The organism is Exiguobacterium sp. UBA3491 (genome assembly GCF_002377745.1).
GTDB lineage: Bacteria > Bacillota > Bacilli > Exiguobacteriales > Exiguobacteriaceae > Exiguobacterium_A.
Genome location: NZ_DFQK01000010.1, coordinates 90,120 through 134,350, shown reverse-complemented (window position 1 = coordinate 134,350; position 44,231 = coordinate 90,120). Strand labels below are relative to the sequence as shown.

At 46.0% G+C, this 44,231-nt stretch carries 44 protein-coding genes and 1 pseudogene; 24 read left to right on the top strand and 21 right to left on the bottom strand.

What is annotated here, in order from left to right:
- Nucleotides 1-108: 108 nt before the first annotated feature.
- The 4 genes from queG to B4F99_RS02890 all read left to right on the top strand — a co-directional run bounded on the left by queG (nucleotide 109) and on the right by B4F99_RS02890 (nucleotide 3,005).
- Entirely contained in the window at nucleotides 109-1,269 is a 1,161-nt protein-coding gene (queG, locus tag B4F99_RS02905) for a tRNA epoxyqueuosine(34) reductase QueG (RefSeq protein ID WP_214856786.1), read from the top strand.
- Nucleotides 1,244-1,723, top strand: coding sequence for a methylated-DNA--[protein]-cysteine S-methyltransferase (locus B4F99_RS02900; RefSeq protein ID WP_290755179.1), 480 nt, complete (start codon nucleotides 1,244-1,246; stop codon nucleotides 1,721-1,723). Before queG ends, B4F99_RS02900 begins: the two co-directional genes overlap by 26 nt.
- A gap of 3 nt (nucleotides 1,724-1,726) precedes the next feature.
- A complete protein-coding gene (gene trmL / locus B4F99_RS02895; RefSeq protein ID WP_214856782.1) occupies nucleotides 1,727-2,200 on the top strand; it encodes a tRNA (uridine(34)/cytosine(34)/5-carboxymethylaminomethyluridine(34)-2'-O)-methyltransferase TrmL in 474 nt (157 codons plus the stop codon).
- A 238-nt stretch (nucleotides 2,201-2,438) separates the two neighbouring features.
- Nucleotides 2,439-3,005, top strand: coding sequence for a DUF5366 family protein (locus B4F99_RS02890; RefSeq protein ID WP_035409453.1), 567 nt, complete (start codon nucleotides 2,439-2,441; stop codon nucleotides 3,003-3,005).
- Nucleotide 3,006: 1 nt separating this feature from the next.
- On the opposite strand, the gene B4F99_RS02885 is transcribed toward B4F99_RS02890, so the two are convergent.
- On the bottom strand, nucleotides 3,007-4,782 hold the full coding sequence (locus tag B4F99_RS02885) for a transglycosylase domain-containing protein (protein WP_290755176.1): 1,776 nt from the start codon (nucleotides 4,780-4,782) through the stop codon (nucleotides 3,007-3,009).
- A gap of 206 nt (nucleotides 4,783-4,988) precedes the next feature.
- Between B4F99_RS02885 and B4F99_RS02880 the strand changes: the two genes are divergently transcribed.
- From B4F99_RS02880 to B4F99_RS02865, 4 genes and pseudogenes are all read left to right on the top strand, one after another.
- Nucleotides 4,989-6,149: a glucose-1-phosphate adenylyltransferase gene (locus B4F99_RS02880; RefSeq protein WP_214856779.1), complete on the top strand. Its 1,161-nt coding sequence runs from the start codon at nucleotides 4,989-4,991 to the stop codon at nucleotides 6,147-6,149.
- A 13-nt stretch (nucleotides 6,150-6,162) separates the two neighbouring features.
- Entirely contained in the window at nucleotides 6,163-7,263 is a 1,101-nt protein-coding gene (gene glgD / locus B4F99_RS02875; protein WP_214856778.1) for a glucose-1-phosphate adenylyltransferase subunit GlgD, read from the top strand.
- A gap of 14 nt (nucleotides 7,264-7,277) precedes the next feature.
- The gene (gene glgA, locus B4F99_RS02870) at nucleotides 7,278-8,729 is read left to right on the top strand and encodes a glycogen synthase GlgA (protein WP_058713999.1); all 1,452 of its coding nucleotides are present in this window, start codon (nucleotides 7,278-7,280) and stop codon (nucleotides 8,727-8,729) included.
- Nucleotides 8,730-8,768: 39 nt separating this feature from the next.
- Nucleotides 8,769-11,189, top strand: a pseudogene (locus B4F99_RS02865) (glycogen/starch/alpha-glucan phosphorylase); the annotation flags it as partial.
- 41 nt (nucleotides 11,190-11,230) lie between these two features.
- Here B4F99_RS02865 and B4F99_RS02860 read toward each other — a convergent pair.
- On the bottom strand, nucleotides 11,231-12,049 hold the full coding sequence (locus B4F99_RS02860; protein WP_290755169.1) for a sulfurtransferase: 819 nt from the start codon (nucleotides 12,047-12,049) through the stop codon (nucleotides 11,231-11,233).
- Between the two features lie 93 nt (nucleotides 12,050-12,142).
- On the opposite strand from B4F99_RS02860, the gene B4F99_RS02855 reads away from it, so the two are divergent.
- Both B4F99_RS02855 and B4F99_RS02850 read left to right on the top strand, forming a co-directional pair.
- Nucleotides 12,143-13,879 carry a phospho-sugar mutase gene (locus B4F99_RS02855; RefSeq protein ID WP_214856774.1) on the top strand — a complete coding sequence of 579 codons (1,737 nt, stop codon included), beginning with the start codon at nucleotides 12,143-12,145 and terminating at the stop codon, nucleotides 13,877-13,879.
- A gap of 137 nt (nucleotides 13,880-14,016) precedes the next feature.
- The gene (locus B4F99_RS02850; protein ID WP_035409436.1) at nucleotides 14,017-14,913 is read left to right on the top strand and encodes an aldo/keto reductase; all 897 of its coding nucleotides are present in this window, start codon (nucleotides 14,017-14,019) and stop codon (nucleotides 14,911-14,913) included.
- Between the two features lie 174 nt (nucleotides 14,914-15,087).
- Here B4F99_RS02850 and B4F99_RS02845 read toward each other — a convergent pair whose 3' ends face one another.
- From B4F99_RS02845 to B4F99_RS02825, 5 genes are all read right to left on the bottom strand, one after another.
- Nucleotides 15,088-15,276, bottom strand: a complete 189-nt coding sequence (locus tag B4F99_RS02845) for a hypothetical protein (protein ID WP_035409434.1) — start codon at nucleotides 15,274-15,276, stop codon at nucleotides 15,088-15,090.
- A gap of 141 nt (nucleotides 15,277-15,417) precedes the next feature.
- Complete coding sequence (locus B4F99_RS02840; protein WP_035409432.1) at nucleotides 15,418-16,068, bottom strand: amino acid ABC transporter permease; 651 nt, start codon at nucleotides 16,066-16,068, stop codon at nucleotides 15,418-15,420.
- Nucleotides 16,065-16,832, bottom strand: coding sequence for a transporter substrate-binding domain-containing protein (locus tag B4F99_RS02835; protein WP_214856772.1), 768 nt, complete (start codon nucleotides 16,830-16,832; stop codon nucleotides 16,065-16,067). Before B4F99_RS02835 ends, B4F99_RS02840 begins: the two co-directional genes overlap by 4 nt.
- Nucleotides 16,833-16,997: 165 nt before the next feature.
- Nucleotides 16,998-18,104, bottom strand: a complete 1,107-nt coding sequence (locus tag B4F99_RS02830; RefSeq protein WP_214856770.1) for an ABC transporter ATP-binding protein — start codon at nucleotides 18,102-18,104, stop codon at nucleotides 16,998-17,000.
- A gap of 118 nt (nucleotides 18,105-18,222) precedes the next feature.
- Nucleotides 18,223-19,056 carry a PucR family transcriptional regulator gene (locus B4F99_RS02825; RefSeq protein ID WP_290755163.1) on the bottom strand — a complete coding sequence of 278 codons (834 nt, stop codon included), beginning with the start codon at nucleotides 19,054-19,056 and terminating at the stop codon, nucleotides 18,223-18,225.
- A 78-nt stretch (nucleotides 19,057-19,134) separates the two neighbouring features.
- Between B4F99_RS02825 and B4F99_RS02820 the strand changes: the two genes are divergently transcribed.
- Entirely contained in the window at nucleotides 19,135-20,271 is a 1,137-nt protein-coding gene (locus B4F99_RS02820) for a DUF445 family protein (protein ID WP_290755160.1), read from the top strand.
- 20 nt (nucleotides 20,272-20,291) lie between these two features.
- Nucleotides 20,292-20,666 carry a YlbF family regulator gene (locus B4F99_RS02815; RefSeq protein WP_023467337.1) on the top strand — a complete coding sequence of 125 codons (375 nt, stop codon included), beginning with the start codon at nucleotides 20,292-20,294 and terminating at the stop codon, nucleotides 20,664-20,666.
- Between the two features lie 53 nt (nucleotides 20,667-20,719).
- Here the strand turns inward: B4F99_RS02815 and B4F99_RS02810 are convergent, their stop codons facing one another.
- The 3 genes from B4F99_RS02810 to B4F99_RS02800 all read right to left on the bottom strand — a co-directional run bounded on the left by B4F99_RS02810 (nucleotide 20,720) and on the right by B4F99_RS02800 (nucleotide 23,038).
- Nucleotides 20,720-20,932 carry a YhzD family protein gene (locus B4F99_RS02810; protein ID WP_056059948.1) on the bottom strand — a complete coding sequence of 71 codons (213 nt, stop codon included), beginning with the start codon at nucleotides 20,930-20,932 and terminating at the stop codon, nucleotides 20,720-20,722.
- A 57-nt stretch (nucleotides 20,933-20,989) separates the two neighbouring features.
- A complete protein-coding gene (dinB, locus tag B4F99_RS02805) occupies nucleotides 20,990-22,069 on the bottom strand; it encodes a DNA polymerase IV (RefSeq protein ID WP_290755157.1) in 1,080 nt (359 codons plus the stop codon).
- Nucleotides 22,070-22,132: 63 nt separating this feature from the next.
- Complete coding sequence (locus tag B4F99_RS02800; RefSeq protein ID WP_290755154.1) at nucleotides 22,133-23,038, bottom strand: magnesium transporter CorA family protein; 906 nt, start codon at nucleotides 23,036-23,038, stop codon at nucleotides 22,133-22,135.
- Nucleotides 23,039-23,142: 104 nt separating this feature from the next.
- Between B4F99_RS02800 and B4F99_RS02795 the strand changes: the two genes are divergently transcribed.
- Both B4F99_RS02795 and namA read left to right on the top strand, forming a co-directional pair.
- Nucleotides 23,143-24,063, top strand: a complete 921-nt coding sequence (locus tag B4F99_RS02795; RefSeq protein WP_214856763.1) for an HD domain-containing protein — start codon at nucleotides 23,143-23,145, stop codon at nucleotides 24,061-24,063.
- Between the two features lie 12 nt (nucleotides 24,064-24,075).
- Nucleotides 24,076-25,107: an NADPH dehydrogenase NamA gene (namA, locus tag B4F99_RS02790; protein WP_290755150.1), complete on the top strand. Its 1,032-nt coding sequence runs from the start codon at nucleotides 24,076-24,078 to the stop codon at nucleotides 25,105-25,107.
- A gap of 59 nt (nucleotides 25,108-25,166) precedes the next feature.
- On the opposite strand, the gene B4F99_RS02785 is transcribed toward namA, so the two are convergent.
- The 4 genes from B4F99_RS02785 to B4F99_RS02770 form a co-directional block, all read right to left on the bottom strand.
- Nucleotides 25,167-26,081, bottom strand: a complete 915-nt coding sequence (locus B4F99_RS02785; protein ID WP_290755147.1) for a peptidylprolyl isomerase — start codon at nucleotides 26,079-26,081, stop codon at nucleotides 25,167-25,169.
- Between the two features lie 265 nt (nucleotides 26,082-26,346).
- Nucleotides 26,347-26,916 (bottom strand): HTH-type transcriptional regulator Hpr, encoded by a 570-nt coding sequence (locus B4F99_RS02780; RefSeq protein WP_035409411.1) that lies wholly within the window; start codon nucleotides 26,914-26,916, stop codon nucleotides 26,347-26,349.
- An 83-nt stretch (nucleotides 26,917-26,999) separates the two neighbouring features.
- A complete protein-coding gene (locus tag B4F99_RS02775; protein WP_214856756.1) occupies nucleotides 27,000-27,341 on the bottom strand; it encodes a hypothetical protein in 342 nt (113 codons plus the stop codon).
- Between the two features lie 114 nt (nucleotides 27,342-27,455).
- Nucleotides 27,456-27,881 carry an HIT family protein gene (locus B4F99_RS02770; protein ID WP_214856754.1) on the bottom strand — a complete coding sequence of 142 codons (426 nt, stop codon included), beginning with the start codon at nucleotides 27,879-27,881 and terminating at the stop codon, nucleotides 27,456-27,458.
- Between the two features lie 130 nt (nucleotides 27,882-28,011).
- Here B4F99_RS02770 and B4F99_RS02765 point away from each other — a divergent pair, with 130 nt between their 5' ends.
- Nucleotides 28,012-29,064 (top strand): TcaA second domain-containing protein, encoded by a 1,053-nt coding sequence (locus B4F99_RS02765; RefSeq protein ID WP_290755142.1) that lies wholly within the window; start codon nucleotides 28,012-28,014, stop codon nucleotides 29,062-29,064.
- Between the two features lie 35 nt (nucleotides 29,065-29,099).
- Here the strand turns inward: B4F99_RS02765 and B4F99_RS02760 are convergent, their stop codons facing one another.
- Nucleotides 29,100-29,351, bottom strand: coding sequence for a GlsB/YeaQ/YmgE family stress response membrane protein (locus B4F99_RS02760; RefSeq protein ID WP_087679752.1), 252 nt, complete (start codon nucleotides 29,349-29,351; stop codon nucleotides 29,100-29,102).
- Nucleotides 29,352-29,384: 33 nt separating this feature from the next.
- On the bottom strand, nucleotides 29,385-29,633 hold the full coding sequence (locus tag B4F99_RS02755) for a GlsB/YeaQ/YmgE family stress response membrane protein (RefSeq protein WP_087679753.1): 249 nt from the start codon (nucleotides 29,631-29,633) through the stop codon (nucleotides 29,385-29,387).
- A gap of 312 nt (nucleotides 29,634-29,945) precedes the next feature.
- Between B4F99_RS02755 and B4F99_RS02750 the strand changes: the two genes are divergently transcribed.
- Nucleotides 29,946-30,680 (top strand): ABC transporter ATP-binding protein, encoded by a 735-nt coding sequence (locus B4F99_RS02750; RefSeq protein WP_214856750.1) that lies wholly within the window; start codon nucleotides 29,946-29,948, stop codon nucleotides 30,678-30,680.
- 69 nt (nucleotides 30,681-30,749) lie between these two features.
- Nucleotides 30,750-31,814 carry an ABC transporter permease gene (locus B4F99_RS02745; RefSeq protein WP_290755137.1) on the top strand — a complete coding sequence of 355 codons (1,065 nt, stop codon included), beginning with the start codon at nucleotides 30,750-30,752 and terminating at the stop codon, nucleotides 31,812-31,814.
- 62 nt (nucleotides 31,815-31,876) lie between these two features.
- Here the strand turns inward: B4F99_RS02745 and B4F99_RS02740 are convergent, their stop codons facing one another.
- Entirely contained in the window at nucleotides 31,877-33,175 is a 1,299-nt protein-coding gene (locus B4F99_RS02740) for an ammonium transporter (protein WP_035409402.1), read from the bottom strand.
- Nucleotides 33,176-33,292: 117 nt separating this feature from the next.
- Between B4F99_RS02740 and B4F99_RS02735 the strand changes: the two genes are divergently transcribed.
- The 7 genes from B4F99_RS02735 (at nucleotide 33,293) to mscL (ending at nucleotide 40,061) form a co-directional block, all read left to right on the top strand.
- Nucleotides 33,293-33,595 (top strand): MerR family transcriptional regulator, encoded by a 303-nt coding sequence (locus B4F99_RS02735; protein WP_035409401.1) that lies wholly within the window; start codon nucleotides 33,293-33,295, stop codon nucleotides 33,593-33,595.
- A gap of 142 nt (nucleotides 33,596-33,737) precedes the next feature.
- Complete coding sequence (hemE, locus tag B4F99_RS02730; protein ID WP_035409400.1) at nucleotides 33,738-34,784, top strand: uroporphyrinogen decarboxylase; 1,047 nt, start codon at nucleotides 33,738-33,740, stop codon at nucleotides 34,782-34,784.
- Nucleotides 34,781-35,713 carry a ferrochelatase gene (gene hemH / locus B4F99_RS02725; RefSeq protein ID WP_023467355.1) on the top strand — a complete coding sequence of 311 codons (933 nt, stop codon included), beginning with the start codon at nucleotides 34,781-34,783 and terminating at the stop codon, nucleotides 35,711-35,713. The genes hemE and hemH overlap by 4 nt, the downstream gene beginning before the upstream one ends.
- Nucleotides 35,703-37,112: a protoporphyrinogen oxidase gene (hemG, locus tag B4F99_RS02720; RefSeq protein WP_290755135.1), complete on the top strand. Its 1,410-nt coding sequence runs from the start codon at nucleotides 35,703-35,705 to the stop codon at nucleotides 37,110-37,112. Before hemH ends, hemG begins: the two co-directional genes overlap by 11 nt.
- 135 nt (nucleotides 37,113-37,247) lie before the next feature.
- On the top strand, nucleotides 37,248-38,699 hold the full coding sequence (gene cls / locus B4F99_RS02715; RefSeq protein ID WP_290755133.1) for a cardiolipin synthase: 1,452 nt from the start codon (nucleotides 37,248-37,250) through the stop codon (nucleotides 38,697-38,699).
- A 75-nt stretch (nucleotides 38,700-38,774) separates the two neighbouring features.
- The gene (locus tag B4F99_RS02710) at nucleotides 38,775-39,656 is read left to right on the top strand and encodes a Cof-type HAD-IIB family hydrolase (protein ID WP_056059977.1); all 882 of its coding nucleotides are present in this window, start codon (nucleotides 38,775-38,777) and stop codon (nucleotides 39,654-39,656) included.
- 12 nt (nucleotides 39,657-39,668) lie between these two features.
- Nucleotides 39,669-40,061: a large-conductance mechanosensitive channel protein MscL gene (mscL, locus tag B4F99_RS02705; RefSeq protein WP_035409394.1), complete on the top strand. Its 393-nt coding sequence runs from the start codon at nucleotides 39,669-39,671 to the stop codon at nucleotides 40,059-40,061.
- Between the two features lie 267 nt (nucleotides 40,062-40,328).
- On the opposite strand, the gene B4F99_RS02700 is transcribed toward mscL, so the two are convergent.
- The 4 genes from B4F99_RS02700 to B4F99_RS02685 all read right to left on the bottom strand — a co-directional run.
- Complete coding sequence (locus B4F99_RS02700) at nucleotides 40,329-41,978, bottom strand: methyl-accepting chemotaxis protein (protein ID WP_290755130.1); 1,650 nt, start codon at nucleotides 41,976-41,978, stop codon at nucleotides 40,329-40,331.
- Nucleotides 41,975-42,949: a BMP family lipoprotein gene (locus B4F99_RS02695; protein ID WP_056060078.1), complete on the bottom strand. Its 975-nt coding sequence runs from the start codon at nucleotides 42,947-42,949 to the stop codon at nucleotides 41,975-41,977. The genes B4F99_RS02700 and B4F99_RS02695 overlap by 4 nt, the downstream gene beginning before the upstream one ends.
- A 137-nt stretch (nucleotides 42,950-43,086) precedes the next feature.
- A complete protein-coding gene (deoC, locus tag B4F99_RS02690) occupies nucleotides 43,087-43,752 on the bottom strand; it encodes a deoxyribose-phosphate aldolase (RefSeq protein ID WP_023467449.1) in 666 nt (221 codons plus the stop codon).
- A 76-nt stretch (nucleotides 43,753-43,828) separates the two neighbouring features.
- Nucleotides 43,829-44,231 (bottom strand): EamA family transporter (locus B4F99_RS02685; protein ID WP_414651130.1); only part of this gene is annotated, 403 nt, incomplete at its 5' end.

The following is a 44,231-nucleotide window of genomic DNA, read 5'->3' as shown; positions in this document are numbered from 1 at the left end:
GGTTCGATTCCCTTCACCCGCTTACCTAAAAGAGCAATGTGTCGTTTTCGCTGACACCTTGCTCTTTTTGTTTAGGAAGGAATCTTAAGAGGAAAGGAGCGTGTCGTAATGGATGGTGTACAATTGAAATTGGCTTTACAAGAGTACGCAGTTGAGATTGGAATCGATGAGCTGAAGGTGACGACGGCTGACCCTTTTCTTGTCTTAAAACGTCGACTTCAAGCCCAACAGGAGAAAGGATTTGCTTCTGGTTTTGAAGAGCCCGATCTCGATCTACGAACGACTCCTTCATTACTCGTAGAAGATGCGGCTTCGATCATTGCCATTGCGGTCGCGTATCCAAGTACTCTCAAAAATGCACCTCGTGGCAAGGAAGGGGAGCGGCGGGGTATTTTTTGTCGATCGTCCTGGGGACTGGATTATCATCAGGCGTTGCGACAACGTTTGACGTTGCTTGAAGAAAAAATTCAACAGTTGAGTCCAGGTGCAAGGACGCGCTCGATGGTCGATACAGGAGAACTCGTCGATCGTGCAGTAGCAGAACGAGCAGGTATTGGATTCAGTGGTAAAAATTGCTCGATCATCAGTGAAGAGCACGGATCGTATCTTTATCTCGGTGAATTGATTACTGACCTCGTCTTGCCGCCGGATCAGCCAGTCGAAGAATTATGTGGAACATGCAATAAATGTATCGATGCTTGTCCGACGGATGCGTTGGTTGAGCCTGGTGTCATCGACGCTAAACGGTGTATCTCATTTTTAACACAGACGAAAACGCTACTGCCAGAACCGTTTCGGATGGCACTTGGGAACCGTCTGTATGGGTGTGATACGTGTCAGCAAGTATGTCCATATAACCGGAAAAAGAATGCGACACATCATGTTGAACTACAACCGGATCCGGAGCAGGTCAAACCGCTCCTTGTTCCACTCTTATCAATGAGTAACCGTGAGTTCAAGAGTCGTTTCGGAACATTATCCGGAGCATGGCGTGGTAAGAAGCCGATTCAACGTAATGCGATTTGTGCGCTCGTCCATTATCGAGACAAGAGTGCGATTGACGCGCTACGGTTAATGACGGAAACAGATGCCCGCGAAGACATGCGGGCGCTTGCACTCTGGGCAGTCGGTCGGATTGGCGGAATTGATGAGAAGTCGTACATCGAATCCCGTCTTTTAGCGGATACTGCAGTGGATGTTCAGACAGAAGGACGACGGTTAATTGAAGAGTGGGGGGAAGCAGATGCCATTTCAACAGCTCATTTATGAGTTCGGTACATTGCTCGTCGCATGGGAAAAAGAGCAAATCGTGTACCTCGACTTTGGATTGAATAAAGATCGTGCTCGGACCTATTTAGCAAAAGAGACAGACGAGGGTACATTACCGAAAGCTTGGCGTATGGCGTTTGATCGTTATGCACAAGGAGAGGTACAAGCGCTTGATGCGCTTCCTTGTCAGTTGCGTGTCACACCATTTGCAGGGAAAGTGTTACAAGCTTTGCGAACCGTTCCGTTCGGTCAGACGATCAGTTATGGTGAACTGGCTCGAATGATTGGAAAACCACAGGCAGCACGAGCTGTTGGCGGTGCCTTGAATCGGAATCCGATCGCATTGATTTATCCATGCCACCGTGTCATCGGGGCGACTGGTAAATTGACGGGTTTCGCAAGCGGAATTGCCCATAAAGAAGCGCTTTTAGCGCATGAGATAGGAGAGAATTGAACCATGGCTATTCATGTCGTTATGTATCAACCGGAAATTCCTCAAAATACAGGTAATATTTCGCGAACATGTGCAGCGACGCATTCCGTCCTTCACTTGATCCGACCGCTCGGCTTCTCGACAGACGACAAGCAACTTAAACGTGCGGGTCTTGACTACTGGGAATTTGTCGATGTCCGTTATCATGATTCGTTAGAAGAACTGTGGGAAAAACATCCGGAAGGTGTTTTCTACTATATTACGAAATACGGGGAACAGTACCCAAGTCAGATTGACTTATCGGACGTTGAACAGGACTATTTCTTCGTCTTTGGTCGGGAAACAAAAGGATTGCCGCTTGAAGTCATCGATGCAAACGCAGAACGGTGTATCCGTTTACCCCAATCGAATCTCGTTCGTTCACTGAACGTCTCGAACACGGCAGCGATCATCGTCTATGAAGCATTACGTCAGCAAGGATACGCAGGTCTTCTGTAAAGCAAAAGCTCCATCCTGATTCAGGATGGAGCTTTTATGAGTTATTCGTTACCTTCAGGTTTTTTGTTGTAGCCTGCAGTGAAGATTGCTGTCAAAAACGCAAGACTTACGCCGACCATTAAGATAAATGCCATTTTTGTTTCCCCCTTCAGTCTCTTGAACCGATATAATCTATTATAGTATACCTGTAAGTGAAATTGTGTGCTACATATGAATTTTCTATGAATGGAGACTCCACATGCGTACGAACGTTTACCTATTAAGTTATGCCCCACTGATCAGCATCTTGTTATTTAGTACATCCCTTGCGATCGCGACGACGGAACTTGCATTGCATTGGCTCGATCAAGTCGGCGTGTACGATGAACTGCTCCAGCTACTGACGGCACGTGATACGAAGCTCGTCGTTTGGCTTGGTTTTTTGATCGTCTATTTCATGATCTTTAGTTCGCTTAAACTACTATCGGACACGATCAATCAGCTCGGTTTCGCCTTTTTCATCAAAGAACAAGAGGGAACGACACTCGGTATGTTACGTCCGGGCAGTATTCTCCTGCTCGTCGGAGGATGTGTCAGCTTTGCTTTCATGACGTCCTTCTTGCACGTCGGGATCGTATTGCTTGTATCCTTCTTCATCTATTTTATCTTTTACACGGTACAGATTAGTAAAATGACGAGTGCGGCTGGAGCTGTTGGGTTGATCATCTTCTCCTTCTTAGCCTGGGGCGTTCTACTCGCTGGTCTATCATGGGTTGGTCTGACCTTATTCAATTCCTTTGGAGAAGCAATTTTATTTCCGAGTTGACTCAAGGACGTAAAATCGTCGCCCACGTCTGGACCTGTAACGTTGCATTGGCTTCAGCAGGGAAAGGGCGGGGACGGTCAGCTCCTAACCAAATACCCCCGATGTGTTGATTTTTGATACCGACGAACCACATATCCTTATTATCATTCGTTGTTCCTGTTTTTCCTCCGATATAGCGCGCGGAAGGATCGTATCCTTTGCGCCCTGTTCCATACGTCATGACATTCTTTAAACCAGCCCGTAATTCACGGTTCGTCTGACTGGACCAAATCCGTTGTTCCTTTTCCTGCGGTCGTTCGACCGTTCCGTTTCGAAACGTAATACTTTTAATCATCGAAGCCGGTCGATAGAGCCCGTCATTCACGAATACGGTATAAGCATTTGTTAGTTCAAACGGACTAATGCCGTACTGCAAACCGCCTAAAGCGCTCGTGAAGGCATCATCCTTCCGTGTCCACTGACTGAAATGGAACGGACGGATGGACTTCAATCCTTCTTGGAAAGAAACAGCAAAAGCACGAATCGCTGGTGTGTTATAAGAATAAGCGATCGCATCGGCAATCGTCACTTGTCCAAGGATCCGATTTCCGCTATTTGATGGACAGTATCCATCGATACAGACAGGACTACCGTCTAACGTACTCGACAATCGAGCTTTCGTCTTCTCGAGATAAGGACCATAGACAAGTAACGGTTTGATGGCTGAACCAGGTTGTCGGTACGACTGCACTGCTCGGTTGAACTGACCGGTCAAATTTGATTTGTAGCCGACTAAAGCCGTAACCCCATGTGTTTGTCCATCAATGCCAACATAGGCTCCCTCAATCGGGTCTGGTAGACGACGAAGAGCTTCTTTAGCTCGTTGTTGTTCGGCTGAGTCGAGATATGTCGAAATGATCGCACCTTGTTGATGTAGATATTCCGAAGCATGCTTCTCACTCCATCCGTGCTGTTGAGCGGTCATCCGGATGGCAGCTTGGACGGTTGCATCGATATAGTCCGGATAAGGAACCCGCGGCTTATAGGATCGAGGTGTCACATGAGAAATAGTAAAATCTTTCGTCAGTACACGATCGCGCACTAATGCTTGAGCGATTCGTTGCTGACGTTTTTTTGTATTTTCAGGAAAACGAAGCGGATCGTAGAGTGACGGATTGTTCGGAATCGCTGTCAAAAAGCAGATTTCAGACCAATTTAACTCGCGCGCTGGCTTATTGAAATATGATTTTGCAGCCAGTTCGATCCCGTAAATATTATTCGCGAAATATGCTTGATTGACATACGCCGTCATTAGTTCTTTTTTAGAATATTTCTGTTCTAAAGACACAGCGATTAACAGCTCTTTTATTTTTCTAGTATACGTTTTTTCGTTTGATAGGTACGTCATTCTTGCTAGTTGTTGTGTGATCGTACTTCCGCCTTGGGATTTAGAAGCAGACTGGTTTTTAGTAAATGCACGTAAGATTCCTGTGATGTCATAACCGTCATGTTGATAAAAACGTTGATCTTCGATTGCTACAAACGCTTGCTCGACTTTTTTGGGTAATGTTTGAGGCGTCAAGTCATCCCGTCGTAATCCATCATAAAGCTCGACCTGTTTATTTTCGTACGTTACAGTGATCGGTTGGTAGGAGGTCAGTGGACGTCGTGTCGTCTGTTCGTCGGCCCAGAAAAAAAATGTACGTGCTGTGTTCAACTCATCTTTAATTGAAAATAAGGAAAATACAAGCATCGTCGCAAGACCAAATAAGACGAGATATCCGGTGGTAATTCGCATGAGAACTCCTTTCAAAAATCCATTTCATTCCTATTATCGGTCTTTTATGGAGAAATCAGTAGATTATTTTTTCGATTTTTGTATTTTAATAAACCTATTTTGCAGGAATGTTATATTAAAAAGAGAAAAGATTGGGTATATAGAAGTATCTGTGGAATTTATAACTCAAATTGTCTGAAAAAAAGAGCATAAATGGAGGGGACGAAATGGCTAAAAAGAATGTCGTTGCGATGTTACTTGCAGGCGGAGAAGGGAAACGTCTGGGAGCTTTAACGAAACATACTGCAAAACCAGCTGTTGCATTTGGAGGAAAATACCGCATCATTGATTTCCCGCTTTCGAACTGTACGAACTCAGGAATCGATACAGTCGGCGTGTTAACGCAATATGAACCACTTGAATTGAACCGCTATCTCGGAATCGGGAGTGCGTGGGATTTAGATCGACGTAACGGTGGTTTAACGATTCTACCTCCTTACCAAGCTCAAAACGGAAAGAACTGGTATGAAGGAACAGCGAATGCCATTTATCGAAACATGAGTTACATCAACCAATTCGACCCTGACTATGTACTCGTCCTATCAGGCGATCATATTTATAAAATGGATTATGAAAAAATGATCGAGGAGCATCGACTTGGTGGAGCTGACGTGACGATTTCTGTACGTGAAGTCCCATGGGAAGAAGCACCACGATTCGGAATTCTCAATACCGACGATGATCTCCGGATCAATGAATTCGAAGAAAAGCCAGAGAATCCCAAATCGAATCTCGCATCGATGGGAATCTATGTCTTTAACTGGGATGTATTGAAGCGTCATTTGATTCAAGATGCAGGGGATGCGGAATCAAGCTTCGACTTCGGTAAGAACATCATTCCGAACATGCTCTTTGAAAATCTGAATATCCGTGCGTATAAATTCAAAGGATATTGGAAAGACGTCGGAACGATTCAATCGCTCTGGGAAGCAAACATGGATTTGTTGACGGCAGAACCAGAATTTGATTTATACGATCCATCTTGGAAAGTCTATTCTGTCAACCCGAACCAACAACCTCAATATATCGGGAACGCTGCAACGGTCGAGTCATCAATCATCAATGAAGGATGCCATATCGAAGGTGAAATTAATCATTCAGTCCTCTTCCATGGTGTAGAAGTAGCGGAAGGATCACTCGTCAAAGACTCAGTCATCTTCCCGAACGTTAAAATCGGACGAGACGTCACGATTCACCGGGCGATTTTAGCAGATGGTGTCATCGTTGAAGATGGTGCGACGATTGGATCTCCGGACGGAGAAGTCTTCGTCATTGAAGCAGAGAGCCTCGTTAAAAAGAACGAAGTCATCAAAGAAGCAATTCAATAAGGGGGATATTCGAATGAAGGTCGATTTATTAGGCGTCATCAATCTAAGTGGTGAAGAAGGATTTTTCAAAGAACTAACAGAGCATCGTAACTTGGCAGCTGTGCCATTTGCGGGTCGTTATCGATTGATCGATTTTACATTAACGAACATGGTACAAAACGATATCGCGAACATCGGAGTTTTTACGCTTGAAAAATATCGTGGGATGATGGATCACCTCGGCTCAGGAAAAGAGTGGGATCTTGACCGTTCAAACGGTGGACTCTACATCTTCCCGCCTGCATTATCACAAGATGCGAATGAGTTCCGGGGAGATCTCTCAAACTTCCACCTTCATCGCGATTTCTTCCTGCGCAGCAAGGAGAACTATGTCGTCGTCTCTGGTTCGAACATCTTATCAGCCGTAGATTATCGTGATGTCTTGCGCGAACATAAAGAATCGAATGCGGATATCACAGTCGTTTATACGAAACGTGAACTGCCTTGCAAATACTGCCGTCCAATTCGCTTTGGCGAGCAGAACCGCGTGACTGCAATCGGATCACGAGGGTTCCAACCAACTGATGAGACGTTCTACATGGAAACGGTCGTTCTATCGAAGAACCTATTCGTTCGTTTGATTGATGAGGCGATTGCGCGTGGTGAGTACGATTTACTACAAAGTATCATCCGCTCGCAGCTAAATCGCTTGCATGTACATGGATATGAATATCGTGGTACATCACAAGTCATCCACTCACTTCGTTCATACTACCGTGAGAGCATGCTATTGCTTGAACAGTGGGGAGCAATCAACGACTTCCAGCATGTCTACACGAAAATCAAGCATGAACCGCCGACACGTTACTTGCCAGGTTCAGCGATTAAGAACTCACTCGTCGCAAACGGCTGTAAGTTAGAAGGCACGACGACGGATAGCATCCTGTTCCGTGGTGTTAAAGTCGGAAAGCATGCTCGCGTCAAAAACTCGATCATTATGCAAAAATCGGTCATTGAAGAAGGCGCGGTCGTTGAGTACGCGATTCTCGACAAAGAAGTGACCGTCAAACGCGGTCAAGTCATTCGCGGTACGGTAGAAGAACCAATCGTCATCAAAAAACAAACAATCGTTTAAAGGAGATGTCATTCATGAAGGTATGGTTTGCTGCCACGGAAGCGACACCCTTCATCAAGACAGGGGGGCTAGCTGACGTCGTCGGCTCGCTCCCTTTAGCGCTTGCTGAGGAAGGGGCAGACGTTTCGGTCGTCTTACCCAATTATGGTCAAATCAAGGAACAATACAAATCAGAGATGGAGTTTTTATTCGACTTCATCGTACCAGTTGGCTGGCGACAGCAATTTGGTGCTGTGCTCCGATTAAAACAAGATGGTGTGACGTTCTATTTCATCGATAATGAGTACTATTTCAAACGCGATGGTGTCATTTATGGACATTACGATGATGCGGAACGATTTGCGTATTTTTCACGTGCCGTTCTTGAGATGATTCAACATCTCGATCGGAAAGAAGTACCGGACATCATCCATTGTCACGATTGGCAAACAGGTGTGATTCCGGCGTTCCTACGGATCCATTATCAGCACCTAGAGCGCTATCAAGACATTAAAACGGTCTTTACGATTCACAATCTACAATATCAAGGTGTTTTCCCGGAGGAAGTACTCGGTGACTTACTTGGATTGAGTCATGAACACTTCACAGCCGATGGTATTGCTCATAACGGTCTCGTCAATTACATGAAGGCAGGACTCGTCCATTCCAATCAAATCACGACAGTCAGTCCATCATATCGTGATGAGATCATGGATCCGTATTACGGTGAGACGCTTGAACCCGTCTTACAACATCGTGCTGTCGACGTACGCGGAATCTTGAATGGAATCGACTATCGTCAATTTGATCCTGCACATGATACGCATCTCGTTGAGACGTATTCGGTCGATACCGTCACGGAAGGAAAGGCGAAGAACAAAGCTGCCTTACAAGAAGAACTAGGTCTCCCCATCAATCCGGATGTACCATTGTTTGGTTTCGTTTCTCGTCTCGTCGACCAAAAGGGGATTGATTTGCTCGCGCATATCTTGCCAGATTTGTTTGAACTCGATGCGCAGTTCATCATCCTTGGATCAGGTGAAGCGGAATATGAAGGGTTGTTCCATCATGCGACATCGATTCGTCCAGACAAAATCGCTTCTTACATCGGGTTCGACGTTGGTCTCGCGCAACGAATCTATGCAGGCAGTGACGCCTTCTTGATGCCTTCGCGTTTTGAACCATGTGGTCTCAGTCAGTTGATTTCGATGAAGTACGGCTGTTTACCAGTCGTCCGGGAAACAGGTGGTCTTCGTGATACGGTCAAGCCATTCAATCAGTTTACGTTAGAAGGAAATGGATTCTCGTTCGCGAATTATAATGCACATGAGTTTTTAGAAGCGATTAAACGTACCATCGAGGTCTATCATGATCGCCCGGTCTTTGAGCACTTGATTGAGACGGCGATGAATGAGGATTTCAGTTGGTTGCGTTCAGCCGACGAATACTTGGCGTTATATCGTTTGATTGCACCGTCCGCCACTTGATCGTATCACTGGGAAAAGGAGTTACGTCATGTTCAANNGTTCAAAGATAAAGAGAAGTTCAAGGAGAGGTTTACGGAACGATTCGTTTCGATGCATGGCAAGGCAATAACGGAAGCAACAGAAAACGATATCTATCAGACGCTTGCTTATCTGGTACGTGAGACGGTCACGACCGATTGGTTACGGACAAAGGAAACATATACCCATAAAAAAAGTAAGCAAGTCTATTACTTTTCACTCGAGTTTTTACTCGGACGTTTCCTGCATAACAACCTATTAAGCCTTGACGTCTTAAAGGATGTGGAACGGGGACTAGAAGAACTCGGATATCAGCTCAGTGATCTGACAGAAGAAGAGCCGGAACCTGGACTTGGGAACGGAGGTCTCGGTCGTCTCGCAGCCTGTTTTCTTGATTCCTTGGCTGCGCTTGGTTTACCGGGACATGGGAACGGTATCCGATACCAGTATGGTCTGTTTAAGCAAAAAATCATCGACGGCTATCAAGTCGAGCTACCGGATAACTGGCTGAAGAACGGAAACATGTGGGAAATTAGACGTTCTGATAAAGCGGTCGATGTGCCATTCGGTGGACATGTCTGGCTCGAAGAAGTCGGTGATGGGTATCGTGTCCATCATGAACCGGCTGAAATCGTTCGTGCTGTTCCATACGATATGCCGATCGTTGGCTATCAAAACAAGGTCGTCAATAACCTGCGACTCTGGAGTGCTGAGTCTCCACTTGATGATGATGAATTACTTAGCCAATACCGTGGGAACTATAAAGATTTACTGGCACATAAACAATCGATTCAGACGATTTCCGAGTTCTTGTATCCGGATGATACGACCTATGAAGGAAAAGAGTTGCGTCTGAAGCAACAATACTTCTTCGTTTCTGCTGGATTACGGAGTATCTTGACGTCCTTTAAAAAACGAAATCATTCACTGAAGCAACTCGGAAATCATATCGCCATCCATATCAACGATACGCATCCGGTCGTCGCGATTCCGGAGTTAATGCGGATCCTTATCGATGAAGAAGGATTTGGATGGGAAGAAGCATGGCGGATCACAAAGAGTGTCATGTCGTTTACGAACCACACGTTACTGTCAGAAGCACTCGAGCGCTGGCCGATCGATTTGTTCCGTCGCTTGTTACCGCGCATCTACCTCATCATCGAGGAAATCAACCGACGCTTCTGTAAGGATGTGCTTGCGAACTATCCACACATGGAAGCGCATATGCGAGATATCGCCATCATCGCGGATGACCGGATCAACATGGCGAATCTGGCTGTTGTCGGAACGCATTCGACGAATGGTGTCGCTCAGATTCATACTGAGATTCTGAAGCAGCGTGAGATGCGCCTATTTTATGAGATGTTTCCGCTTCGCTTTAATAATAAGACGAACGGAATTACACATCGTCGCTGGTTCCTCTCATCAAACCCAGCACTGGCAAATCGTGTGACGGAAGCAATCGGGGATAGTTGGATTCAGCATCCGTCTGATTTGCAAAAGTTGACGAAATGGGCAGAGGATTCAGCATTACAGAAGGACATCGCCGAGATCAAACTTCAGCGCAAAGAAGAATTAGCGTTGCTCATTGAAAAAGAAACCGGTATCGTCGTGGACCCAACCTCGATTTTTGATGTTCAAGTCAAGCGATTGCATGCGTACAAACGTCAACTCTTGAATGCGTTACACATTCATTCGCTCTACTATCGTCTGAAGGAGGACCGTTCCTTCACGATGACACCACGGACATTCATCTTTGGTGCAAAGGCGGCGCCAGGCTATCATTATGCAAAAGAAGTCATTCGTTATATCAATGCGTTAGCTCGCTTGATCAATCAGGATCCAGACGTCAGTCCATACTTGAAAGTCGTCTTCCTAGAAAACTATCGTGTATCGCTTGCTGAGAAGATTTTCCCGGCAAGTGACGTCAGTGAACAGATTTCGACTGCAAGTTATGAAGCCTCTGGAACCGGCAACATGAAGTTCATGATGAATGGTGCACTGACAATCGGAACGCTCGACGGAGCGAACATCGAAATTCGAGACGAGGTCGGGGATGCGAACATCTTCATCTTCGGCTTAACACCACAAGAAGTCATGAATTATAAACAATACGGCGGTTACAGTGCATACGATCAATACAATGCCCAACCCGAGTTACGACGGATTATTGATAGTCTCGTTGATGGAACCTTATTTGCTCCAGGTGAATTCCAAGCGATTTACGATTCATTATTGACGTATAATGATGAGTATCTGATCCTGAAAGACTTCATGTCGTATCAACAAGCGCAGGAACGAATTGATCGGATGTATCAGCAACCAGAAGAATGGTATAAACGCGTCATTCTTAATATTGCGCGGTCAGGTGTGTTCTCAAGTGATCGAACGATTAAAGAGTATGCGAATGCGATCTGGAACATCAAACCGATTCAACTCTGAACAAAAAGACACTGACAGATGTTTCTGTCAGTGTCTGATGCTTACGAACGGGAGACATCTTCACCACGGCTGACCCAATCACTATAAGAGCCGGCATAAAGCCGGACATCAGTTTTCCCGAGTGAATGGAGAGCGATGACATTGACACACGCTGTCACACCACTTCCACAATAGAGGATAGGTGCTGTGACCGGTAGGATGTCGGCGTACAATTCTTTCAAATCTTCCGCGTCCCGTAAGCGACCATCTGGTGAGAGTGCTTGTTCGAAGAAACAATTCACGGCACCTGGAATGTGGCCGGCGACGTGATCGAGTGGTTCGATTTCTCCACGGTATCGATCGGGCGCACGGGAATCGATGACCATCGTTTCTGTCAGCTGATCTTTCAGCTCTTCGAACGAGACGAGCATCTCATCTTGAAAACGAGGCGCGTAATGAGAAGGTTCATAAGTAGGAACGTCGTCCGTGACCGGAAGATCGAACGCTAGGTAAGAGGAGAATCCGCCCTCAAGGACGACGACACGCTCATGTCCGATCCATTTAAATAACCACCACACACGAGCTGCATAAGGAAAACCATCGTCATACAAGACGACGAAGTCTTCTGGTGTCACACCATGCTGTTCCAGTGTGTGTTGCCACGCTTCTTTTGAAGGAAGCGGATGCCGACCGCCGACCTCATCGACGGGACCGGAAAGGTCAGTCGTTAAATCCAGGTGCTGTGCACCTTCGACGTGTTGTTCCAAGAAAGCATTTCGTCCATATTCAGGTTGTTGCAAGTCATAGCGGCAGTCAAACCAGCGAATCTGATCCGTTCGGACGAGCTGTTGAAGATCTGCCATTTGAATCGTAGGAAACATGCCTCATCACCTTACCCTTTCTAGTGTTAATCATATGAAAGGTATCGCAGCATCGCAAGTCTTACCCTCATTTAAAAAAGGAGTCGATTTACCATGTCATGGAAAGAAACCTATCAAAAATGGGATCAGTTCGCTGATCTTGACAGTACATTAAAAGAAGAACTCGTCACGCTAGCGACGGATGACAAAGCAGCTGAAGAAGCATTCTATAAAGAACTCGAGTTTGGAACAGGTGGTATGCGCGGGGAGATTGGTGTCGGAACGAACCGGATGAATGTGTATACGGTTCGAAAAGCATCACAAGGGTTCGCAGCATTCATTAAAGCATCAGGAGAAGAAGCGGCAGCAAAAGGAATCGTCATCGCACACGATTCACGCCATTTCTCACCAGAATTTGCGCTGGAGGCGGCACGGACGCTCGCAAGTAATGGCATCAAAGCGTATCTGTTCGACGGTCTACGTCCGACACCAGAACTTTCGTTTGCGGTTCGGTCTTTACAAGCAGCGGGCGGGATCGTCATCACAGCGAGTCACAACCCACCAGAATACAACGGATATAAAGTGTACGGAGACGACGGTGGACAACTTCCACCAAAAGAAGCGGATGAACTCGTATCGTACGTCAGTCAAATCGAAGACGAGCTGTCGATTGAACTTGAGCAAGAAGAAGTCCTTCGTGCGAACGGTTTAATCGTCCGTGTCGGCGAAGAACTTGACGAAGCGTATCAAGAAAAATTACAGACGATTCGTGTCTTACCTTCAATCCAATCGGAATTAGCGGATCCACTAAAAATCGTTTTCACTCCACTTCACGGAACAGGACTTGTACCGGTAACAGAAGGCTTGAAACGGTATGGATTCGAACACGTGACAGTCGTTAAGGAGCAAGCAGAGCCAGACGGTGCATTCCCGACCGTGACGTCACCGAACCCGGAAGAACATGCTGCCTTTAAACTGGCGATCGAATACGGAGATCGTACAGATGCCGATATCTTGATTGCGACGGATCCCGATGCTGACCGTGTCGGAGTAGCAACACGTGATGCAGACGGAGAATGGACAGTCTTGACAGGGAATCAGACGGGGGCATTGTTGCTTGACTACATCCTTTCACAAAAAGCGGCGCAGGGGACACTGCCAGCGAACGGATTTGTCGCGAAGACGATCGTTACTTCAGAACTAGGTGCGTTGATTGCACGTCATTATGATCTCCATGTCGAGAACACGTTGACAGGCTTTAAGTTCATCGGGGAAAAAATCAAACAATACAATGCATCGGGTCAATATGAGTATCTCTTCGGCTATGAAGAGAGCTATGGATATCTCATCGGGGACTTCTGCCGCGACAAGGATGCCGTCCAAGCGTGCTTGTTAGCTGCTGAGATGGCTGCGTATCACAAAAAAGAAGGACGGACGCTCTATGAGGCATTACAGTCGATTTACGAGCAGTTCGGATACTTTGAAGAGTCACTCCGCTCTCTGACGCTCAAAGGGAAGGATGGCGTGGCACAGATCGGTCGTATCATGGATACGTTCCGTGAGAATCCACCAAAACAAGTGGCTGGAGAACAGGTCGTCTTGTTCGAGGATTATGATGCAAGCATCGCTCACGATCTGAAGACACATCAACCTTCACCAATTAACTTGCCAAAATCCAACGTACTGAAGTTTACGCTCAGTGATGGATCGTGGTTCTGCCTTCGTCCATCGGGCACGGAACCAAAAATTAAGTTCTATTTCAGCGTCACGTCACCAGATGCTGCTGAGACGACACGAAAACGTCAGCAAATCGAAGATGAAGTCATGCAGGAAGTCGAGCAAATTCAATAAGTCCTAAACAGGATTCCGTCGATGGCGGAATCCTGTTTTTTGTCTTAGAGCATTGAAAAGTGAAATTCGTGCAACCGTTACCATTTCGAGGTACAGTAAACGAGATAGAGTTCATACGATAGAGGAGTGGAAGAAACATGGAACGGATTCAGCTAACAGAAGATTTATCATTCTCACGCATTATTCATGGCTTGTGGCGATTGAATGAATGGGAAATGACGAAGGAAGAGCGTCTTGAATTGATTGAAGCATGCCTTGCTTTAGGAATTACGACGTTTGATCACGCAGATATCTATGGCGATTATACGAATGAACGCTTATTCGGGGAAGCTCTTGCCTTAAAACCGGAATTACGTGACCGGATGGAGATCGTCACGAAGACGGGCATCAAGATGAAAGGGAATCATTTCTCGGATCAGTCATTATCGTTCTATGATACGACGAAAGAGCATATTATCAAACAGGTCAATCGTTCCCTGCAAGAACTCGGTGTCGAGTACGTCGATACGTTGTTGATTCACCGTCCAGATCCATTGATGGATCCGAACGAGATTGCAGAAGCGTTCGTTGAGCTGAAGGACGCGGGTAAGGTACGGACATTCGGTCTATCGAACCATACACCTGCACAACAGAGTCTTATACAATCACGCTTACCGTTCATGCTCGTGACGAACCAACTCGAGTTATCGGTTTCGGAACTGAAACATTTCGAGGATGGATCCGTCGATCTGTGTCATGAAAATGAGATGCCATTGATGGCATGGAGTCCGCTTGCGGGCGGTCGTCTCTTTAAGGACGAGCGATACGCACCGTTACGTGAAAAATTAGCTGAGATCGCTGAAAAGATCGGGGCAAAAGAAATCGACGAAGTCGCATATGCATGGTTACTTAAACATCCAGCACGTATCATGCCGATCGTTGGTTCTGGTAAGATTGAACGCATCGAATCTGCTGTTCGTTCGACGAAGCTGTCGTTGACGCGCGAGCAATGGTTTGAGATTTTGAAGGCATCACGAGGTCGTGATGTCGATTAATCTAGACTGTGAGACAGAAATAAACGCATAAAGTATTTTCTGTTTAAGAAATGAAGCGAGAGGATCGACCAGTACACGATCTGGAAACGATCCTCTCTTTCGTTTATGAATAGAGTAACAGTAAACAAAAAAAGTCCCATCTCAAGGGGGAGGAGAGATGGGAGATCTATGAGGTTAAGCTTCTAAGCGAAGCATCTCCTGACGATATTTATCTAAACGATCTTTACTTGCTGACATGCCAGCTTGGTCATTGGCTTGAATCGCATCGAAGAGCGTACTGAGCTCATAATCGATTTCGAGACGTAGCACTGGAATTCGCTGCTCTGCATCTTGTCTACGGAAAGCTTCAATTACTTGTTTCATCTCGGCCACGCTCCTTTGTAATTTGTCAGATAATTCTGATTTTTATTAGTATACTTGATTATTCCCGGATTGACTAGTGCTAAACCTCAAAAAATCTAAAAAAACACACTTGAAATCCTAACGGTTTCAAGTGTGAAAAATTCATTCTGGAATGCTGAAACGTGCTTCTAAACGATGTTGGACGCTTTGAATAAGTGTTGACATGATCCAGTAAATTGCAGCGGAGAACAAAAGTAGCGGCATGACGAGGTATGTCGTCGCTGAAATCTGGTCAGAGACGTACGTTAATTCCTCGACAGCAACGATCGTACCAAGTGATGTCGACTTGATGATATCGATGACAGAGTTCGAAAGCGGTGGAATCGCCCGAGATAGTGCTTGCGGCAAGATAACGTCCTTGAATGTCTTGCGACGCGGAATTCCAAGTGAGTCAGCAGCTTCCCATTGTCCACGATCGACAGAGGAGATGGCAGCGCGGAACGATTCCGAAATATATGCGGAAAAGTGAAGCGACAAACCGAAGGCAAGCGCTTGGAATCCAGTCAATTGAAGCGTGACGAGACCATTATAAAGAATCAAGATTTGCAACAAGAGTGGCGTTCCGCGGAAGAACGAGACGTATAAACGTGCAAAACCGCTGAAAACGGCAACGCGGCTATCACGCATGACGGCAAGAATCAACCCGAGAATAAGCGCAAAGACGATGGCGAGACCACTTGCTAGAAGGGTCGTGCCAATCGCCTTTGCGTAGACGTCCGAGTTATCTCGGACGATCGTCAGTAATTCACTCACTTACTGATATCCTCGTTGAAGTACTTCTTACCGATTTTTGCAAGAGTGCCGTCTTCTTGCATCTCAGCGAGTGCTTTGTTGAAGTCTTTTGTATACTTGCTATTTTTCGCCATCATGAAGCCAGATTCGTTCTTATCGAACGTCTCACCGACAGCTTTGACTTTATAACCCGCTTTTTTCAACTCCGTCAAAACGAAGAGGCGATCGTTCATGGCTGCATCAACACGACCTGCTTCAAGATCTTTTAAGACTTGGTTCGCACCTTTGTAGTATTTCACTTTCGCGCCAGCTTCTTCAGCCGTTTTGGCATAGAGTGAACCTTGTGTCGAACCGACTGTCTTTCCTTTTAAGTCGTCGAGTGTTTTGATGTCGTTCGTTTTATTGTTGACGATGATCGTTGAGCCAGAGACTGTATACGCATCAGAAAAAGCGTACTTTTCTTGACGCTCAGGTGTGATACCCATTTGGTTCGCAATGACATCGATTCGTTTTGAATCGAGTGCCGGGATGAGTCCTTTAAAGTCCATCGCTTTGTAATCGACTTTATAGCCAGCACGTTTTGCGACTTCGTTCATGACATCTACGTCATAACCCATCAATTTTCCTTTTTCTTTGTACGTGAATGGTGGGTATGTTGCTTCCGTTCCGACTGTAATGACTTTTGACTCTTTACCAGAACCTGCGTTGTCGTTCGAAGCGCCGCATGCTGCAAGCACCCCCGCTGTCGATAATGCTGCTACAGCTAATTTCAAACCGTGTTTCATAGCGCTCTCTCCTTTTATAAATGAATGATTTCAATTCCTAGTTTTCGAATAGGATTAATTTTAAGCTACAAGCAGTATCATACAAAGTTACAGGAACGTCTGTCAATAAAAAAAGACTGCCCTTAAATGGACAGTCTGAAACATCATAACTGATCGATGATGTGATTAACGAATCGTTGCTTCTGTTGAAGCATCGAAGAAGTGTGCTTTTGTCATATCGAAGAAGAGATCAAGCTGTGATCCCATCTCGACATGTGAACGTGAATCGACACGTGCCGTGAATGCTTGTTGTCCGACTTTTGAGTAGAGATAAGACTCTGCACCCATCAATTCAGAAACTTCGATATGCGCTGGGAAACGATGTGCTGTTTTAGTGTCTTGGTAGATCAATTCCGCATGGATGTCTTCTGGACGAATTCCGAGGACGAGATCTTTATTCGTGTAACCGCGGTCGCGGAGAACTTTCATTTTTCCTTCTGGCACTTCGAATTTCTCTTCTGTTCCTGAAACCTGGAAGAGACCGTCTTCTGCCAGTTTACCTGTCAAGAAGTTCATCGATGGTGAACCGATGAATCCAGCAACGAACATGTTATCCGGGTGATCATAGACTTCCTTCGGCGTACCGACTTGTTGAATGATTCCGGCTTTCATGATGACGATCCGTGTCGCAAGCGTCATCGCTTCCGTTTGATCGTGCGTGACGTAAATCGTTGTCGTCTCAAGACGTTTGTGTAACTGAATGATTTCCTTACGCATTTGTACACGTAATTTAGCATCCAAGTTCGAGAGCGGCTCATCCATTAAGAAGACTTTAGCATCACGAACGATGGCGCGACCAATCGCCACCCGTTGACGCTGACCACCAGAGAGTGCTTTTGGCTTCCGCTCGAGATACTCTTCAAGACCAAGGATACGAGCTGCGTTATCAACGCGTTGCTTGATTTCATCTTTCGGGAACTTCCGAAGCTTTAATCCGAACGCCATGTTATCGAAGACGTTCATGTGTGGATACAAAGCGTAGTTTTGGAAGACCATCGCGATATCGCGATCTTTTGGCGCTACATCATTCATGCGTTTACCGTCGATGATAAAGTCTCCACCTGAGATTTCTTCAAGTCCAGCGATCATCCGGAGTGTCGTCGATTTCCCACAACCAGATGGTCCAACGAAGACGATGAATTCCTTATCTTTAATATGCAGATTGAAATCATCAACCGCTTTTGCATCACCTGAGTAGATTTTATCGATATGTTCAAGACGAATTTCAGCCATGTGTAGTTCCCCCTAATGTAAATGATGAAATAATAACGCTTACAAGAAATAGTATAAAAGAAGTCAGGTAGTCTGCCTATGGACAACCTGACTAAATGCAAACGTTTTCAATTAGGCATCATGCTACAAGTAGCAAGGTATAAAGGAAAGTAGCTCCTTCAAACGACCGGACATCGATTTCTGTCTGTTCCGTTAAGCGGTCAAGTCGATACTGGAGACTGTTCCGATGTAAGTATAGATGTTTTGCTGTCAAAGAGACATTCAAGTTAGCTCGGCAAAAAGCGAGGATCGTCTCACGAGACTCTGGCTCGAGGGACAGAACGAACTGGTCGACGAGTGTCGCGCGGTACTGGTCATCTAGACTTGCAAGACGAGTCATGGCAGGTAAAAAACGTTCGATTTGCATAGAAGGGACGGAGGTGAGCGCTGCTTGTTCGAGTTGGAATTGAACGGCAATGTCGCCGGTAGTACGCTGTTGACCAAGCAACACCTTACCATCGAGCACAAAATCAGATTGTAGTGCTAAAAATAAATCGTGTAGTTCTGCCTCAATAACGAATTCTTCTCGTTCGATGATCGTAAAACGATGAGTACTGAAAGGAATGAGCGTACTCGTCTGCGAAAAGAAAGAGGAGAGCAGCTGTTGAATTTCCTCACTCGTACGTTCATCAGTGGGATTAAATAAAAAGTGGACAAGTCGAAATGGTCGATCTTCCACAGCATGAGCAGATTGGAGACGTTCTCGCCATAAATCGATATCTGACCGCGACGTCGTGATGATGCGCTCGGCAAATACATCAAGCAGTTGTTGTTCACGGTCGGATATGGCAGTCGTCTTGATCCCAAAACAAAGCCCATCTGTAAGACGATATACGCTATACTGTTCCTGGCAATACAGATTCGGATCGGTCGTAAGCTGGTCATTGAATACAGTCATCAGTTGTCGTAACACACGGCATCACTCCTAAATCGTACATAACTAACTATCTCGACTTTACCATAAGTCGAAAATCGGAAGGAATGATAACTTATGTCAGACACTTTGTTAATCGTGTTGAAGCTTGTTGGAATCGTCATCATCGGTGCTCTTATCGGAGCGGTCACGAACCATTTGGCGATCCGAATGTTGTTTCGACCACTTGAACCGAAATACATTGGAAAATTTCGCGTACCATTCACGCCTGGTCTGATTCCAAAACGACGGAATGAACTGGCAGCAAATCTCGGACGGACGGTCGTCAAGCATCTCTTGACGCCAGAAGGGATCGGGAAACGTCTCGCATCACCAACTGTTCGTGGAGCCGTCACGCGTCTTGTCGAACAAGAAGTCATGAAATGGACACGCTCGGAAGAGACGACAGGAGCATGGATCAGTCGCTTCATTGATGAACCAAAACAACGGATCCAAGGGAAAATCAGTTATCACTTGGAGCAGGAGTTTTCGCGTCTGATGAATAAATGGCGGGAGCAATCCGTACGCGACTTGATCGGAGCAAGCGGAGAACAAAAAATCGAAGAAGTCATGCCGCGACTCGTCGCATCCGTATTACACCAAGCAGAAGCATACTTTGACGGACCAGAAGGACGTCTACAACTCGAGGAAACCGTTGCTCGTTTCATCCAACAGCGACTGGGTGGCGGGATGTTCGGGATGTTGCTCGCAAATGTCAACATCGTCGATATGATTCAGCCGGAGCTGAAAAGGGTACTTCAATCAGAGTCGACGTCTCAGTTCATTCTTGCCTTATTACGTCAGGAATGGCAAAAGGGACTGGATCGTCCGCTTTCATCCTATATGACGGAAGAGACGGAGTTGCGGATTCGACAGACCGTCAAAGAACAAGTCATGGCACGTTTACCGATTGAGTCGATGCTTGATACACCGCTACGCGTCTGGTTGAATCCACTCGAGTCACAATTACTCGAGCAACATGTCCCTGTCATCATCGATCATCTATTCGAACGGACGACGAATCAAATCGGGCAGATCCTTCAGACGCTCGATCTCGAAACAATCGTTCGAGAAGAGGTTGATTTGCTTGATACTGCGTATCTCGAGGAAATCGTCTTATCGATTTCCAAGCGGGAATTCCGTGCTATCACTTGGCTTGGAGGGTTGTTAGGTGGTTTAATTGGATTGATACAGGCGGGGCTTTATCTCGTCTAAACAAATTGGAGGTTTTACTCATGGCAGAAACAAATTTATACGATCACGCGTACACGCTGGAGCGTGCATTACGCGAAACTTCGGAGTACACGACATTAAAAGATTTGTATACGCAAGTTAACGCAGATCCGGAATCAAACGAATTGTTCGCGTCGTTCCGTAACATCCAACTCGAATTACAACAAAAACAGATGCAAGGTGAAGAAATTACACCAGACGATATGGCATCTGCACAAACAAAGATGCTTGAAGTACAAAACAATCCATTGATCAGTCAGCTGATGCAAGAAGAGCAACGGATGCATACGATGCTGACGGAAGTCACACAAATCATCATGAAGCCGTTAGAAGAACTCTACGCGCCGATGATGGAGCAACAAGACGACGTGCAATAAGTAAACAAAAGGAAGACGTGCCGATATAGCGCGTCTTCCTTTTTTAGTATGGTTTAAGATGAAGCAGGAACGATTCGTGGTAAGTAAGCGCGCTCGAAATGAATGAGACGACCTGAACGTGTGACGCGAGCTGCATGATGGGCATAACCGCTTTCATTCAAGCGTCTAATCCCTTCTTCTCGTGCCTGACCATCCGTCTCTGCTTCAAAGACGTCATCGAGTAACGTTTCACCACGATCTGAAAAGACTGTAATCGTATACTGCATACTTGTTCCCCCTTGTCTGATTGGTCTTGTACTCAGTATAATGAATCAATATTCATTTCACAAGCGTAAGTCCAAGTCCTGCCACGTCAACTGTCTCGCAGCGGGAGGAGCTGTGAGGTGACTGACCGTCATACCAATCAAGCGGATTGGTCCATCGAAGGTAATGCTATTGAACAGTTTCGTTGTTTCCTCAAGTAATCGTTCTTCGTCCGCCGTCTCTTCTGCAAACGTATGCCGTTTCGAGCGTGACTGGAATGTGTCGGTCTTCCACTTGATCGTAATCGTTCGGCAGACGAGTTCTTTTTTTTGAAGACTTGCAATGACAGATTTTGATTCTCGAATCAACGTCGCAAATATCGTATCGATATCCTCCGTATCTTCTTCAAAGGTAGTCTCAGAACCAATCGATTTTCGCTCGCGTTCCGGACGAACTGGTCGTTCATCGATTCCATGCGCCATCGCATGTAGTTCCGTTCCCCGTTCGCGTCCAAGCAAAGCCCGCAATTGTTCGACGGGCATTGCTTGGACATCTGCGACGATTTCAATCCCTTGTTTTCGTAACGCTTGTTCCGTGACTTTTCCGACGCCATGTAAATCTCCAATTTTCAATGGAGACAAGAAACGGAGAACTTCTTCTGGTGGAACGACGGTCATCCCGTTTGGCTTTTCGTATCCGGAAGCGACCTTCGCGACGAGCTTAGAGTTAGAGACACCGGCAGAGGCTGTCAGACCCGTTCGTTCTTTAATTTGTTTCAGGATATATTGCGCGATATACGTCGCACTTTTTTGATCGAAATAATTTTCCGTGACGTCAAGATACGCCTCATCAAGCGAGAGCGGCTCGACGAGGGGGGTCACTTCTCGGAAAAGCGCCATGATTTGCGCACTGACAGCCCGGTAGACGTCAAAGCGGGGGCGAATGAAGACCGCACGAGGGCACAGCTGAAAGGCGCGTCTTGACGGCATCGCGCTATGGATGCCGTATTTCCGTGCTTCATAGGAACAGGTCGCTACGACACCACGGGCATGAGGCGGTCCACCGACGACGACGGGAACACCTTTTAATCGAGGACGATCGCGTTGCTCGACGGAAGCGTAAAAGGCGTCCATGTCAATATGAATAATTTTTCGTTCCATCGGACAAGCGTCTCCTTTCAGTAGATATGATACAATTAGTATAACGAACTTATGTTCTGATATCTATTTTTTTGGTCGACTGTTCTTTGGCATCCGTACAAGAGCGCCTAACCATCCACGCCAGCGCATCCAGTAGAAGATGCCACCGGTCGATAAAAAGATTAGACCGAGGGATATGGCGTAGCCGTATTTCCAGTCTAATTCCGGCATGATTTTAAAGTTCATCCCCCAAATCGCACCGAGGGCCATCGTCGGTGTCGCGACGGCAGTAAAGATCGTTAATGCCTTCATAATCTCGTTTCCTCGGAAGTTCGAAACGGTCGTTGATAAGTCGAGCAGGACTTCAATGTCTTTTTGGTAGTGTTCAATGAGCATCAACAGACGGCGGACACGTTTCGTAGCTAGTTTCAAGGAAATGTCATCAAGATACGTTTCTTCCTCGAGAAACGACTCTTCGCCAGCCATGACGAGTTCTTGAAATGGAACGATCAAATCGGACCAGTTCTCAATCGTGTCACGTAACGCGAAGATGCTATCAAGCGAATCTTCATTGATGCTGCCGCGTAGTTCATCTTGTCTTGAAAACAGTTCTGTCTCAAACTGATCGATACCGGCGAAATACGTATTCAACTGTAAAGCGAGAATCGTATAAAAAGCCGCGAATGGATGCGCGGGAGAATAGGGTGCGACTAGGGACACGATTGAATCCGACAATCCGATCGTGATCAGTTTTTCTTTCGTTACATAAAAGTAAATCGAGCGACGGTCACTTTTGTCGACAGGATTTTGCCATGTGACGACAGCACCATAAAGAACCCCTTTTTCTGAACGCGTGAAGTTCATATCTTTCGATCGCAACTGCGTGATCCAGTCCATTTCGGATTGGTCGACGGCAGCCGTCGGAAATATTTGTTCATAGTCAGCTAAATCGAGATAGCGGGACCAATTAAATTGAGGTTCCAGTTCCATGTTCATGACTCCCATATAGTAGAATGAAATAGTATATGCCTTAAGTGTAGTCAATGGAATATAAAAAAGACACCTATTTTACAGATAAAGGACGTGTTTCAAGAATGAAAGGAATCGGGAAGTTAGCAGTTGGAGAAACGCTCGATCAACGAGCGATGATCAAGCAAGCAGTCAAAGGAATTGCAGCAAATGGGAAACCATACCTGACGCTCATCTTGACGGATAAGACAGGCGAAATCGAGACGAAGATGTGGGATACGAGTGACCTTGAAAAATATGCGCCAAAGTCAATCGTTCATGCTGCTGGAGAAGTCATGGACTATCGAGGACGGACACAACTGAAGCTCAAACAAATTACGGTCCTAGAGGAGACGAATGTCGAGGACTATGTTCAATCAGCACCTATTCCACGAGAGCAGATTGAGACGGAAGTACTCGCGTTCGTAGAATCGATTCAAAACAGTGACATGAAAAAGCTCGTCAAACATTTGATCACTTCACGATTTGACGCCTACTTCACGCATCCGGCAGCGGTCAAGAACCATCATGCCTTTTACTCGGGACTGTCGTACCACGTCCTTTCGATGTTGCGCTTAGCGGATCAAATCGCTCAACTCTATCCGACCTTAAACCGTGACGTGCTAATCAGTGGCATCATTCTACACGATTATGCGAAAATCAAGGAGTTATCCGATCCGGTTGCACCGGAATATACGTTGCCTGGTAAACTCGTCGGTCATATTACGATGATGGTAGCGGAACTTGAAAAAGTCGGAGCAGAATTACAAATTGACGCAGAAATACTGACTGTCTTGCAACATCTCGTCTTAAGCCATCATGGACGACCGGAATGGGGATCTGCTGTAGCACCACAAATGCGTGAGGCTGAAGTCTTGTTCTTGATCGATAACCTCGATGCGCGAATGACGATGATGGATCGTCTTCTGGAATATGTCGAACCGGGACAGTTCTCAGAACGATCATTTGCACTAGACAATCGTGCTTTCTACCGTCCGAAGCTATAAGGGGGAAGAAAGATGAAGACGAAGTTGTTTGATACGGTTCAACTCGGAACGTTGACATTCCGCAATCGGGTCATTATGGCGCCAATGTGCATGTACAGTGCAAAAGAAGATGGACTCGTGACGGATTGGCACGTCACACACTATGCAACCCGTGCAATGGGAGGCGTCGGTGGTGTCATTTTAGAAGCGAGTGCTGTCACGCCAGACGGTCGCATTTCAGCTGGGGACCTTGGGATTTGGTCAGATGCACATATCGAAGGATTACAACGAATCGCACAGCAAGTCAAAGCAGCGGGCGCAAAAGCGGGGGTCCAACTGGCCCATGCCGGGCGTAAAAGCACGACGGCAGAACCACCCGTCGCACCGAGCGCTTTACCGTTTGATGATACGTATATGCATCCACATGCATTGACACTTGAGGAAATCGCGACAATCAAACAACAGTTCATCGATGCAGCATTAAGAGCGGAACGAGCAGGATATGACTTCATTGAAATCCATGGCGCACATGGTTATTTATTGAACACGTTCCTCTCTCCGTTATCGAATATTCGAGAAGACCAGTACGGCGGATCGACTGAAAATCGGATGCGCTTGTTGTTAGAAATCATTGATGGAATTCAAGCAGTCTCACAGCTCTCGATTTGGGTCCGAATTTCAGCAGCGGATCACGCAACAGGGGGAATGACGGCGACGGATTATATTCCACTTGCGAAAGAACTAGCAGCACGTAACATCGACCTACTCGACTGTAGTTCAGGTGCTGTCGTCGCCAATGCGGTACCTGAAGTGTATCCGGGCTATCAAGTGAGCTATGCGGAAGAATTGAAACGAGAGACAGGCATGGCAACAGGAGCGGTTGGATTGATTACGACAGCAGCTCATGCAGAAGAGATCGTCCGTAACGGTCGAGCAGATATTGTCCTGCTCGCCCGTGAACTTCTTCGCCAACCTTATTGGGTCTATCATGCGGCAGCCGAACTAGGAGATACGGTCGCCTTGCCAAAGCAATACGAACGAGCTCCGATTCGAACGGTTCGCTAATTCCTCACTCTATGAAAAACAACGTAAAAAAGGAAGCCGTCATGGCTTCCTTTTTTTGATTATTGCTGTTGTTGCATCATTTGTTGTTGCATTTGTTGTTGTTCTTGTTTGTCTAGATCGAAAGCGTCTTTGAAATCTTTGTTTTCGACTTTGACATTGTATTCTTTCATGAGTGAACGATAAATATCGTTCGGGTTGACTTGTGCTGCTTTTTCTTCAGCAAGTGCTTTTTTAATACGTGCTTTTTCTTTATCGAGCGTGAAGTTTTTCTTCTCTTTACGATCGACTACTTTGATGATGTGATAGCCGAACTGTGTTTTGATCGGATCGGAGATTTTACCTTCAACGCCATCCTTGAACGCGTAATCTTCGAATTCCTTGACCATCTTACCTTTTGTGAAGTACCCGAGGTCTCCACCTTTTGCACCGCTACCTGTATCTGTTGATTTTTCTTTTGCAAGTTTTGCGAAGTCTGCGCCTTTATCCAATTGCTTTTTGATGTCTTTTGCTTCTGACTTTTTCGCAACAAGGATATGGCTTGCTTTGACTTCGACTTTTTCTTGATCGAAACGCTCTTGGATTTCTTTATCTGTTACTTTGGATTTCGCAGATTTTGCTTCTGTTAAGAGCATTTGTGTGCGAAGTACTTTTTCGAATTCTTTTTCGTTCTTGATTCCAGCAGATTTCAGTGTTGAGCTGAACTGCTCTTTATCCGGGAACTGGTCTTTTGTTTTCTTGACTTCTGCTTCGACTTCTTTGTCCGTGACTTCCTTACCGTATTTCTTTTCAAGCAATTTGTTCATCGTTTGCTGGAAGGCGATTTGAGCACCAGCTTTTTCGTATGCTTCATCTTGGACGTCAGCCTTGTTGACTTCGCCACCTTTGTAATTGATGACGGCTTCGTCATTTGATCCACATGCTGCTAACGTAAATACACTTGCGACTGCTGCTGCGCCTAGCAATTTCTTTTTCATACATACACCCCTAATTTACCATTTATTTCAACCGTTTTATCATATCATATTCTCGTTTGGTTGACAGCTGTATCTTGTCATGCCAAGAGATACTTGCTCTTTTCCATGCTATCACATCCAGGTAGTCGGGTGAGGATAATTTTTATGGGAAATTGTGAGGGAAATAACACTCTTGAGACATAGTAGTAATGTCCCTGTCATGAGGAAATAAGACCTAAAAAAAGCATTCTAGCTGAAGGCTAAAACGCTTTTGATGATAGTATGCTTATGCTTTTTTTATCGAGTCCATGACAGGATCTTGCGGACGGCGATCTGCTTCTTCCGTGATCATCTTCGATGTCTCGGCAAAGATGTCCATGAAGCTGTCTCCGTACAAACGACGCACGATTGCAGAAATATCCGTCAGTTCTGGGAACTTACCGTACAATTCCTGAAGAGGAAGTGATGCGCGGAAGACGCCATTTTCTTCGGGACGGAATGCTTGGATCGTCTCGAGTAAAAGCGATTCGCCTGCCGGTGTCAACTGGACATAGGTATTTCGTTTATCAGTTTCCTTTTTCGAGAACGTCAACAATCCGCGGTCCTCTAACTTCTTCGAGAAGTTGAATGCCGTCGAGACGTGCATGACACCATACTTCGCGATCTCAGAAATCGAGGCACCACCTAGGGCATGCGAAATCCATAAAATATGGTGTTCGTTGATGTTCAGATCAAAAGGCTTGATCCAATTTTGCCAATCTTTTTCTACCGTTTTCCATAGTGCTTTGCTTAATTGGACAATTTTATGGCTATACAATAATGCTTCTTGTCCAGGATATAACTTTTCGTGTTCCATATCTGACTCATCCTTTCGAAAGGTGACAATGGCTCAAACGCGCAAAATGCAAACTATACAAAAACAAATCGAAGCAACGGATCTTACTTTTGTGGAGAAAGCTGGTCTGCTTCCTGTTTCGCTTCATCAGCGAGAGACTGGATCTTCGTGAGCGATGCTTGGACTTCCGTTTGGTATTCCGAGACGCTCTGCATGACTTCTTCCTTGAAGTGCATACCAGACGCTTTTGCTGTCTCTACTAAGTTCTTGCCCTCGTGGGTCAAATCCTGCACATTCGTTACGATTGTAGAATAAGAATTTCGACGTTGATGACCGTTCGAAGAGTCGCTTTTCGTACCTTGGCGAAGCGCCTTCAGACCATAAAAAGTCACAAGTGTTAGCGTAGCACCAAAAGCGACCCAGTTACGGGCGGGACGCTTCGACATGATAAACCTCCTTTTTAATATTAAAATATTTGTTTCATATTATTTTACCGAAAATTGAATGAAAGAAACCTATTTCGGCAATATTTTTCTAAGGAGAGAAGAAAAAGAACAGCCTTAGATATGCGAAGCGATTGAATTTGCGAGCTCAGCCAATTCTTCTGCCGTATACTCGTCGTTATGGACTTCCCACTTCGCGCCGAATCCGTCTTGCTTATCGTGACGAGGAATGAGATGCAAATGGAAGTGTGAGACTGATTGACCGGCTACTTTTCCTGTATTGGATAGAAGGTTCATACCAGCTGCCTCTGTCTCTTGTTGAAGCGCACGGCTGATTTGCGGAATCGTCGCAAACACGTCCTGTGCCTGTTCAGGCGAGAGATCATACATATTATCGGCATGCTGTTTTGGGATGACGAGCGTATGTCCTTTCGTCACTTGTGACAAGTCGAGGAAGGCGAGAACGGTTTCGTTCTCAAATACGATATGACCAGGAACTTCTTTGCGAGCGATTTTACAGAAGATACATGATTCTTTTTGCATGGAACAGTCACTCCTTTGGGTAAGATAATATTAGTATACGGAAAGTTTCCGCCTTCCGCACGATTGACAGTCAACTTGAACCCGATACACTTAAGACCATACAGCTAATGGAGAAAAAGGAGCGAAGTGCATGGCATCACGAATAGCCTCAACGGCACAGAAAAAACGAAAACGACGTTTACTCATTGGTAGCGCCTTCATCGCCTGTCTGTTTTTGTTAGTTGCCTTTTGGTTTGGGCGCAACATGCAAGAGGCGGCAAAAATGGAGAAAACGGACGAGCGGCTTGCTACTCTATTGAAGGAAAAGGATCAGCGTGGATTCCAACAACTAGTCACGATGAACGGTAAGTCACTACCGATGAGTGAGGCGACACGACTCATTACTTGGTTGACGACTGAATCAGAACGAACGGACCGGGTCATCGCACAAGTCAAACAGGATCAAGACTCTGGTAAACAAGTAAAGGCACATCTGTTTTCGTTACAAGAAGAAGATGGATGGCTTTGGTATGATCGGTACTCTCTCGATGTGAATCCTCAACGATTATCCGTTTCAAGTGATGTCCCTAAAACAGAAGTATCATTAGACGGGGAAGTCATTGGAACGATGGATGGAACATCACTAGAAATCAAGCGTTCTCCAGGAGAATACGATGTTCAAGTAAGTGCGGAACAATCAGGACAGACCGTCCAGGAATCAAAGACTGTACAACTCGGAGATGAACCGAACGCGACAGTCGACTTTAAATTGGCTGATCGGTTCAATACGACCGTTTCGAACGAATATGCAGTCGATATCAAAACATTACTTGAGACGGAAGTGAAAGCGCGAACTGGAAAAAGTATCAATACGATGACGGGCTATCTCGGACGTTCGCGTGATTCGTTCGAGAATACGTTCGGTACGCCTGATTCGACTGTTGCCAACCGAGCACGATACGATGGATATGAAGTGACCTATCAGTCGGGTCAGGTGCAAGAATTGTTGATCCGATTGAATAAGACTCCGGATGAATTGGAAGCTGTCGCTGGAAAACCAGAACGAAAGAAGCGAGAGCAAGTCGGTACCGTTTGGGAATATCCGTCTAGTTTTCTCGAAGGTGTGTTCGAATGGTTGAACTTACGAGCAGAAAAACGAGTCGTCGAGCGAGAAGACGGCATGTGGTTACAATTAAAAGACTAAAAAAATCCTCGGACAGAACGTCCGAGGATTTTTGGTTATCGTTTATTCACCGCACGGAGAATGAACGATACGATAAGGATAAGAATGATAGCTCCGAGTAAAGCAGGAACGATTGCGAATCCGGCAACCATTGGACCCCAATCTCCAAATAATGCTTGACCGATGATTGCACCTACGAAACCAGCGATAATGTTACCGATGATACCGCCTGGAACATCTTTACCTAAAATCAAGCTTGCTAACCAACCAATAATACCGCCGACGATTAATGCCCATAAGAATCCCATTTAAAACACTCCTTTTCAATTTAAAATTTATGATTACTTGCGTACTGCCCGGAGAATAAGTGAAACGATGAAGATCAAGATGACTGCTCCGAGAATAGCCGGAATGACTGCGAAACCAGCGATTTTTGGTCCCATTGAACCAAAGATGGCTTGACCGATCATCGAACCGATGAAACCAGCGATGATGTTACCGATGATGCCGCCCGGTACATCTTTTCCAATGATTAAACTTGCGATCCAACCGATGAGACCACCAACGATTAATGCCCATAAGAATCCCATTTTTAAACAACTCCTCTACATATTAGTTTTACCTGTTTCCAGGCAGTTATAAACACGTGTGAAAGTGAAAAAAAAGAAATCATTCATTGAAAGGACTAGAAGATTAGACCACTTGATAGAGATTAAATGAACGATTCATCGTTTTCACTTTCGATTTGCATGTAAATCGTTTTCATATATTGATGTAACGATTACACTTAGAGTAATTGCCGAAAAAACAAGTATTAAAACATTATATTTTAAAAAATGAGGCACGAAGCTAGAAAGTCTAAGAAGATCTACCTTACGATGAGCTTAAAGGGAGTGGCAAACATGTTATTGGATATCAAAGGTTTATCAGGCGGATATGGATCGAAAACCGTCCTTCATGACATTAATATCGAAGTCGATCGGGGTGAACTCGTTGGTTTAATTGGTTTAAACGGTGCGGGGAAATCGACGACGATCAAGCACATCCTTGGATTACTACCAGTCAAGACGGGATCAGTTCGAATCAATGGATTGGATTTAGCAACGAATGAAACCGAGTATCGTCGTCAAGTCGCATATATTCCGGAACAGCCAATGTTATATGAACAGTTAACGTTGCGGGAGCATCTTCGTTTAATGGCGCAAGGATATGATGTCGAAGAGACGATTGCGACAGAGCGCGCGCAACATTACGCTGAACGACTTCGAATGACGAAACAACTCGAATGGTTTCCGAGTGTCTTTTCAAAAGGGATGAAACAAAAAGCAATGATCTTGTGCGCCCTTGTCACGGGGAGTGAATTGTTGATCGTTGATGAACCATTCGTTGGACTTGATCCACTGGCAATCCGAGAGTTGCTTCAGATTTTTAGTGAACTGAAGCAGGACGGTAAAGGAATTTTAATGTCAACGCATATCCTGGAGACAGCCGAGCGCCACTGCAACCGATTCGTTCTCTTACATGAAGGACATATTGCAGCGGAAGGGACAACGGCTGCTTTACGAGCTCGTTATGGACTACAAGATGGAACGCTGGATGATCTGTACGTTGCTGCGATCGAGGAGGCAGAACGATGAATAGCCAGTCCTTATGGAAGGAACGGTATCAGGCGGCGATGACGGAAACANNTGAAATATACACGATATATGGCGAATGGTGGACTGTTATTCACCGTCTACTTTGTTATTTTATACGCATTAGTCGTCTACGGTCGTTTCCTCGACCAACTCGATCCATCGTTTCCAGGTCGATTCGTCATGGCAGCCTTATTTCTGATTCTGCCGCTCTACCGGACAAGTCGAACGTTTCTTGTCGAGGCGGATCAAGTGTTTCTATTACCCGTGTTAGCGAAGTTATCCAGTTTCATGCAACAGGTGCGCGCATATAATGCGATTTTTGGTATCATCCGTGCCGTGATTCCGTTTTTAGCTGTCGTTGTTCTCTATGTTCGAACGGAACAGACGACACCACTTGAACTTGTTTTACTTGGAGCAGCACTTGCTTTGTTCGGAGCGGCTGCGAATTTATCCAAGCTTGAAGGCATCGCACATCGAACAGTGTTATTGTATGCATTTGGAGCAGCACTACTCGTCATCATCGATATGGCATGGATGTCGATCGTCGTTGCCTTGCTGTTAATGGTCGTCCTTCATCTGAAGCGTCAGGATCATCTCCCATTACGTGAATGGATTGCGCTCGAACGAGAATCACGTGATCGTTTTTATCGACTAGCCAACTGGTTCGTCGATGTCCCACATCTATCGGCAACGTATAAACACCGTCGTCTCTTAAGTAACATGGTCGAGCGGATTCCGTACCAAGCCCAGACGACATTCGATTATTTGTATGTCAAACAGTTCATCCGGAGTGGGGACGGCATCGGATTGATTGTTCGTTTAACACTGATCGGGGCTGTGTTCATGTGGTTGGCGAGCGGTAACGTTTGGTTCGTGGCACTTGCGATTCCTGCGTTTGGTGGATTAACGAGTTTTCAATTGGCGCCGTTTACGAAAGCAGTCGATCAGCATCTGTTGACTCGCTTATTGCCATTTGGGAATGCCGTACATGCTAAACGGAAAATCATCCGCTTCGCAGCAATCAGTCAATGCATCGTTTTGACGCTACTTGGATTCTTCTTAAGTGGATCCATGTATGTCGTTGGTGGGGCAGCTATAGCACTTGTAATTGGTGAATACTATGCCCGAAAATAATAAACAAGAAAGAGCCTACGCGATGGATGTTCATCGCATAGGCTCTTATTCGTTATGAACCATTAATTGACACGTTCGTTTGATAGATCTTCTTCTTCAACCATATGCAATTCCTTGCTGACAGGAGCAGGAAGATCGTAAGAAGCTTGACCATGTTCCGCGACGTCAAGACCACGGAGTTCATCTTCGCGTGTGATTCGAAGTCCGATCGTAAGGTCGAGGACTTTTAAGAAAGCATAACTTAAGACGCTGACGATGACGATAGCAAAGACGACACCAAGAGCTTGAACACCGAGTTGCGTGAAGCCACCCCCATAGAAGAGTCCTGCTTGTCCGATACCTGTGATTTCAACGAGTCGTGGTGAAGCGAAGAATCCAGTTGCGAGTGTACCCCAGATACCAGCGACGCCATGAACGGAGAAGGCGCAAAGTGGATCATCCACGCGACTTGCGAGAAGAATGCTCGTTCCATACGTGATCACACCAGCAAGGAAACCAATGACGACGGCTGCCCATGGTTCCACAAAGGCACAGGCTGCAGTAATGGCGACGAGTGCAGCTAATACACCGTTGATGATCGAAGGAATATCTGCGACGCGACGGTGCCAGAACGAGATGGCAAGAGCGCCGAGGGCACCTGCTGCAGTCGCGAGTAACGTCGTCAAAGCAACGTAACTAAAGAATCCGTCGGCAATCGTTAATGTCGAACCAGCGTTGAAGCCGAACCAACATAACCAGAGGATGAAGGCACCGACGACAGAATAAATGACATTGTGTCCAAGCAACGGTGTTTTTTCAGCACCGATTCTTTTCTTAAGCAGTAAAGCAGCAACAAGTGCAGCAATCCCACCTTGTAAGTGGACGACCGTTGACCCGGCGAAATCTTGCATTCCGAGCGAACCAAGGAATCCACCTGCCCAAACGGAACGAGCAATGATCGGATAGATGATAGCAACGAAAAACGTTCCGAACAACAAGTAAACGGATAATTTAGCACGTTCTGCGAATCCGCCCCAAGCGATTGCGAGAGAGACGGCGACAAACGAGAGTTGGAAGAGGAACTTTACATCAATCGTGATGTTCGACCAATCAAGACTGCTGAATCCTCCATGTAAGAAGAATCCTTCTGTTCCGATAATGGAGTTACCATCACCGAACGTCAATCCGAATCCGATAGCCCAAAAGGCTAGAGCGGCAACTGAGAAGCTGATAATTTGTTTAACAGCGACGTGCCCCGCGTTCTTTGCCCGTAACATCCCTGTTTCCAGAAGTAAGAATCCGATTTGCATCGTAAAGACGAGCAGTGCTGCGAATAAGACATAAAACGTATCGACTGAAATTGCGAGTTGTTCCAGTTTCATTATCGTTCCTCCTTTATCCATTTAAAGTATGTGTTTACTTTAGACGGAAATACTTTAAAAGAAACGTGTTGTGTCAGAAAATCTGACATGGTATTTTTGTAGAAAGGAGTGACGGAGATGAAGTACCGCGAAAAAAAGGTGATGTCGATCGGAATCGTCTGTGAATTGACCGGCTTGTCAGAACGTCAGATTCGTTACTATGAGGAACGGAAATTAATCTTTCCAGAACGGACAAATGGAAAGACGCGAAAATATTCGTTTACGGATGTCGAGCGACTCGTCGAAGTCGCGGAAAAAATCGAGGATGGTTGGCGCACGCACGAAATTCGAGAAAAAGAACGTAAGGTAACGGAACAGCAACGTTCTGACTTAATTCGTGGTCAGTTAAACGCTGCATTCGGTCTTTACAAGAAACAGTGAACATTTCATGAACTGGTAACAGAACTGTCATTTTGTAAACGATTTATTGGCACAGACTTCTTAATTTCAGATATAATGTTTCTGTGTTCACAAACTTATCGTACGTTTTTTGGGGCGTTAGAACGAGTATAAAGGGGTAGTTATGATGAAGAAATTCAATGATACGTTTTTGCGGGCGATCCGTGGCGAGCAGATTGATCACGTTCCCGTCTGGTACATGCGACAAGCAGGTCGTTATCAAGCGGAATATCGTGAAATCAAGAAGACACGGACGCTTTTCGAGATCACGCATGACTCGGAGCTAGGCGCATATGTGACAGAACTACCTGTAAAACAACTAGGAGTCGATGCAGCGATTCTATATAAAGATATCATGACGCCACTTCCGTCGATGGGCGTTGATGTTGAAATCAAGAGTGGCATTGGTCCAGTCATTGCGAATCCGATTCGCACGATGGCAGATGTCGAAGCACTGCAACCGTTCAACCGTGAAGATATTCCGTACATTTATGAAACAATTCGTTTATTACGGGAACGACTTGAAGTGCCGTTAATTGGTTTTTCCGGGGCGCCATTTACACTTGCGAGCTATATGATTGAAGGTGGACCTTCAAAGGGATACCATAAAACGAAAGCATTGATGTATGGACAACCTGAAGTATGGCATGCCTTAATGGAGAAACTAGGTGACATGGTCATCGATTACATCAAATCACAAGTAGATGCAGGGATTCAAGCGTTCCAAATCTTTGATTCATGGGTCGGAACGACAAGCCGGAAAGATTATGTCCGTTACATCAAACCGACGATGGAACGCATTTTCACGGAACTAAAAGATACAGGCGTGCCGATGATCATGTTCGGTGTAGGGGCGAGTCATTTGGCAGAAGAGTGGCATAGCTTACCGTTAGACGTCGTTGGACTCGATTGGCGCTTATCGATCGATGAAGCACGTGAACGTGGGCTGACGAAACCCGTCCAAGGGAACCTCGATCCGTCTTATCTGTTAGCACCATGGGATATCCTTGAAGCGAAAGCGAAGGAGATTCTCGACATGGGAATGAAACAACCAGGGTTCATCTTCAACCTCGGTCACGGCATCTTCCCGGAAGTTGATCCAGAAGTATTGAAACGTTTGACTGCATTTATCCATGATTATTCGAAAGAAAAAATGGAGGTAGAAAAATGAAGACGTTAGGATTACTTGTCATGGCGTATGGTACGCCGTATAAACCTGAAGATATCGAGCGGTATTATACGCATATCCGCCGCGGACGCAAACCGTCTCCAGAAGCATTGGCAGAGTTGACGGAACGCTACGAAGCCATTGGTGGAGTCTCACCACTCGCACAAGTCACGATTGACCAGGCAGAAGAGCTGCACCGTCAATTGTCTGAGAAATATGCCGGTGAAATCGAGTTTAAGCTTTATCTTGGTCTAAAGCACATCGAGCCATTCGTTGAGGATGCTGTCGAGCAAATGGCAAAAGACGGCATCACAGAAGCGGTCACGGTCGTTTTAGCACCGCACTATTCGACGTTCAGTATTCGTTCATATAATGGTCGTGCGAAGGAAGTCGCAGATCAGCACGGTATTCGTCTCGCATCCGTTGAATCGTGGTACAAAGAAGAAGCATTTCTCGATTGGTGGGGGAAAGAAATCCGCAAGACGTTCGACGCTTTACCAGTTCCTGAAGAAAAAGCCGTTCTCGTCGTTTCGGCGCACAGTCTGCCTGAGAAAATCATCGCAAACGGCGATCCGTACCCAGAGCAATTGAAAGAAACTGCCGAATTGATTGCACAACGTGCCGGTGTACCGCATATGATCACAGGTTGGCAATCAGCTGGACAAACACCTGAGCCATGGCTCGGCCCTGATGTTCAGGATCTGACACGTGATGTTTACGAAGAAAAAGGATACGAAGCGTTCGTTTACGTGCCAGTCGGCTTCGTTGCGGACCATCTAGAAGTATTATTCGATAATGACTATGAGTGTAAAGTCGTCTGCGACGAACTCGGAATCCATTATGCGCGACCTGTCATGCCAAACGCGGATCCTGCTTTCATGAAAGCTGTCACGGAAGCCGTCGCGAAACAGGTGGGTAGTTATGTCCAGTAAACGTCTCGTCATCGTGGGCGGCGGTATTTCAGGACTTGCGGCCGCCTATTATGCAGAGAAACAGTTTCCGGAAATGAACATCACGTTACTTGAGGCAGAAGGTCGTCTCGGTGGTAAGGTGGCAACATATCGGGACGAAGGATTGACGATCGAGCGGGGACCAGATTCGTATGTCGCACGAAAACACGTACTGACGGATCTCATCGAAGAGATTGGATTAGGGGAGCAACTCGTTCGTAATAACACGTCGCAAGCCTATATATTGGATGCGCGAGGTCTCCACCCGATTCCAAAAGGTGCCGTCATGGGTATCCCGACGGATTTAGAGTTATTTGCAAAGACTTCTTTGTTGACGGAAGAAGAAAAAGCAGAAGTGTCAGAACGATTGCTTCACCCTGCTCCTGATTTGACGATTCCAGAAACAGATATCCCACTAGGAGAGTATTTGCGTCCGCGTCTTGGAGATGCGCTCGTCGAGAAGCTGATCGAACCGCTTCTTTCAGGCATTTATGCTGGTGATATCGACCGGATGAGTACGTTTGCGACCTACCCACAATTTGTTGCAAATGAACAAAAGGCAGGAAGTTTGTTTGAAGGAATGCGTCTCATGCGTCCGCTTGACCAAGAACAAGGTCCGACGCTCAAAGCGACAGGTCAATTTTTATCGCTCGCTACTGGACTCGAGTCTCTCGTCGAGCGGCTAGAAGAGGTGCTTGAACGGACAGAAATTCGTCTTGAGACACCACTTCGCTCGATTAAACGGGAAGAAGATGGGCGGTATCGTCTCGAAACGGATCATGGTCCAGAGTATGCCGATGATATTTTGTTGACGATTCCGCATCGCCAAATCGTGTCCCTGTTACCAGAAGCGACGCTGCCTGGGCTTGCGAACCTCTCGACACACTCGACGGCGACAGTCACGTTGATTTTCGATAAGGAAACAGCGTTGCCGATCGATGGAACAGGTTTCATCGTCAACCGTCAGGCACCGTATTCGATTACAGCGTGTACGGCGATTGATCAAAAGTGGAATCATGCAGCACCGAATCATACCGTGCTTCGTGCCTTCATCGGTCGTCCCGGAAAAGATGCACTCGTTCGTGAATCAGACGAAATGATTGAACGGGTCGTCTTAGAAGATCTTGAAGCCATCTGTGGTCGTCCGTTGCAACCGGAACGTGTCGTCATCAGTCGTCTATTAGACGGCTTACCGGCCTACACGGTAGGGCATGCACAGCGGATTCAAGAAGTGCGAGAAACCATCGCTTCGCACTATCCACACATTCATTTAGCCGGACTTGCTTATGATGGTGTTGGATTGCCAGACTGTGTAGCAGGTGTCAAAGCGACACTTGAACAAATGGCGTTACAACAACCGGAACCATGTCAAGAATCATGAAAGACCTAAACCTTTTTGAAGCCATTCGTGCTTTAAAAAGGTTTTTTTGTCTTCAAAAGAATGACACGGAAGGAAACGGGAATAGGAGACAAGGGACCAAAATCGAACAATACCGTTGAAACGGGAGGGAATCGTATGGTGGAAGTATGGAGTACGTTCACGATCATCATCGTCTACGGATTGCTCATCATGAATATCTTTGCGGTCCTAACGGTTATTTTTCTCGAACGGCGCGATATTGGTGCGACGTGGGCATGGGTGTTCATCTTGTATTTCGTTCCACTCGTTGGGTTTCTCGTCTATCTGTTTTTCGGAAGATTGTTGAAAAAATCGAATTTTTATCGTATTACGGAAGAAGAACAACTAGAACACGATAGACGGATTGCCTTACAGAAAAAAGAACTCGTGACGATGGGGCGGCACCCGATGATTCAAAAGCACCGGGATATGATTCGGATGAATCTGATGTCGAACGGTTCGTTACTCAGTCTCTCGAATCAACTGCAGATTCTTTCGGATGGAGAACAGAAATTCAATAGGATGATTCAAGATATCCGCCAGGCAGAACATGAAGTGAATATTCAATACTACATCATTCAGAAAGATCGCCTTGGGCTAGCGTTGATCGATGCATTAACCGAATGTGCTCGTCGTGGAATCAAAGTCCGTCTATTATACGATGCTGTCGGATCACGTAGTCTCAAACGGACGGATTTCAAAGATTTACTGGTACACGGGGGAGAAGTGTTCGCTTTTTTCCCGTCGACGATCGGTTTCGTTAATTTTCGCTTAAATAACCGCAATCACCGTAAATCCTGTATCATTGACGGTCGAATCGGCTACATTGGTGGATTTAACGTCGGTACGGAATATCTAGGTATCGACGAAAAGTTCGGCTACTGGCGGGATACGCATTTTCGCTTGAAAGGTGATGTCGTTCACGATCAGCTCGACCGTTTTATTCTTGACTGGAATCAAGCGAGTGACGTCTATACAGAAAAATCATTGTTCTACTACGGGACACACAGGGTTCAGAATATATTACCGATGCAGATCGTCACGTCGGGTCCGGATTCCCGTTCAGAATATCTGAAGCTTGCTTTGATCAAGATGATCAATGAGGCAAAGCGGACGATTTACATTCAATCGCCTTATTTCATTCCAGACACGAGTTATTTAGATGCATGTAAGGCAGCCCTTCTGTCTGGAGTGGAGGTGCGCATCATGATTCCGAATAAGCCGGACCATCCATTCGTTTACTGGGCGACGACAGCTGCTGTAGGAGAGTTGTTGTCGTACGGAGCTAAAGTCTACACGTATGAACCTGGATTTTTACATGCGAAGACGATTGTTGTTGATGGAGAGATTGCTTCAGTCGGGACGACGAATATCGATGCACGAAGTTTCCGTTTAAATTTCGAAATGAATACAATCGTCTATGATCAGGAAGTAGCAATTAAACTAGAACGGCTCTTCTTAGCCGATTGTGATGTATCAAAGCTCATGACGGTCGAGTCGTATGTTGCGCGTTCAAGAATGATCAAATTCAAGGAAAGTATTTCGCGTTTGTTGTCACCAATCTTGTAAACTGTGTTTACGACCAGTCAAAATGTGAAAAATGGTATAGTGGTATGGAAATAGAAAAAGAGGAGAGTGAAGACGATGGCAAATCCAATTAAATTACTCGTATCAGACATGGATGGTACCGTTCTTTCGGGCAAACAACGAATAGAACCGGAGACGATTCAGGCAATTGAAGCAGCACGCGAACAAGGTGTCGAGTTTGCAATTGCAACAGGACGTAATTACTTAAATGCTAAAGAATTGACGGATGCCGCAGGAATTCATTGTCCGATCATTGCTTCAAACGGGGCACGTGTGATGACCGTCGATGGAGAAGAGTTGAGTGCGACGACTCTAACGACAGAACAGGCACAGCAAATTTACGGCATCATTAGCCAGTACGAAGTCTTCTTCGAGATGTTCTGTGATCAAGGACTCGTGACAGCGCAAGGAGCGACGATTGATGCAGCCTACGATTCGTTAAAAGAATTAAGTGAAGAAAGTGATCGGGCAAAACAAGTGCTTGATTTCTTCCACGATCGCTATTATGTCCACGAAGACGTCAAGATGATTGATGGATTCCGGTCATACATTCGTAATCAAGCGGGAAAAGTATTCAAGTTCATTTCGTTCTCATTTGATCAAGAATTGATGAAAACAATCTGGCAGGAAATCGAGCAGAAAGTCGAGGGTGTCTATGTCACGTCGTCAGGACACGATAACATCGAAGTCATGGCAGTCGGTGCCGATAAAGGAACGGCAGTTAAAATCCTCGCGGACCACCTTGGTGTGCCGATCGAACAAGTCGCTGTCATCGGTGATAATTTGAACGATCTTCCCATGTTTAAGGTTGCTGGAAAGGCGATCGCGATGGGGAATGGTCATGATGAAGCAAAAGCGATTGCGCATCACGTAACGAAAACAAACGATGAGCACGGCGTCGGATATGCGATTCAGCAATTGGCGTCCCGTGCTTGGTAAGGGGGATTTTTCATGTTTAAGGCATTTAAGGAGTTTGCTTTTCGAGGCAATGTGATCGATTTAGCGGTCGGAGTCATTCTCGGTGCTGCGTTCAGCGGGATTATCAAATCACTCGTCGACAGCGTCTTCATGCCGTTGATCGGTATCATCATCGGTGGTATTGATGTCAAAGGATTATCAATCATGGTCGGAAATGCAAAATTACAGTACGGTCAGTTCCTTCAGGCGAGTATCGAATTCTTATTGATTGCCTTTGCTTTGTTCATCTTCGTCAAAGGAATCACTTCGTTCCGGAAGAAGGAAGAAGTCGTCGAAGAAGAAGCGGTACCAACGACAGAAGAAAAACTATTGACAGAAATCAGAGATGCCTTGATTCGTCAAAATGAGTCATCACCTAAAAACTGATATATACCAAAAGGGGCTGACTCAAAAAAAGAATGACGCGTCTTTTCACGCCCTTTCCTCAGGCGAGACACAAGCCAGTTTTCCTGCTTCCTTGAAGCAGGAAAGCGGGTCTTGTTCGTCTCTGACAACGCACAAATGCGTTTTTCCTGTAGGAGTGGCGTGTGACGCGTCATTCTTTTTATTATGAGATAAGGGGGACAGATTGATGATCTGTCCCCCCTTATCTTTGTAGAGACTGACTTTTGAGTCAGCCTCTTGCTGTGTTCATTAAATTTTGAATTGATGTGTCTGACTGTCAAGCGACGTCGTCGTCGACTCGAGTTCTTGCATCAATTGATGAATCTGTTCGAACGATGCCTGTTGATCACGCATCGAAGCAGCGATCTCTTCATTTCCGGCTGCAAGTTCTTCCATGACACCACTAACTGTACTGACTTGACCAACGACATGGCGGGCTTGTTGTTTCGAATGTACGAGTTGTTTCGTCACATAATCGAGTGTTTCGGTCACACTCGCTACTTTTTGACGCGTCTCACCGAATGCTTGTTGGACGTGTGTAAAATTCTCGACCTGGTTCATCTGTTCCCGCTCCGCTTGCACGAGTGCTTCTTGTAAAACAGCACCGTCTTGGCGAATCGAACGGACGAGTGAGAAGATCGAACGTGTCGCCTCATTTGTCTCGTCCGCTAACTTTTTGACTTCACTTGCCACGACGGCAAATCCACGACCGGCTTCCCCAGCCCGTGCAGCCTCGATAGCCGCATTGAGTGACAATAAATTCGTCTGCGCAGAGACTCCCGCGACGAGTTGTGCCATCTGCTCGATTTGTTGCGTCTGTTCTAAGAAACCTTCCAGTTTCTGACCGAGTTCACGATTTTGTTCTGTTGACGCGCGAAGTGACCGTGCTTGCTGTTCCATGACGGAACTACTTTGAACCATCACGTGATCGGCCGCTTGTCCTTCTGCATAAGCGGTTTGTGCACGTTGTTCACTCTCCTCGAAGAGCTGTTGCATATCGGACATCGTACTGACTGTCGTCTGGATATCATCCGACACCGTTTGTGTACCACTCGCCATCTCATTAATCGCATGGGTCATGTTACCAGAAACTTCGACGATGTTCGCGTTCTCCGTCGTCGCTTCCGTACTCATCTGACGAATCGTGTTCGACGAGCGACTGATCGTTCCGATGACCTCATGTAAAGTTCCTTGCATCTGCGCAACAGCCGTCTCGAGTCGACCAATCTCATCTTTTCGACCGGATACGACCAGTTCCTGTGACAAGTCTCCATCCGAAATTTGCTCTGCTGTCCGGACGACACGGCTGATCGGTCGCGTGATACTACGTGCGAAGTACCAATTGTATAAGGCTAGACCAATCAGGAGGAGGAATGTCGCGATTAGGACGGTCCGCGTCAAATTCAATGTCTCCTCTTTTGCCTCACGTTGTAAGACATCATAAAATTCCCCATTTTTCGTATGTAACGTATAGAGATCACTAAGGACACCTTCGATTCGTGCAGCATGGGAGCGAATGTCAATCGGATTCACCGCGTCCGTCAGTTCCGTCCGTTTTGCAGCGAGCGTCTTATACTTCATATCCGCCCGGTTCAACTCTTCTTGAAACGCTGGAATCAAATATGTCTTCTGTAGCTGATTCAAAGCTTGCTCGTTCTTCCTACTAAGAGCCTGAACCTGCTCCGCCTGACTCTCAGACGGTTGGCTTGCCAGTCGGTTCCATGCTGCCTGTTCATATAAGAGCTTCGTTTCGAGTTCTGAAATTTCAACGAGTTGTTTCCCGTAGTCTTCGTTATAGGATTGAATTTGACGGAGTTGGAACAAGGTCCATCCCATCAAGATGACGACACTCAAAATCGTCACTAATGTTGAGAGTAAAAATCGTTTCCGTAACGTCATTGGATCGTCACCTTACCTTCGAGCACGTCTTGTTGCAGCTGCTCTAATTTTTTTCGTTCCCCGTCCGTAAAGTTCGTATTACGGATTGGAGCCAACTGGATTGCCCCTTCTTTGACACCTAGGACGACTTGTCCAGATTGGAGTCCTTTTGCATCCACATCTTGTCCGATTTTCGTAATCGCAAGATCAACTTGTTTTAGCATCGACGTCATGACGGCGTCAGGCGCGATCGGGGTCTGATCGCTATCAACACCGATAGCTTTTTTCCCCTTCGTTTGCGCTGCCTCAAGGACGCCGCTCCCTGTTAATCCAGCAGCTGCATATAACACGTCTGCCTTTTTCTGCATCATTTCGTTTGCAAGCGTCCGTCCCTTTTCGGGCGCCGCAAAGTCCTCCGCATATTCGACGAGTACCTTTGTTTTCGGATTGACGGCTTTAGCGCCAGCTATGTATCCTTTTTCGAACTTCTCAATCAAAGGCGACTTCATCCCACCGACGAAACCAATCGTATTCGTCTTGGTTTGGATTCCTGCAGCGGCACCCGCTAAGTAGCTTCCTTCGTCCTCTTTGAACGTAACCGAGAGTACGTTCGGTAACGTCGAGACGGCATCAATCAAGGCGAATTGTTGTTTCGGATATTTTTTAGCGACGGTCTCAAGATCTGTCTGCCCCATGTAGCCGAGTCCGACGATAACGGTCGGCTTCTTTTTCGCTAACGCTTCGAATGCTGTTTTATAGGTCTTCGTTTCGTTTAATTCCCGGTAATCGATCGACCAGCCTTCCTTCTCCCGTAACAACGCCATACCGCTCATCGCTGCATCGCTGAATGATTGATCGCCAAGACCAACGTCCGATAAGACGACCGCCATTTCCTTTCGCTCCTTGACTGCCCGTTCTGGATCATCGATGACACTACCGCATCCTGCAAGGCTTAGTGTCGATGCCAGTATGATTCCGCTCCACCGTTTCATTCATTCCACATCCTTCCGACATTCTACATCTGATTATCGGAAGCGATGTCTGACTTCTTAATACAAAATTTAAATTCAGAATAGTCCCATAACACAAAAAAACGCCCCTCTAAAAAAGAGGGACATGTCAGATATTCTTAGTAATCGCTATCAGACGTACCACCTGTAACGATTGCGATTCCTGCTGATGCACCAATGCGTGATGCACCTGCATCGATCATTGCTTTTGCACCTTCGAAGTCACGAACGCCACCAGATGCTTTAACACCGATGTCAGGACCAACTGTCTCACGCATGAGACGGATGTCTTCGACTGTTGCACCACCTGTTGAGAAACCAGTCGATGTCTTCACGAAGTTAGCACCTGCTTTAACTGAAAGTTCAGCAGCTGTTTTGATTTCTTCTTTTGTAAGAAGGCAGTTTTCGAAGATGACTTTAACGAGTGTACCGTTTGCCGCTTCGACAACCGCACGAATGTCACGTTCAACTAACTCAAGATCGCCATCTTTTAATGCACCGATGTTTAGAACCATATCGATTTCTGTCGCACCGTTTTGAATGGCATCTTTTGTTTCGAATGCTTTCACTTCTGGCGTGTTTGCTCCAAGTGGGAAGCCGATGACTGTACAGACTTTGACGTCATCATCTGATTTTAAGAGTTCTGCTGCTAACGCGACGTATGTCGGGTTAACACAGACGCTTGCGAATTTGTATTCTAATGCTTCTTTACAGAGTGTCTCGATTTGAGCACGTGATGTTTCTGGCTTCAGTGCCGTATGGTCGATCATTCCTGCTAAATTCATGATTGTTGTCCTCCTTAAGGGTATCCCTTAGACTCTGATTTTATTCTATCACGCAAGAGGTCTGACTTCTATCTTTTTACGCGACTTTTCGAAGCTGTTTTTTTCGAATCCAGACTCCATTGAGCGTAAAGACTGTCGCTGCTGTCCAAATACATGTAAACGCCACCATGTGTGTTTTAGTAAACGGTTCATGATAGAGCAAAACACCGAGTCCGAGCGACAAGGTCGGTGCGACGAATTGAAGGAATCCGACCCATGTGAACGGAATTCGTTGTGCCCCGAATCCAAATAACAAAAGTGGCACGGCGGTAACGATCCCGGTCAAGATAAGTCCGGTCATCGTACCGATCGATTCAGTCATCGAAGACGTTCCCTGTACTTGCCAATAGCCGAGGAAAATCAAAGCAAGCGGAAGTGGCGCCATCGTCTCAAGCGTCAGACTGACCGTTGATTCCAGCGGTCGCCGCTTTTTGACGACG

Excerpts from the sequence above, each read along its gene's own strand:
- queG (WP_214856786.1), top strand. The coding sequence starts at position 109 with ATGGATGGTGTACAATTGAAATTGGCTTTACAAGAGTACGCAGTTGAG.
- B4F99_RS02900 (WP_290755179.1), top strand. The coding sequence starts at position 1,244 with ATGCCATTTCAACAGCTCATTTATGAGTTCGGTACATTGCTCGTCGCA.
- trmL (WP_214856782.1), top strand. The coding sequence starts at position 1,727 with ATGGCTATTCATGTCGTTATGTATCAACCGGAAATTCCTCAAAATACA.
- B4F99_RS02890 (WP_035409453.1), top strand. The coding sequence starts at position 2,439 with ATGCGTACGAACGTTTACCTATTAAGTTATGCCCCACTGATCAGCATC.
- B4F99_RS02885 (WP_290755176.1), bottom strand. The coding sequence starts at position 4,782 with ATGCGAATTACCACCGGATATCTCGTCTTATTTGGTCTTGCGACGATG.
- B4F99_RS02880 (WP_214856779.1), top strand. The coding sequence starts at position 4,989 with ATGGCTAAAAAGAATGTCGTTGCGATGTTACTTGCAGGCGGAGAAGGG.
- glgD (WP_214856778.1), top strand. The coding sequence starts at position 6,163 with ATGAAGGTCGATTTATTAGGCGTCATCAATCTAAGTGGTGAAGAAGGA.
- glgA (WP_058713999.1), top strand. The coding sequence starts at position 7,278 with ATGAAGGTATGGTTTGCTGCCACGGAAGCGACACCCTTCATCAAGACA.
- B4F99_RS02860 (WP_290755169.1), bottom strand. The coding sequence starts at position 12,049 with ATGTTTCCTACGATTCAAATGGCAGATCTTCAACAGCTCGTCCGAACG.
- B4F99_RS02855 (WP_214856774.1), top strand. The coding sequence starts at position 12,143 with ATGTCATGGAAAGAAACCTATCAAAAATGGGATCAGTTCGCTGATCTT.
- B4F99_RS02850 (WP_035409436.1), top strand. The coding sequence starts at position 14,017 with ATGGAACGGATTCAGCTAACAGAAGATTTATCATTCTCACGCATTATT.
- B4F99_RS02845 (WP_035409434.1), bottom strand. The coding sequence starts at position 15,276 with ATGAAACAAGTAATTGAAGCTTTCCGTAGACAAGATGCAGAGCAGCGA.
- B4F99_RS02835 (WP_214856772.1), bottom strand. The coding sequence starts at position 16,832 with ATGAAACACGGTTTGAAATTAGCTGTAGCAGCATTATCGACAGCGGGG.
- B4F99_RS02830 (WP_214856770.1), bottom strand. The coding sequence starts at position 18,104 with ATGGCTGAAATTCGTCTTGAACATATCGATAAAATCTACTCAGGTGAT.
- B4F99_RS02820 (WP_290755160.1), top strand. The coding sequence starts at position 19,135 with ATGTCAGACACTTTGTTAATCGTGTTGAAGCTTGTTGGAATCGTCATC.
- B4F99_RS02815 (WP_023467337.1), top strand. The coding sequence starts at position 20,292 with ATGGCAGAAACAAATTTATACGATCACGCGTACACGCTGGAGCGTGCA.
- B4F99_RS02810 (WP_056059948.1), bottom strand. The coding sequence starts at position 20,932 with ATGCAGTATACGATTACAGTCTTTTCAGATCGTGGTGAAACGTTACTC.
- dinB (WP_290755157.1), bottom strand. The coding sequence starts at position 22,069 with ATGGAACGAAAAATTATTCATATTGACATGGACGCCTTTTACGCTTCC.
- B4F99_RS02800 (WP_290755154.1), bottom strand. The coding sequence starts at position 23,038 with ATGGAACTGGAACCTCAATTTAATTGGTCCCGCTATCTCGATTTAGCT.
- B4F99_RS02795 (WP_214856763.1), top strand. The coding sequence starts at position 23,143 with ATGAAAGGAATCGGGAAGTTAGCAGTTGGAGAAACGCTCGATCAACGA.
- namA (WP_290755150.1), top strand. The coding sequence starts at position 24,076 with ATGAAGACGAAGTTGTTTGATACGGTTCAACTCGGAACGTTGACATTC.
- B4F99_RS02785 (WP_290755147.1), bottom strand. The coding sequence starts at position 26,081 with ATGAAAAAGAAATTGCTAGGCGCAGCAGCAGTCGCAAGTGTATTTACG.
- B4F99_RS02780 (WP_035409411.1), bottom strand. The coding sequence starts at position 26,916 with ATGGAACACGAAAAGTTATATCCTGGACAAGAAGCATTATTGTATAGC.
- B4F99_RS02775 (WP_214856756.1), bottom strand. The coding sequence starts at position 27,341 with ATGTCGAAGCGTCCCGCCCGTAACTGGGTCGCTTTTGGTGCTACGCTA.
- B4F99_RS02770 (WP_214856754.1), bottom strand. The coding sequence starts at position 27,881 with ATGCAAAAAGAATCATGTATCTTCTGTAAAATCGCTCGCAAAGAAGTT.
- B4F99_RS02765 (WP_290755142.1), top strand. The coding sequence starts at position 28,012 with ATGGCATCACGAATAGCCTCAACGGCACAGAAAAAACGAAAACGACGT.
- B4F99_RS02760 (WP_087679752.1), bottom strand. The coding sequence starts at position 29,351 with ATGGGATTCTTATGGGCATTAATCGTCGGCGGTATTATTGGTTGGTTA.
- B4F99_RS02755 (WP_087679753.1), bottom strand. The coding sequence starts at position 29,633 with ATGGGATTCTTATGGGCATTAATCGTTGGTGGTCTCATCGGTTGGATC.
- B4F99_RS02750 (WP_214856750.1), top strand. The coding sequence starts at position 29,946 with ATGTTATTGGATATCAAAGGTTTATCAGGCGGATATGGATCGAAAACC.
- B4F99_RS02745 (WP_290755137.1), top strand. The coding sequence starts at position 30,750 with ATGGCGAATGGTGGACTGTTATTCACCGTCTACTTTGTTATTTTATAC.
- B4F99_RS02740 (WP_035409402.1), bottom strand. The coding sequence starts at position 33,175 with ATGAAACTGGAACAACTCGCAATTTCAGTCGATACGTTTTATGTCTTA.
- B4F99_RS02735 (WP_035409401.1), top strand. The coding sequence starts at position 33,293 with ATGAAGTACCGCGAAAAAAAGGTGATGTCGATCGGAATCGTCTGTGAA.
- hemE (WP_035409400.1), top strand. The coding sequence starts at position 33,738 with ATGATGAAGAAATTCAATGATACGTTTTTGCGGGCGATCCGTGGCGAG.
- hemH (WP_023467355.1), top strand. The coding sequence starts at position 34,781 with ATGAAGACGTTAGGATTACTTGTCATGGCGTATGGTACGCCGTATAAA.
- hemG (WP_290755135.1), top strand. The coding sequence starts at position 35,703 with ATGTCCAGTAAACGTCTCGTCATCGTGGGCGGCGGTATTTCAGGACTT.
- cls (WP_290755133.1), top strand. The coding sequence starts at position 37,248 with ATGGTGGAAGTATGGAGTACGTTCACGATCATCATCGTCTACGGATTG.
- B4F99_RS02710 (WP_056059977.1), top strand. The coding sequence starts at position 38,775 with ATGGCAAATCCAATTAAATTACTCGTATCAGACATGGATGGTACCGTT.
- mscL (WP_035409394.1), top strand. The coding sequence starts at position 39,669 with ATGTTTAAGGCATTTAAGGAGTTTGCTTTTCGAGGCAATGTGATCGAT.
- B4F99_RS02700 (WP_290755130.1), bottom strand. The coding sequence starts at position 41,978 with ATGACGTTACGGAAACGATTTTTACTCTCAACATTAGTGACGATTTTG.
- B4F99_RS02695 (WP_056060078.1), bottom strand. The coding sequence starts at position 42,949 with ATGAAACGGTGGAGCGGAATCATACTGGCATCGACACTAAGCCTTGCA.
- deoC (WP_023467449.1), bottom strand. The coding sequence starts at position 43,752 with ATGAATTTAGCAGGAATGATCGACCATACGGCACTGAAGCCAGAAACA.